Source organism: Streptomyces durmitorensis (assembly GCF_023498005.1).
In the GTDB taxonomy this organism is placed as follows: Bacteria; Actinomycetota; Actinomycetes; order Streptomycetales; family Streptomycetaceae; genus Streptomyces; species Streptomyces durmitorensis.
In genome coordinates this window covers 8,648,410-8,704,842 of record NZ_CP097289.1, presented here as the reverse complement: position 1 = coordinate 8,704,842, position 56,433 = coordinate 8,648,410, and the positions used below count along the sequence as shown (strand labels likewise).

The 56,433-nt window shown below is 71.1% G+C and carries 51 protein-coding genes (2 of these 51 cut by a window edge); 19 read left to right on the top strand and 32 right to left on the bottom strand.

Going from position 1 to position 56,433, the window contains the following annotated elements; genetic code table 11:
• The 10 genes from M4V62_RS38955 to M4V62_RS38910 all read right to left on the bottom strand — a co-directional run.
• On the bottom strand, window positions 1-746 hold the 5' portion of the coding sequence (locus M4V62_RS38955; protein WP_249591908.1) for a phosphatidylinositol-specific phospholipase C/glycerophosphodiester phosphodiesterase family protein. Its footprint begins 112 nt before the window's first position; 746 of the gene's 858 nt are visible here — the first part of the coding sequence; the start codon lies at window positions 744-746; its stop codon lies beyond the left edge, outside the window.
• 255 nt (window positions 747-1,001) lie between these two features.
• Complete coding sequence (locus tag M4V62_RS38950; protein WP_249591907.1) at window positions 1,002-1,673, bottom strand: ABC transporter ATP-binding protein; 672 nt, start codon at window positions 1,671-1,673, stop codon at window positions 1,002-1,004.
• Window positions 1,666-2,580, bottom strand: a complete 915-nt coding sequence (locus M4V62_RS38945) for an ABC transporter ATP-binding protein (protein WP_249593191.1) — start codon at window positions 2,578-2,580, stop codon at window positions 1,666-1,668. Before M4V62_RS38945 ends, M4V62_RS38950 begins: the two co-directional genes overlap by 8 nt.
• Before the next feature lie 71 nt (window positions 2,581-2,651).
• Entirely contained in the window at window positions 2,652-3,530 is an 879-nt protein-coding gene (locus M4V62_RS38940) for an ABC transporter permease (protein WP_249591906.1), read from the bottom strand.
• Complete coding sequence (locus M4V62_RS38935) at window positions 3,523-4,488, bottom strand: ABC transporter permease (RefSeq protein WP_249593190.1); 966 nt, start codon at window positions 4,486-4,488, stop codon at window positions 3,523-3,525. Before M4V62_RS38935 ends, M4V62_RS38940 begins: the two co-directional genes overlap by 8 nt.
• Before the next feature lie 32 nt (window positions 4,489-4,520).
• Complete coding sequence (locus M4V62_RS38930) at window positions 4,521-6,116, bottom strand: ABC transporter substrate-binding protein (protein ID WP_249591905.1); 1,596 nt, start codon at window positions 6,114-6,116, stop codon at window positions 4,521-4,523.
• Between the two features lie 121 nt (window positions 6,117-6,237).
• Window positions 6,238-7,383, bottom strand: a complete 1,146-nt coding sequence (locus tag M4V62_RS38925) for an acyl-CoA dehydrogenase family protein (protein WP_425575178.1) — start codon at window positions 7,381-7,383, stop codon at window positions 6,238-6,240.
• A complete protein-coding gene (locus tag M4V62_RS38920) occupies window positions 7,362-8,543 on the bottom strand; it encodes an acyl-CoA dehydrogenase family protein (protein WP_249591903.1) in 1,182 nt (393 codons plus the stop codon). Before M4V62_RS38920 ends, M4V62_RS38925 begins: the two co-directional genes overlap by 22 nt.
• The gene (locus tag M4V62_RS38915; RefSeq protein ID WP_249591902.1) at window positions 8,540-9,508 is read right to left on the bottom strand and encodes an NADPH:quinone oxidoreductase family protein; all 969 of its coding nucleotides are present in this window, start codon (window positions 9,506-9,508) and stop codon (window positions 8,540-8,542) included. Before M4V62_RS38915 ends, M4V62_RS38920 begins: the two co-directional genes overlap by 4 nt.
• A 79-nt stretch (window positions 9,509-9,587) precedes the next feature.
• Window positions 9,588-10,259: a helix-turn-helix domain-containing protein gene (locus M4V62_RS38910; RefSeq protein ID WP_249591901.1), complete on the bottom strand. Its 672-nt coding sequence runs from the start codon at window positions 10,257-10,259 to the stop codon at window positions 9,588-9,590.
• A 129-nt stretch (window positions 10,260-10,388) separates the two neighbouring features.
• Between M4V62_RS38910 and M4V62_RS38905 the strand changes: the two genes are divergently transcribed.
• Entirely contained in the window at window positions 10,389-11,330 is a 942-nt protein-coding gene (locus M4V62_RS38905) for an SDR family oxidoreductase (protein ID WP_249591900.1), read from the top strand.
• Between the two features lie 75 nt (window positions 11,331-11,405).
• Here the strand turns inward: M4V62_RS38905 and M4V62_RS38900 are convergent, their stop codons facing one another.
• The 8 genes from M4V62_RS38900 to M4V62_RS38865 form a co-directional block, all read right to left on the bottom strand.
• The gene (locus M4V62_RS38900) at window positions 11,406-12,242 is read right to left on the bottom strand and encodes an enoyl-CoA hydratase/isomerase family protein (RefSeq protein ID WP_249591899.1); all 837 of its coding nucleotides are present in this window, start codon (window positions 12,240-12,242) and stop codon (window positions 11,406-11,408) included.
• Window positions 12,243-12,316: 74 nt separating this feature from the next.
• Window positions 12,317-13,069, bottom strand: coding sequence for a PIG-L deacetylase family protein (locus tag M4V62_RS38895; RefSeq protein ID WP_249591898.1), 753 nt, complete (start codon window positions 13,067-13,069; stop codon window positions 12,317-12,319).
• A 38-nt stretch (window positions 13,070-13,107) separates the two neighbouring features.
• Entirely contained in the window at window positions 13,108-14,406 is a 1,299-nt protein-coding gene (locus M4V62_RS38890) for an alpha/beta fold hydrolase (RefSeq protein WP_249593189.1), read from the bottom strand.
• Between the two features lie 72 nt (window positions 14,407-14,478).
• Complete coding sequence (locus tag M4V62_RS38885) at window positions 14,479-15,495, bottom strand: LacI family DNA-binding transcriptional regulator (protein WP_249591897.1); 1,017 nt, start codon at window positions 15,493-15,495, stop codon at window positions 14,479-14,481.
• A gap of 57 nt (window positions 15,496-15,552) precedes the next feature.
• On the bottom strand, window positions 15,553-16,656 hold the full coding sequence (rhaS, locus tag M4V62_RS38880) for a rhamnose ABC transporter substrate-binding protein (RefSeq protein ID WP_249591896.1): 1,104 nt from the start codon (window positions 16,654-16,656) through the stop codon (window positions 15,553-15,555).
• Window positions 16,657-16,694: 38 nt separating this feature from the next.
• Window positions 16,695-17,711: an ABC transporter permease gene (locus M4V62_RS38875; protein WP_249591895.1), complete on the bottom strand. Its 1,017-nt coding sequence runs from the start codon at window positions 17,709-17,711 to the stop codon at window positions 16,695-16,697.
• The gene (locus M4V62_RS38870; RefSeq protein ID WP_249591894.1) at window positions 17,704-18,744 is read right to left on the bottom strand and encodes an ABC transporter permease; all 1,041 of its coding nucleotides are present in this window, start codon (window positions 18,742-18,744) and stop codon (window positions 17,704-17,706) included. The genes M4V62_RS38875 and M4V62_RS38870 overlap by 8 nt, the downstream gene beginning before the upstream one ends.
• Window positions 18,741-20,237, bottom strand: a complete 1,497-nt coding sequence (locus M4V62_RS38865) for a sugar ABC transporter ATP-binding protein (protein WP_249591893.1) — start codon at window positions 20,235-20,237, stop codon at window positions 18,741-18,743. The genes M4V62_RS38870 and M4V62_RS38865 overlap by 4 nt, the downstream gene beginning before the upstream one ends.
• Window positions 20,238-20,539: 302 nt before the next feature.
• Between M4V62_RS38865 and M4V62_RS38860 the strand changes: the two genes are divergently transcribed.
• The 8 genes from M4V62_RS38860 to M4V62_RS38825 all read left to right on the top strand — a co-directional run bounded on the left by M4V62_RS38860 (window position 20,540) and on the right by M4V62_RS38825 (window position 33,100).
• Window positions 20,540-23,737 carry an alpha-L-rhamnosidase gene (locus M4V62_RS38860; protein WP_249591892.1) on the top strand — a complete coding sequence of 1,066 codons (3,198 nt, stop codon included), beginning with the start codon at window positions 20,540-20,542 and terminating at the stop codon, window positions 23,735-23,737.
• Between the two features lie 33 nt (window positions 23,738-23,770).
• Complete coding sequence (gene rhaI / locus M4V62_RS38855) at window positions 23,771-24,940, top strand: L-rhamnose isomerase (RefSeq protein WP_249591891.1); 1,170 nt, start codon at window positions 23,771-23,773, stop codon at window positions 24,938-24,940.
• Window positions 24,941-24,945: 5 nt separating this feature from the next.
• On the top strand, window positions 24,946-26,985 hold the full coding sequence (locus M4V62_RS38850) for a bifunctional aldolase/short-chain dehydrogenase (protein WP_249593188.1): 2,040 nt from the start codon (window positions 24,946-24,948) through the stop codon (window positions 26,983-26,985).
• Window positions 26,986-27,408: 423 nt separating this feature from the next.
• The gene (locus M4V62_RS38845; RefSeq protein ID WP_249591890.1) at window positions 27,409-28,896 is read left to right on the top strand and encodes a rhamnulokinase; all 1,488 of its coding nucleotides are present in this window, start codon (window positions 27,409-27,411) and stop codon (window positions 28,894-28,896) included.
• Window positions 28,897-29,009: 113 nt separating this feature from the next.
• On the top strand, window positions 29,010-29,771 hold the full coding sequence (locus tag M4V62_RS38840) for a (Fe-S)-binding protein (protein WP_249591889.1): 762 nt from the start codon (window positions 29,010-29,012) through the stop codon (window positions 29,769-29,771).
• A gap of 26 nt (window positions 29,772-29,797) precedes the next feature.
• Window positions 29,798-31,264, top strand: a complete 1,467-nt coding sequence (locus M4V62_RS38835) for a LutB/LldF family L-lactate oxidation iron-sulfur protein (protein ID WP_249591888.1) — start codon at window positions 29,798-29,800, stop codon at window positions 31,262-31,264.
• Window positions 31,261-31,914: a LutC/YkgG family protein gene (locus M4V62_RS38830; protein WP_249591887.1), complete on the top strand. Its 654-nt coding sequence runs from the start codon at window positions 31,261-31,263 to the stop codon at window positions 31,912-31,914. Before M4V62_RS38835 ends, M4V62_RS38830 begins: the two co-directional genes overlap by 4 nt.
• A gap of 22 nt (window positions 31,915-31,936) precedes the next feature.
• The gene (locus M4V62_RS38825; RefSeq protein WP_249591886.1) at window positions 31,937-33,100 is read left to right on the top strand and encodes an ABC transporter ATP-binding protein; all 1,164 of its coding nucleotides are present in this window, start codon (window positions 31,937-31,939) and stop codon (window positions 33,098-33,100) included.
• Between the two features lie 54 nt (window positions 33,101-33,154).
• Here the strand turns inward: M4V62_RS38825 and M4V62_RS38820 are convergent, their stop codons facing one another.
• From M4V62_RS38820 to M4V62_RS38810, 3 genes are read right to left on the bottom strand one after another with little or no spacing between them, the layout of a single operon-like run.
• Entirely contained in the window at window positions 33,155-34,099 is a 945-nt protein-coding gene (locus tag M4V62_RS38820; RefSeq protein WP_249591885.1) for an ABC transporter substrate-binding protein, read from the bottom strand.
• Window positions 34,096-34,776: an ABC transporter permease gene (locus M4V62_RS38815; protein ID WP_249591884.1), complete on the bottom strand. Its 681-nt coding sequence runs from the start codon at window positions 34,774-34,776 to the stop codon at window positions 34,096-34,098. Before M4V62_RS38815 ends, M4V62_RS38820 begins: the two co-directional genes overlap by 4 nt.
• Window positions 34,773-35,453, bottom strand: a complete 681-nt coding sequence (locus M4V62_RS38810; protein ID WP_249591883.1) for an ABC transporter permease — start codon at window positions 35,451-35,453, stop codon at window positions 34,773-34,775. The genes M4V62_RS38815 and M4V62_RS38810 overlap by 4 nt, the downstream gene beginning before the upstream one ends.
• Before the next feature lie 300 nt (window positions 35,454-35,753).
• Here M4V62_RS38810 and M4V62_RS38805 point away from each other — a divergent pair, with 300 nt between their 5' ends.
• The 3 genes from M4V62_RS38805 (at window position 35,754) to M4V62_RS38795 (ending at window position 38,647) form a co-directional block, all read left to right on the top strand.
• Window positions 35,754-36,197, top strand: coding sequence for an NUDIX hydrolase (locus M4V62_RS38805; RefSeq protein WP_249591882.1), 444 nt, complete (start codon window positions 35,754-35,756; stop codon window positions 36,195-36,197).
• Between the two features lie 17 nt (window positions 36,198-36,214).
• Complete coding sequence (locus tag M4V62_RS38800) at window positions 36,215-38,080, top strand: ATP-binding cassette domain-containing protein (protein WP_249593187.1); 1,866 nt, start codon at window positions 36,215-36,217, stop codon at window positions 38,078-38,080.
• A gap of 114 nt (window positions 38,081-38,194) precedes the next feature.
• Window positions 38,195-38,647: an SPW repeat protein gene (locus M4V62_RS38795; protein ID WP_249591881.1), complete on the top strand. Its 453-nt coding sequence runs from the start codon at window positions 38,195-38,197 to the stop codon at window positions 38,645-38,647.
• An 82-nt stretch (window positions 38,648-38,729) separates the two neighbouring features.
• Here the strand turns inward: M4V62_RS38795 and M4V62_RS38790 are convergent, their stop codons facing one another.
• The 4 genes from M4V62_RS38790 to M4V62_RS38775 are packed head-to-tail and all read right to left on the bottom strand — an operon-like array spanning window position 38,730 to window position 43,387.
• Entirely contained in the window at window positions 38,730-40,094 is a 1,365-nt protein-coding gene (locus tag M4V62_RS38790; RefSeq protein ID WP_249591880.1) for a GH1 family beta-glucosidase, read from the bottom strand.
• 56 nt (window positions 40,095-40,150) lie between these two features.
• Entirely contained in the window at window positions 40,151-41,047 is an 897-nt protein-coding gene (locus tag M4V62_RS38785) for a carbohydrate ABC transporter permease (protein WP_249591879.1), read from the bottom strand.
• The gene (locus tag M4V62_RS38780; RefSeq protein WP_425575179.1) at window positions 41,040-42,023 is read right to left on the bottom strand and encodes a carbohydrate ABC transporter permease; all 984 of its coding nucleotides are present in this window, start codon (window positions 42,021-42,023) and stop codon (window positions 41,040-41,042) included. Before M4V62_RS38780 ends, M4V62_RS38785 begins: the two co-directional genes overlap by 8 nt.
• A gap of 41 nt (window positions 42,024-42,064) precedes the next feature.
• Entirely contained in the window at window positions 42,065-43,387 is a 1,323-nt protein-coding gene (locus M4V62_RS38775; protein WP_249591877.1) for an ABC transporter substrate-binding protein, read from the bottom strand.
• Window positions 43,388-43,575: 188 nt separating this feature from the next.
• Between M4V62_RS38775 and M4V62_RS38770 the strand changes: the two genes are divergently transcribed.
• The gene (locus tag M4V62_RS38770; protein WP_249591876.1) at window positions 43,576-44,868 is read left to right on the top strand and encodes an ROK family transcriptional regulator; all 1,293 of its coding nucleotides are present in this window, start codon (window positions 43,576-43,578) and stop codon (window positions 44,866-44,868) included.
• 71 nt (window positions 44,869-44,939) lie between these two features.
• Here M4V62_RS38770 and M4V62_RS38765 read toward each other — a convergent pair whose 3' ends face one another.
• The gene (locus M4V62_RS38765) at window positions 44,940-45,860 is read right to left on the bottom strand and encodes a helix-turn-helix domain-containing protein (protein ID WP_249591875.1); all 921 of its coding nucleotides are present in this window, start codon (window positions 45,858-45,860) and stop codon (window positions 44,940-44,942) included.
• A 138-nt stretch (window positions 45,861-45,998) separates the two neighbouring features.
• On the opposite strand from M4V62_RS38765, the gene M4V62_RS38760 reads away from it, so the two are divergent.
• From M4V62_RS38760 to M4V62_RS38750, 3 genes are read left to right on the top strand one after another with little or no spacing between them, the layout of a single operon-like run.
• Complete coding sequence (locus M4V62_RS38760) at window positions 45,999-46,940, top strand: MBL fold metallo-hydrolase (RefSeq protein WP_249591874.1); 942 nt, start codon at window positions 45,999-46,001, stop codon at window positions 46,938-46,940.
• Window positions 46,937-48,469 carry a carboxylesterase/lipase family protein gene (locus M4V62_RS38755; RefSeq protein ID WP_249591873.1) on the top strand — a complete coding sequence of 511 codons (1,533 nt, stop codon included), beginning with the start codon at window positions 46,937-46,939 and terminating at the stop codon, window positions 48,467-48,469. Before M4V62_RS38760 ends, M4V62_RS38755 begins: the two co-directional genes overlap by 4 nt.
• A 56-nt stretch (window positions 48,470-48,525) precedes the next feature.
• The gene (locus M4V62_RS38750) at window positions 48,526-49,215 is read left to right on the top strand and encodes a YoaK family protein (RefSeq protein ID WP_249591872.1); all 690 of its coding nucleotides are present in this window, start codon (window positions 48,526-48,528) and stop codon (window positions 49,213-49,215) included.
• Between the two features lie 7 nt (window positions 49,216-49,222).
• On the opposite strand, the gene M4V62_RS38745 is transcribed toward M4V62_RS38750, so the two are convergent.
• The gene (locus M4V62_RS38745; RefSeq protein ID WP_249591871.1) at window positions 49,223-49,684 is read right to left on the bottom strand and encodes an SRPBCC domain-containing protein; all 462 of its coding nucleotides are present in this window, start codon (window positions 49,682-49,684) and stop codon (window positions 49,223-49,225) included.
• 29 nt (window positions 49,685-49,713) lie between these two features.
• Window positions 49,714-50,397 (bottom strand): TetR/AcrR family transcriptional regulator, encoded by a 684-nt coding sequence (locus tag M4V62_RS38740; protein ID WP_249591870.1) that lies wholly within the window; start codon window positions 50,395-50,397, stop codon window positions 49,714-49,716.
• A 106-nt stretch (window positions 50,398-50,503) separates the two neighbouring features.
• On the opposite strand from M4V62_RS38740, the gene M4V62_RS38735 reads away from it, so the two are divergent.
• The gene (locus tag M4V62_RS38735; RefSeq protein WP_249591869.1) at window positions 50,504-51,430 is read left to right on the top strand and encodes an SDR family oxidoreductase; all 927 of its coding nucleotides are present in this window, start codon (window positions 50,504-50,506) and stop codon (window positions 51,428-51,430) included.
• 57 nt (window positions 51,431-51,487) lie between these two features.
• Here the strand turns inward: M4V62_RS38735 and M4V62_RS38730 are convergent, their stop codons facing one another.
• A complete protein-coding gene (locus M4V62_RS38730; protein WP_249591868.1) occupies window positions 51,488-52,048 on the bottom strand; it encodes an NAD(P)H-dependent oxidoreductase in 561 nt (186 codons plus the stop codon).
• 134 nt (window positions 52,049-52,182) lie between these two features.
• Here M4V62_RS38730 and M4V62_RS38725 point away from each other — a divergent pair, with 134 nt between their 5' ends.
• Window positions 52,183-52,836, top strand: a complete 654-nt coding sequence (locus tag M4V62_RS38725; RefSeq protein WP_249591867.1) for a TetR/AcrR family transcriptional regulator — start codon at window positions 52,183-52,185, stop codon at window positions 52,834-52,836.
• Between the two features lie 17 nt (window positions 52,837-52,853).
• Here M4V62_RS38725 and M4V62_RS38720 read toward each other — a convergent pair whose 3' ends face one another.
• The 3 genes from M4V62_RS38720 to M4V62_RS38710 all read right to left on the bottom strand — a co-directional run bounded on the left by M4V62_RS38720 (window position 52,854) and on the right by M4V62_RS38710 (window position 55,988).
• A complete protein-coding gene (locus M4V62_RS38720; protein WP_249591866.1) occupies window positions 52,854-53,519 on the bottom strand; it encodes a M15 family metallopeptidase in 666 nt (221 codons plus the stop codon).
• Window positions 53,520-53,593: 74 nt separating this feature from the next.
• The gene (locus M4V62_RS38715) at window positions 53,594-54,145 is read right to left on the bottom strand and encodes a DinB family protein (RefSeq protein WP_249591865.1); all 552 of its coding nucleotides are present in this window, start codon (window positions 54,143-54,145) and stop codon (window positions 53,594-53,596) included.
• Between the two features lie 61 nt (window positions 54,146-54,206).
• Complete coding sequence (locus M4V62_RS38710) at window positions 54,207-55,988, bottom strand: ABC transporter ATP-binding protein (RefSeq protein WP_249593186.1); 1,782 nt, start codon at window positions 55,986-55,988, stop codon at window positions 54,207-54,209.
• Window positions 55,989-56,213: 225 nt separating this feature from the next.
• Between M4V62_RS38710 and M4V62_RS38705 the strand changes: the two genes are divergently transcribed.
• Window positions 56,214-56,433: the start of an ATP-binding protein gene (locus tag M4V62_RS38705; protein ID WP_249591864.1), read on the top strand. Its footprint extends 1,859 nt past the window's final position; 220 of the gene's 2,079 nt are visible here — the first part of the coding sequence; its start codon is at window positions 56,214-56,216; its stop codon lies off the right edge, out of view.

Here is a 56,433-nt window from a genome sequence, read left to right as displayed (position 1 = left end):
GCGAAGTCGGGCGTCGCCCAGAAGCGGACGCGCTGCCCGCGCTTATGGGCGGCTGTGACGATGCCGCGCAGCTTGTCGCGCTCGGCGGCGGGGATCGCGCCGACGCCCTGCCAGCTGAAGTTGAGCGTCCAGTTGTCGCTGATCAGCGGGATGAGCGAGGCGGGCGCCGCGCTGCCCAGGTCGGCGAGGCGGCCGTCGTAGAAGGCGCGGCGCAGGCGCTGGGCCTCCATCGGCGCGCGGGCGGCCCGGTCGCCGGAGATCACCGCCGTCACGGGGCCACGGCGCACCTTGCCGTAGGAGTACGTCGTGAACAGGTGCCGGTAGCGCCGGAGGTGGCGGTCGAGTTCGAGGTACGTCGCCGCGCCCTCGGTCTTGATGTCGATCAGGAGCTGGAAGGGGGTGCGGTGGTAACCCCGGTACACGGAACCGTGGTTGGCGCGCACGCGGGCGGCCAAGGGGTCCAGGTAGAGCGATTCGAGGGTGCGGGTGGGGTCGAGGTCGATCGGGTCGTGCGCGACCAGGAGCGCGCCGTCGACGAGGTAGATGTCGGCCTCGACGCTGCCGAAGCGGTGGTCCAGCGCGTCGAACAGGGGCCGGGGGTGCTCGTAGTCGTTGTGCGCGTGGGCACGGACGAGGGGACGGGGTCCGTGCCCGCGCTCGCTCGCCTGGGCGTACGCGGGGACGGCGGCGGTGCCGGCGAGTGCGGCACCGATGGTGAGGGCTCTACGACGGGTGACGAGTGCCACGGAGACTCCCGGAAGGGGCGAGGGGACGACGGGCGGGCCTCAGTGAGTATGAGGCCATGCTCGCGTCAAGAAACCTCCCCGTGCGCGGAGTTGGCGCTATCGACGCCCTTCGTTCATTCCGGGAAACGCGGGGCGACGCATGGCCACCTCACGCCACGTCACGGCGTCTCCTCCCGCTGCGCCGCCGCTTGCCGTCGGCGCCCCGTCAGGGGCGCGGCGAACTGCGCGACCAGCCCTCACCGGCCCGCGGCTCCGTCACCGCACTTCCAGCGGAGCGCTCAGCTCGTCCCAGTGGACGGTCCGCTCGCACCACCGCTCGAGAAGCACCCGGTCGTGCCCGACCGCGAGGAGCCCGGCGCCGCTCTCCCGGCGGTACTCCTCCACGGCGTGCACGAGTGCCGCCGTCGTCGAGGCGTCCAGCATCGCCGTCATCTCGTCGCAGATCAGCCAGCGCGGGCGGAGCACCAGGGCGCGGGCCAGGCAGGCGCGCTGCAGCTGGCCGTCGCTCACCTCGTGCGGCCTGCGGCCCAGGAGGTCCTCGCCGAGGCCGACCGTGGCCGCCAGCTCCCTGACCCGCTCGGCGGCTTCGCTGCCGCGCCCGGCCGCGCGCAGCGGCTCGGCGACCAGGTTCGTGAGGGTGAGCCGCGGGTCGGCCGAGAGGCGGGGCTGCTGGAAGACGACGCCGAAGGCGGTGCGCTGGGCGCGGGGTGCGCGGTGCCGCCAGCCTCGGGCGGCCTCGCCGTCGATGACGACGCGGCCCGCGTCGGGCTTGTGGAGCAGGGCGGCGACCCGGGCCAGGGTCGACTTGCCGCAGCCGCTGGGGCCGAGCAGGCCGACGGAGGCGCCGGGCGCGACCGTGAGGTCCACGCCTCTCATGACGGGGGCGCGGCGGTCGTATCCGGCGGTGATGGAACGCAGTTCAAGCACGGGGTGCCTCCAGGACGGCCGCCTCATGGGGGTGGTGGCAGGCGACCCCGTCCACCGGCTCGGGAACGGTCCCGCAGGCCTCGTCCGCCCCGGAGCAGCGCGCCGCGAAGGCGCATCCGCCGGGCAGCGCGGACAGTTCGGGCGGCATGCCGGGGATCGGCGTGAACTCGCGCTCCGGCAGGGCGTTCAGGAGGCCGCGCGCATAGGGGTGGCGTGGCCCCGGGGCGCCGAAGAAGTCCTCGGCGTCGGCGAGTTCGACGATGCGGCTGGCGTACATCACGGCGACGCGGTCCGCGATGCGCTCGGCGGCGGCCAGATCGTGGGTGATCAGGAGCAGCGCGCGGTCGTCGCCGACGTGCCGCCGCAGCTCGTCCACCGTACGGTCGACGAGGTCACGGTCGAGGCCCGTCGTCGGCTCGTCGGCGAGCAGCAGCGGCGCGTCGCCGATGAGCGCGAGCGCGGTGGCGGCGCGCTGGGCGAGGCCGCCGGAGAGTTCGTGCGGGTAGCGGTCCAGGTGTCCGGCGGGGAACGCGGCGCGCTCCGCGGCGGCTTCGGCTGCCTCGCGCAGCTGCGGGCGCCGCACGTCCGCGAGCTCCCGCAGGGTCTCCTCCAGCTGGGCGCGCACCGTGCGCACCGGCGTCAGGTGCGCGGCCGGGCTCTGGGGTACAAGACCGACACGCCGCCCGCGGACCGTGCGGGCCAGAGTGCGCTCGTCGGCGGCCAGCAGGTCCACGTCGCCGATGAGCGCGGACCCGGCCGTCTCCGCGTTCTGCGGAAGCAGCCCGAGCAGCGCGGAGGCGAGCACGGACTTGCCGCAGCCGCTCTCGCCGACGAGGGCGAGACACTCCCCCGCCGCCAGGTCGAAGTGGGCGTCGGTGACGGCGGAGACGAAGGTGCCGCCACGCATGCGGAACCGTACGGAGAGACCTCGTACGGAAAGCACCGGGGACGAGAGGGACGGGTTCGGGGCGGGCTCGGTCACAGCATCAGCTCCGATCGGCGCCGGGGGTTGATCCGTTCCCGCCAGGCGCCCGCGAGACCCGCGATCGCCAGGGTGGGCACGATGATGAACAGGCCGGGGAAGAGCGTCGGCCACCAGTCCCCGGCCAGGAGCGAGCCGCGCGCGCTCTGCACGAGCGTGCCCAGGCTCGCCTGGTGGGTGGGGAGTCCGAGGCCGAGGAAGGACAGCGCGGACTCGTGCCAGATGGCGTGCGGCACCATCAGGACGGCGGCGAGTCCGGCCTGCGGGAGCACGCCGGGCAGCAGATGGCGCACGGTGACGCGCATCCGCGACGCGCCACCGGATATGGCCGCGTCGACGTACGGACGCGACCGCAGCGAGAGCACCTCGGCGCGCACGATGCGGGCCGTGGAGAGCCAGTGCGTGAGCGCGACCGAGACGACCACCGGCCATACGCCGGGGCGGAACATCGCCACGATGAAGATGCCGAGCAGCAGGTGCGGCACGGACGAGAAGACGTCCACGAGCCGCATCACGACCCGGTCGACCCAGCCGCCCGACGCGGCGGCGAGCGCGCCCACGGCCGTGCCGATGACGGTGGCGACGACAGCGGCGACCACGCCCACGAGGAGCGAGACCCGCAGCCCGTACACGCAGCGCAGGAGCAGGTCGCGCCCCACGTCGTCGGTGCCGAAGGGGTGTTCCCAGGAGGGCGGTTGCAGCTTGGCCGCGAGGTTCACGGCCTGTTCGTCGAGGTTGACCAGCGGTGGTACGAGAAGCACGGCGAGCACGATGGCCGCGACGATCACCGCGGAGGAACGCACCCGCCACGCGCGCGTGGAGCAGCTCTTGGGGGCGCCCCTCAGGGAGGCGCGCCAGGTCGTCGTCTCAGCCATCGAATCCCACCCTCGGGTCGGCGAGCCCGTAAAGGAGGTCGGCGAGGAGGTTGCCCAGGAGCACCGCCACCGTCGCGAGGACGGTGAGCGCGGCGAGCAGCGGGAAGTCCACGGCGGTCGCTGCCGACACGGTGGCCGCCGCGATGCCGGGCCAGCTGAAGACGGTCTCCACCAGGAGCGCCCCGGTGATCAGTTCGGGCACGCGCGAGCCGATCAGCGTGAGCACCGGCAGCATGCCCGAGCGCAGGGCGTGCCCGAGGAGGACGGTCCGCTCGGCGAGGCCACGCGCGCGTGCGCCCCGGACGGGGTCGTCGCCGAGCGCGTCGCCGACCCCTTGGCGTACGTACAGGACGAACCACGGAAGCTGCGAGATGGCCAGGACGGCGGCGGGCAGCACGAGGTGGCTCGCGACCTGCCCGGCGGTCACGGCCGAGCTCGCGGTGTCCGTCAGCCCTCCCGAGGGCAGCACGCCCAGCTTCAGGGCGAAGAGCCAGACGGCGAGGAGACCGATCCAGAACGGCGGCGCCGCTTCGAGCGTGTACGCGAGCGAGGTCACGGCGCGGTCGAGCCAGCCGCCGGGGCGGCGCGCGGCGAGCACGCCGAGCGTGGTGCCGACGAGGATCGCGAGCAGGAACGCGGTGGCGGCGAGCAGCACGGACCAGCCGATGCGTTCGCCGATGACATCGGCGACGGGCTGGCGCAGGGTGCTGGAGTCCCCGAGGTCGCCGCTGACGGCCGCGGTCAGCCACTCCCACCAGCGCTGCGCGAGGGGCTGGTCGACGCCGAGGTTGGCGCGCAGCTGGTCCAGGTTCTCCTGGGACGCGGTGAGCCCGGCCGTGCCCGCGTACGCCTTGACGGGGTCGAAGGGCGACGCGGCGGCGATCGCGAAGACGCCGAACGTCACGGCGAGCAGGACCGGGACGGCGAACAGGGCCCGCCGTCCCGTCATGCGCGCCATCGGCCCCCAGGGGAGCTTGTGGAGCGCGGACTTCACTGCTTCGGCTGCCAGTCCTCGACGTTCCACCACGGACCCGACGCGAGGCCGTGGTCGTGCGGCTCGATCTGGGTGGTCAGATCGCCGAAACGCTTGTCGACGACGTAGAGGTGGTCGATGTGCGTGAGGAAGGTGTAGCCCGGGTTCTTGACCAGCTCGCGCTGGATCGTGTCGTACGCGGCCTGGCGCTTGGCGTGGTCGCCGCTCTCGCGGGCCTCGTCGAGCGCCTTGTCGACCTTGGGGTTGTCGTAGTGCGCCATGTTGTTGAAGCCGTCACCGGCGAGCGAGGACTTCAGGAGCGTGTACTGGTCGAAGTCCGGGTCGGCCGGGGAGCCGCCGCCCGCCAGGACCGCGTCCTTGGGCATGCGCGGCTCGATGACCTCCCAGGTGCCTGCCTGCACCTCGACCTTGATGCCGAGCTTCTTGGCGTCGGAGGCGTAGGCGAGCGCGTGGTCCTGGCGGAGCTTGTCGCCGGAGAGGTACCAGAGCGGGAACTCGGCCTGGACGCCGTCCTTCGCGCGGATGCCGTCCTTGCCCGGCTTCCAGCCCGCGTCGTCGAGGATCTTCTTGGCCTTGGCGGCGTCGAGCTTCCGCTCCGTGCCCTTGGTGAACCAGGGGCTGTCGGTCGGTACGGGCCCGTAGGCCTCCTTGCCCGCGCCGTCCAGGATCGAGTCGACCATGGCCTTGCGGTCGACGCCGGTGTCGAGCGCACGCCGGATGTCGGTGTCGCCCGTGACCTTGTTGCCGGTGGGCAGGGTCACCACGCGGTAGTCGAAGGTCTTGGCGGCGTACGACTTCTTGTTGCCGTCGCTCTCGTACTTCTTCGCGAGGTTGGGCGGCAGGATAGCGCCGTCGAGCTCACCGGCGTCGAGCCGGGTGGCGCGGATGTCGTCGTCCTTGATGATCGCCATGGTGAAGTTCTTGACCTTCGGCGCGCCGCCCCAGTAGGCGGGGTTGGCCTTGAAGGTGAGCTTCTCGCCCTTGGACCACTTCACGAGCTTGTACGGGCCCGTGCCGACGGGCTTGGTGGTGAACTCGCCGGTGTTCACGTCCTGCTTGCCGGCTATGTGCTCGGGCGCGATCGGCAGGACGGTGCGCTCGGCGAACGGCGCGTAGGGGTACTTGAGGTGGAAGACGACGGTGTCGTCGCCCTTCGCCTCGACGTTCTTGACGGCGTCGAGCTCGGTCTTGGCAGCGTTGTTCGTCTTCTTGTCGAGGATCGTCTCGTACGTGAAGACGACGTCCTTGGAGGTGAAGGGCTTGCCGTCGCTGAATTTGACGCCCTCGCGCAGCTTGAAGGTGTACGTCTTGCCGTCGTCGCCGACCTCGGGGAGCCCGGCGGCGAGCGCGGGCTTGAGCTTCATGTCGGCGTCGTGCGTGAGCAGACCGTCGAAGATCTTGGAGTTGCCGTCCTTGCCGTAGCCGAGGAGCGGGCTCAGGGTGTCCGGTTCGTACGCGATGCCGACGACCGCGGAGTCCTTGGCGCCGCCCGCGTTCTTGCCGTCACCCGGCGCCGAACAGGCCGAAGCGGCGACCGCCAGTGAGGCGGCCGCCGCTATCGCGCCCGTACCCCGTATCGATCGGGCCCTCATGCTCCACACCCCTACTGAAGATCAAACGTTATTGCGAACGGGTCGCAATTATGCCTCATGTAATGGGTGGGTAAAACGTACGGGCCGTACCGAAACGATCACGGGGAGCGGGGCCGCCGGATCAGGGAGCAGGCAGGTTCACGCGTGCGGCCAGCTCCTCCCGGTGGCGCCCCACCGAGCCGAGCGCGATGGAGTCGGACTTGGCCCGCTTGAGGTAGAGGTGGACGGGGTGTTCCCAGGTCATGCCGATGCCGGCGTGCAGCTGGAGCGCCTCCTCGGCGATGTGCACCGTGGCGGGGGACGCGTAGGCCTGCGCGAGAGCCGCCGCGACATCGGCGTCCGCACTGCCGGCGGCCAGGGTGTCGGCCGCGTTGCGGGCGGCGGCGCGGAGGTTGACCACCTCCAGCCAGAGCTGGGCGAGCCGGTGCTTGAGCGCCTGGAAGGAGCCGACGGGCCGGTTGAACTGGGTGCGTTCCTTCGTGTAGCGCACGGTCTCGGTCAAGCACCAGTCGGCGAGGCCGAGTTGTTCGGAGGCGAGCAGCCCGGCTCCCGCCCGCAGACCCCGCCGTACAGCGGGTCCGGATTCCGGACCGACGGCACGCGCGCGTGCCCCCTCGAAGGTGACCGTGGCGAGCGGGCGTGTGAGGTCGAGCGAGGTCTGCGGCGCGACGGTGACGCCGTCCTCCGTCGCGTCCACCGCGAAGAGCCCCGCACTCGTCGGCACGAGGAACACGTCGGCGGCGACCGCGTCGGCGACACCGGGGACGCTGCCGCGCAGGGCCCCGTCCTGCGCGCGCACGTCGGGCAGGGCGCCACCCGGGGCAGTGGCCAGCGGCACGGTGAGCACGCCGACCGTGCGTCCGGCGGCGAGCATGCCCAGGAGTTCCCGCGCCGCGTCGCTGTCGCAGGCCAGCAGCGCCTCGGTGGCGATCACGGCACTGGTCAGATAAGGCACGGGCGCGACAGCGCGGCCCAACTCCTCGATGACGACGGCGGCTTCGCGGTGCGTGGCCCCCTGGCCGCCGAGCTCCTCCGGCACGAGCAGGCCCGCGAGGCCCATGCCGTCCGTGAGCGCCTTCCACAGCTCGCGGTCGTGCGGCTCGGCGGACTCGGTGCGCGTGAGCACGGCGGTGGCGTCGCAGTGGTCGGCGAGGAGGCCGCGCACCACCGACCGCAGTGCCTCTTCCTCCTCGGAGTACAGCAGGTCGCGCTGCGCGGGCTGCGGGCTCTGTGTGGTCTGCGTACTCAACGGGCCAGATCCTTCCAGGCGACGTCCTTGTCGGTGCGCGGCTCGGACGGCAGCCCGAGGACACGCTCGGCGACGATGTTGAGCAGCACTTCACTCGTGCCGCCCTCGATGCTGTTGCCCTTGGCCCGCAGATAGCGGTAGCCCGCGTCACGGCCGACGAAGTCGACCTTCTCGGGCCGCCGCATCGTCCAGTCCTCGTACAACAGCCCTTCCTCGCCCAGGAGTTCCACCTCCAGGCCGCTGATCTCCTGGTTCAGGCGGGCGAACCCCAGCTTCATGCCCGAGCCCTCGGGACCCGGCTGCCCGGCGACGAGCTGCTGGCGAAGCCGCTCCCCGGTGAGCCGGGCGACCTCCGCCTCGACCCACAGCTTGAGGAGCCGCTGGTGCAGGTCGTGCGTGCGCAGTTCGGGGCGCTCGCGCCAGGCCTCCACGACCGGGCCGATCATGCCGCCCTCGCGCGGGATGCGGGCGCCGCCGATGGACACGCGCTCGTTCATGAGGGTGGTCTGCGCGACCTTCCAGCCGTCGCCGATCTCACCGAGGCGGTGCGCGTCCGGGATCGTCACGTCCGTGAGGAAGACCTCGTTGAACTCGGCCTCGCCGGTGATCTGCCGCAGCGGGCGCACCTCGACGCCCGGGTCGGTCATGTCGCAGACGAAGTACGTGATGCCGCGGTGCTTGGGCACCTCCGGGTCGGTGCGGGCGATGAGGATGGCCCAGCGGGCGGCGTGCGCGCCGGACGTCCACACCTTCTGCCCGTTGACCACCCAGGTGTCGCCGTCACGGACGGCGCGCGTGCCCAGGGCGGCGAGGTCGGAGCCGGCGCCCGGCTCGCTGAAGAGCTGGCACCACACCTCGTCGCCGACCCACAGCGGCCGCAGGAAGCTGCGCTTCTGCTCCTCCGTGCCGAAGCGCAGGATCGTCGGCGCCGCCATGCCGAGGCCGATGCCGATGCGGCGCGGGTCGTTGTCGGGCGCGCCCGCGGCCTCCAGCTCGGCGTCCACGACGGCCTGGAGGGACCGCGGTGCGCCGAGGCCGCCGAGCCCTTCCGGGTAGTGCACCCAGGCGAGCCCCGCGTCGAAGCGGGCCTTCAGGAACTCCGCGCGCTCGGTGCCGTCCGGCGGATACGCGGCGAGGAACTCCTGCGCGCGGCGGCGCAGTTCGGCTCCGTCCGTCATGCGTCGCCTCCCTCGGGGACCACGGCCACGCGTCCCGTGGTGACGCCGTCGGCGACGCGCTGGACGGCCGCGGCGGCGTCGCTCAGGGGCACGCGCTCGCTGATGAGCGGATTGATCGCGCCCTTGGCCGCGAGCTGGGTGAGCTCCTCGTGGCAGCGCAGGATCGCCTGCGGGTCCTTGGCGTTGTACAGGCCCCAGTGCAGGCCGAGCACCGCGTAGTTCTTCACCAGTGCGTGGTTGAGCGCGGGCGTCGGGATGACGCCGCTCGCGAAGCCGACGACGATGATCCGCCCCTCGAAGGCGACACACTTCGTGGACTGCGTGTACGCGTCGCCGCCGACGGGGTCGTAGATGACATCGGCACCACGGCCGCCGGTGGCTTCCTTCACGGCGCCGATCACGTTCTCCGTACGGCGGTCGACGACCACGTCGCAGCCGAGCTCGCGCGCGACCTCGGCCTTCGCCGCCCCGCCCACCACACCGATGACCTTGGCGCCCGCCGCCTTGCCGAGCTGCACGGCCGCGCTGCCGACGCCGCCGGCGGCCGCGTGCACCAGGAGGGTCTCGCCCGCCTGGAGGTGCGCGCGGCGGTGCAGGCCGAACCAGCCGGTCTGGTAGCCGATGTGCAGCGCGGCGGCCTCCGCGTCGTCCAGGGCGTCAGGCGCGGGCAGGACGGCCGCCGCGTCGGCGATCGCGTACTCGGCGAAGCCGCCGTACGGAAGGGCGGGGTTGGCGATCACGCGCCGGCCGTCCTCGGTCTCGCCGCAGATCTCCACGCCCGGTGTGAACGGCAGCGGGGGCGTGACCTGGTACTGCCCGCGGCAGAGCAGGGCGTCGGGGAAGTTGATGTTGGCGGCGCGGACCTTGAGGAGCAGCTGTCCGTCGCCCGGCACCGGCCGGTCCACGTCTTCGAGGCGCATCACCGCGCCCGGCTCGCCGTTCTGGTGCACTTGCCATGCCTGCATGCGGGGCCTCCACGGGGCGTTCGTAGACCAAGCTCCGTCGCATACTAAGCGGTCGCTTGCAGGCAGGGGAACCGTCTCGTCAGTCCGCTTCGCGCTTCTGCCGATCGGCCCGCGGGGTGGGTCGCTGAGAGGGCCGCTGAGTGGGCCGCGCCCGTACGTGCATCCGCTCACCCTGCGGCCCGAACAGACTGAGGAACTCCGCGGGCCCCTCTCCCGTAGAGCCGAACCAATGCGGAAGACGGGTGTCGAACTCCGCGGCCTCGCCCGCCGTGAGGATCACGTCATGATCGGCGAGCACGAGCCGCAGCCGTCCGGACAGGACGTACAGCCACTCGTATCCCTCATGGGTCTGCGGTTCGGGCTCGATGGAGCGGGAGGGCTCGAACACCTTGTACGCCTGAAGGCCGCCGGGCTGCCGGGTCAGCGGCACCATCGTGCGGCCGTGGCGGACGATCGGCTTGGCCCGCACCCGTGGGTCGCCGACGGGCGGGGCGCCGACGAGCTCGTCCAGGGGGACCTGGTGGGCGCGGGCGATGGGCAGCAGGAGTTCGAGGCTGGGCTTGCGGTTCCCGGACTCCAGGCGGGAGAGGGTGCTCACGGAGATGCCGGTGGCGGCGGCGAGACCCGCGAGCGTCGCGCCACGTTCCTTGCGGATTCGCCGCAGGCGGGGGCCGACCTCGGCCAGCACGCCGTCCAGATTCGCGCCGTCGTCTTCGTGCTCCGTCTGCTCCACTGCCCTGCTGTCCGTCATGACTCCATTGCAGTATCGGCAAAGTTGATTGTCAATACCGCATCGGCGAGACCGTGGCGGCGCGCCACAGTGCGGGGACGTCCCTTACGGGCATGGAGATGTGAGGCGTTCCGCGATATCGATGCCGCCATGACGGACCACGCGAGTGAACCAACGCCACCGCCGCACGGACTTCCGGCGCCCGCCCCGGCCGGCGCGAGCGCGCTGCCGGACGGGACGTACGACGGGACGGTCGTCCTGGTGACCGGCGGCGGGACAGGCCTCGGGAAGGCGATCGCCGCGGAGTTCGCGCGGCTCGGGGCGGATCTGGTGATCGCGAGCCGCAAGGAGGAGCGGCTCAAGGCGGCGCGGGACGAACTCGCGGGCCTCGGCGGGCGAGTGACGTCCGTGCCGTGCGACATCCGGGACCCCGACCGCGTCGCCGAGGTCTTCGACGCTGCGCAGGAGGCGTACGGACTGCCGGACGTCCTGGTCAACAACGCGGCGGCGAACTTCCCCGTGCCCGCCGAGGACATGTCCCCGAACGCGTGGCGCTCGGTCGTGGACATCACACTGAGCGGGACGTTCTTCATGACGCGGGAGTTCGGCCGCCGCCATCTCGCGGCCGGCACGCCCGGCTCCGTCATCAGCATCGGGGCGTCGTACGCGTGGACGGGCGGCCCCGGCTTCGCGCACAGCGCGGCGGCCAAGGCGGGCGTGAAGAGTCTCGTCGAGAGCCTTGCGGTGGAGTGGGGTCCGTACGGCATCCAGGTCAACGGCCTGGTGCCCGGCCTGATGCCGCACGAGGACATGACCGCCGACATCCGCGGCAACCTCGACCGGGCGACGCCCGCGCAGGAACACGCGTCGGGCGACCGGCAGCGGGAGTTGAGCTCCCGGCAGCCCGCCCTCCGCGTCGGCGCCCCGCGTGAACTGGGCTGGGCCGCGGCCTTCCTCGCCTCGCCCTACGCCCGCTTCATCACCGGGCACACATTGGTGGTCGACGGCGCGAACTGGCAGCGGCGCGGTCTGGTGAGCCCGGAGGTGGTGACGGTGCGCGAGCAGATGGGGCGAGGCCCCTTCGAGGGGTAGGCCCCCGCCCGGGGAAGGGCCTGTCCCGGGCCCGCCCTTTCCCGGGCCCGCCCACGTCCCCTCGTATCCCCGGGCCTACTTCCCCTCGAACGTGGCCGCCCTCCGCTCTCCCTTCGCCGCGTACCCGGCACGCGAGTCCTCCGACGTCAGCGTGATCGCCGCGTTCAGCGCGACCCGGTCGAGGGCCGCGTCCATCCCCGCGTCCGCGTACGCGTCGATGCCGCGCTTGATGCCCTGGACGGCCAGCGGGGCGTTCGCCGCGATCTCCGCGGCGACCTCGCGGGCCGCCTTGGTCAACTCGTCCACCGGCGTGACGAGTTGTACGAGCCGCAGCCGCTCGGCCGTGGCCGCGTCGATGCGGCGCCCGGTGAGCGAGAGCAGCTTGGCCCAGCCCGCGCCCGCGTCGCGCGCGATGCGCAGGTCACCGCCCGCGTCCACCGCGACGCCGATCTGCGCCTCGGGCAGCGCGAACACCGCGTCGTCCGACACGATCCGCACGTCCGCCATCAGCGCGAGTTCGAAGCCGAACCCCAGGCAGTACCCCTGCACGGCGGCGACGACCGGCTGCGGGAGGCGCGCGAACGTACGGAAGCGTTCATGGACCCAGCGCATGCCCTCGTAGTAGTTGCGGGTGCGCTCGGACACCGAACGGCCTTCGATCGCACCGCCATTGAGCGCGGTGACGTCGATCCCGGCGCAGAACGCCCGCCCCTCCGCACGCAGCAGCACCGCCCGGATCGAGTCGTCGAAGCGGATCCGGTCGGCGAAGATGCCGAGCTGGCGCGTGGCCTCCCAGCTCCACGCGTTGAGCTTCTGCGGGTAGCAGAGGGTGAGGATGCCCAGGCCGTCCTCGATGTCGAGGCGCAGCCGCTCCTCACCCTCCGGGATGTCCGTGCCGATGGTGTCGATCATCCAGCATCAGCTCCTGCCTACGTTTCTGACGTCCCGTCAGATATTTGACGTCCCGTCAGCGTAGTGGCGGCGGCTCAGCGGCTGAAGACCTCGAAGGACACCGCGGGCTTCCCGCCGAAGCGCGGCGCCACCCGCTGGGCGTTGCCGGTGAGGAACTCGCGGCAGTACTTCTCGGGGTCCTCCTGCGTCAACACCTCGATGTACGCGCGGTGTTCGAGGAGCGAGCGCACGGAGCGCTCGAGCCCCACCGTGGCGTCCACCGCGTGCGTGGGCGACGACGAACCGGCGACGGCCACCCAGCGCACGCCGTTCCAGGGCTCGAGGGCGTCCTCCTCGATCAGCTCGGGGAAGATCCAGCGGTTGCCCGCGTCCCCCACCGCGTCGAGCGTCGCGCGGCCGACGGCGACGTGGTCCGGGGTGTTCCAGGCCACGCCGCCCCACGTGTCGCGGTGGTTGAGCGTGATCACGAGCTCGGGCCGGTGCCTGCGCACCGCGGCGGCGATGTCGCGGCGCAGCGCCGTACCGTACTCGATCACGCCGTCCTTGTGGTCGAGGAACTCCACGGTCGACACGCCGACGACGGCCGCGCTCGCCCGCTGCTCCCGTTCGCGCAGCGGCCCACACGTGGCGGGGTCGAGGGTGTCGATGCCCGCCTCGCCACGGCTGGCCAGGAGGTAGGCGACCTCGCGGCCGCCGTCCGTCCATCCGGCGATCGCTGCCGAGCAGCCGTACTCCAGGTCGTCCGGGTGGGCCACGACGGCGAGGGCCCGCTGCCAGTCCTCGGGCATGGGGGTGAGCTGGTCGTTCACGTCCAACGGCTCTGTCATGCCCGCAGCCTAGCTTCGCGGGTCCTGTCGCGGAGGCCTCAGACCTCGCCCCGGGCGAGGGCGAGGAGCCGGTCGAGGACGCGCGGTGAACCCACCCGCAGGCCGTCGTGCTCGTACTCGTCGGTGACCCAGGTGCGCAGGCCGCGGATGGAGCGGGCGGTGTGCAGGGAGTGGTCGGTGTCGACGTACATGTCGTCGTGGTAGATGGCGGCGGCGGCCGGCACCTCGTTCGCGGCGAGGCGTGCCGTGTCGTACAGGGGCGCCCAGCCGGTGTGTGCGGCGAGGATCTCGGCGGTCTCGCGCAGCGGCCGCAGGGCCGGGTCGCAGTCGAACTGCCAGCGCTGGACGGCTTCCCCGGTGAACAGCAGCGGCGCGTCACCGGCGAGTGCCTTGCCCGGGTCGAACTGCGGGAACTGGCCGCGCAGCCGCTGTGCCGACCAGTCGGTGGGCCGCTCGCCCTGGCCGTAGATCGTCTCGTGCATCAGCGCGAAGAGCGGACGGTTCCTCAGCGAAAGTTCGGCCTGGACGCCTTCCTGGAACGCGTCGGACAGGGCGGGCCCCGACGGCGTCCGCACGAAGGCGTCCTCGATGAGGTAGTGCAGGCGGTGGCTGCCGTCCTTGGTGCCGAGCAGCATGCCGAGGGACTGGAACGCCTCGACGGTGAGGCGGTAGCCGCCGTTCAGGACCGGCTCGTGCTCGGCGAGGTGGGCGGCGATGCGGCGGGCGCGCTCGACGTCCTGGGGGTAGCGGGCGTAGTGGGCTGCGCTCTTGCGTTCCATGCGCGGGTAGGCGGCGCGGTAGACGTCGTCCGCGTGGCCGTCGAGCGTGGGCAGGCCGCCGGTGATGAGGGCGGTGTGCAGGCCTTCGGGGGCCGCCGACAAGTAGTGGGTCGCGCAGAAGCCGCCGAAGCTCTGACCGAGCACGGTCCAGGGGGTGCCGGTCAGCTCGCGCCGGATCAGCTCGCAGTCACGGACGATGGAGTCGGCGCGGAAGTGCGTGAGGTAGTCGGCCTGTTCGCGGGGGCCGCCGCGCAGCGGGAGCGTCTGGCGCGTGGCCGGAGTGGAGCTGCCGGTTCCGCGCTGGTCCAGGAGCAGCACCCGGTAGTCCTGAAGGGCCCTGCCCAGCCATGCCTCCTTGCCCGCGAACCGGTTGGCCCCGCACCCCGGGCCGCCCTGGAGATAGACCAGCCACGGCAGGTCGGCGCTCTCGTGCCGGCTCGCCACGGCCTCGCGGGCGAAGACCTCGATCCGCTCCCCCGCCGGGTCGTCGTGGTCGAGGGGCACGGAGAAGCGGTGGTCGGTGAGGACCACACCGGGCTGACGGTAGGAGGCGGTGATGGTCAAGGGGGCTCCTGGGCGCGTGCGGAACGGGACACTTCGCCCAGTTCAGCACACTCGCCGCGGGGGCGGTCAGCGGGGTGTCAGGCTGGAGCGCCGTACGACGAGCTCCGGCTGGAGCACCACGCGCCGGTGATCGTGCTCCTCCGGTTCGGCGTCCGACTCGGTCTCCTCCAGGAGGAGTTCCGCGGCCATCGCGCCCATCTTGATGGCGGGCTGGCGCACGGAGGTGAGCGGGACGACGGCGGCCGCGGCGAACTCGATGTCGTCGTAGCCGACGATGGCGATGTCCTCGGGCACGCTCACTCCGGCCGCGTACATCGCCTGGAGCACCCCGAGGGCGAGCAGGTCGTTGGCGCAGAAGACGGCGGTCGGCCGCTCGGCGAGACCGAGGACGCGGGCGCCCGCGTCGCGTCCCGCGGCCACGTCGAGCCGCTCGGTGGGCAGCTCCCGCAGCGCCGACGCCGGCAGACCGGCCTCGGCCAGGGCCTGGAGCGCTCCCTGCCTGCGGTCCTTCACCTGGTTGAGTCCGGGCGGGCCGCTCACGTACGCGATGCTGCGGTGCCCCGTGTCCACCAGATGGCGCACCGCGAGCGCACCGCCGAGGACGTCGTCCACGGAGACGGAGCACTCGGTGGCGCCCTCGGCGACCCGGTCGACCAGGACGAACGGGATGGCGTGCCTGCGGAACGCCTCGATGTTGCGTCCGGTGGCGTCCGCCGGGGTCAGCAGGACGCCCCGGACCCGCTGTTCGGCGAAGAGCGCCAGATACTCGGCCTCTTCGGAGGGGCTCTGTCCGCTGTTGCACATCATGACGCGCAGCCCCGCGTCGCGCGCGGCCCGCTCGGCACCGCGCGCGACGTCCACGAAGAAGGGGTTGCCCATGTCGAGCACGAGCAGCGCCATGATGCGGCTCTGCCCCGCGCGCAGCTGCCGTGCGGACTCGCTGCGGACGTAGCCGAGCCGCTCGATCACGGACTGCACCCGGTGGCGGGTCTCCTCGGAGACCACGTCCGGGCGGTTGATCACATTCGACACCGTGCCCACCGACACTCCGGCGTGCTTGGCCACGTCTTTGATGCCGACCATGCGTCCCCTTGTTCCGTTGCTCGTGCGGCGCCTTGTGCGCCGCCGCCTGCGATCCCCTCAGAATTTGTACTGGTCGATGTTCTTCTTGTCGAAAACGGTCGGTTCGCCGAGATCGACGACTCCCTTGTCGCCGATGGTGAAGCTGCCGAGGTCGCCCGCCTCGAACTCCTCGCCCTTCTTGCCCGTGATCTGGCCGGACTTCAGGGCCACGGCGGTGTGCGCGGCGAGCGCGCCGAGCTTGGCCGGGTCCCACAGCTCGAAGCCCTCGACGGTGCCGTTCTTCACGTACTGGCGCATGTCGTTGGGCGTGCCGAGGCCGGTGAGCTTCACCTTGCCCTTGTACTTCGATCCCGAAAGGTACTGGGCCGCCGCCTTGATGCCGACGGTCGTCGGCGAGATGATCCCGGCCAGCTTCGGGTGCTCCTGGAGGAGACCCTGGGTCTGCTGGAAGGACTGCTGGGCGTCGTCGTTGCCGTAGGCGGTCTTCACCAGCTTCATGTTCTTGTACTTGGGCTTCTTCAGCTCGTCCTTCATGAAGCCGATCCAGGTGTTCTGGTTCGTCGCGGTCTGGGCCGCGGAGAGGATCGCGATGTCTCCCTTGTAGCCGAGTTGCTTGCCCAGCAGCTCCACCTGGGTGCGGCCGAGCGCCTCGGCGCTGGACTGCGAGACGAAGACGTCACGGCAGCCGGGGTTGGTGTCCGAGTCGTAGGTGACGACCTTGATGTCGTTCTTCATGGCCTGCTTGAGGGCGGTGCACAGGGCGCCCGGGTCCTGTGCGGAGACGGCCATGGCGTCGACCTGCTGCTGGGTGAGCGTGTTGACGTAGGAGACCTGTCCGCTGGTGTCGGTGGCGCTGTTGGGGCCGGTCTCCTTGTACGTCGACCCGAGCTCCTTGAGCGCCTTCTCGCCGCCCTTGTCGGCGACGGTGAAGTACGGGTTGTTGACCTGCTTGGGCAGGAAGGCGACGGTGAGGCCCTTCTTGGTGGCCGCGTCCGGGTCGGCCTTGGCGTTCGAGGCCTTGCCTGCGTCGTCGTTCTTCGAGGACTCCTTGGTGGTGCCGCCGCAGGCGGTGGCGGTGAGGGCGAGCGAGGTGACGGCGGCCAGTGTCACGCAGGCGCGGGTGAGGGCGGAGCGGCGGACAGAGCGGCGGGGAGAGAGCATCGTTGGTCCCTTTCGGACGTGTCGACGGTACGAGGGGTTCAGCGGGCCGGAGCGGCGGCGCGGCGGCCCGCTCGGGCGACGGCGATCTGCCGGGCCACGCGCGGCCCGAGCACGGACACCACGAGCAGCACACCGGTGACGACGATCTGCGACTGTGCGGAGACGTTGAGCAGGCTCATCGCGTTCTGCAGGGCGCCGAGCAGGAAGACTCCGGCGATCGCGCCGCCCAGGGTCCCCTTGCCGCCGTCGAAGTCGATGCCGCCGAGCAGTACGGCGGCGACGACGGACAGTTCGAGCCCGGTGGCGTTGTCGTAGCGGGCGCTCGCGTAGTGCAGGGCCCAGAAGATTCCCGTGAGCGAGGCCATCAGTCCCGTGGCGACGAACAGCCACAGCTTGTGCCGCTTGACGCGGACACCGGCGAACCGCGCCGCCTCCTCATTGGCGCCGATCGCGAAGAGCGAGCGCCCGAAGGGCGTGGCGTGCAGGACGACGACGGCGATCGCGAGCAGCGCGAGGAAGGGCAGGAAGGCGTACGGCAGGAAGGTGTCGCCGACCTGTCCGGCCGCGAAGTCCAAGTACTGCGAGGGGAAGTCGGTGACGGCGTCCGAGCCGAGGACGATCTGCGCGATGCCCCGGTAGGCGGCCATGGTGCCGATGGTGACGGCGAGCGAGGGCAGCCCGAGACGCGTCACCAGGAGGCCGTTGACCAGGCCGCAGACGACTCCGATGAGGAGAACGAGCGGAATGATCGTCTCGATGGCCATCCCGGCGTTCCAGAGCGCGCCCATCACGGCTCCGGAGAGCCCCGCCGTCGAGGCCACCGAGAGATCGATCTCTCCGGAGACGACGAGGAGCGTCATCGGCAGGGCGATCAGCGCGATGGGCAGCGTGTTGCCGATGAGGAACGACAGGTTGAGGGCGTTCCCGAAACCGTCGACAAAGGAGAACGACATCAGCAGGAGTACGACAAGGAGAGCGCCGACAACGGTGTCCCAGCGGACGGCGCGCGTGAGCGTGAGCCGGTTGGCGTGGGAGTCAGCCTTGGGGTCAGCCATGGCGGGCGTTCCTCTTCTTCAGGGCCTTGGCGACGCGCAGGGCGACGATCCGGTCGACGGCGATGGCCAGGACGAGCAGCACGCCGTTGATGGCGAGCACCCACACGGAGCTGACGCCGAGCGCGGGAAGCACGCTGTTGATGGAGGTCAGGAGCAGAGCGCCGAGCGCCGCGCCGTAGACGCTGCCGGAGCCGCCGGTGAAGACGACGCCACCGACCACGACGGCGCTGACGACGGTGAGTTCATAGCCGTTGCCGGTGGCCGAGTCGACGTTGCCGAAGCGGGCCAGGTAGAGCGCGCCTGCGAGTCCGGCGAGCGCTCCGCACGCGGTGTAGGCGGCGAGGATGCGCTTGCGTACCGGGATGCCGGCGAGGCGCGCGGCCTCGGGGTTGGAGCCGAGGGCGTAGAGCTCGCGTCCGCCGCCGAAGTGCCGCAGGTAGTAGGCGACGGCGACCAGGACGGCGAGTGCGATGAGGGCCAGATACGGCACGGCCGAGATCCCGCCGGAGCCGAAGTCGACGAAGCCGTCCGGCAGGTCGGACGCGGTGATCTGCCGGGAGCCGACCCAGATGGAGTCGACGCCCCGGATGATGTAGAGGGTGCCGAGCGTCACGACGAGCGCGGGCACCTGGCCGAGGCTGACCAGCGCCCCGTTGAGCAGACCGCAGCCGACGCCGAGCGCGACCGCCAGGAGGATCGCGACCGTCGAGTCGCCGCCGCCCTGGAGGTGGTTGCCGGCGGCGAAGGCGCTGATCCCGAGCGTGGAGCCGACGGACAGGTCGACGTTGCGGGTAATGACGACGAGTGCCTGTCCCGTCGCGACGAGGACGAGGATGGTCGCGTTGAGGAGCAGGTCCTTGATGCCCTGCTCGGAGAGGAACTCGCTGTTGCCCGCCTGGGTGATGCCGATCATCACCAGGAAGACCAGCAGGATGGCCAGTTCGCGCATCTTGAACACGCGGTCGACGAGCCGGGTCGCCCCGGCCTTCTCCGGATCCACGGCGGGTGCCGGGCTCTGGGTGGTCACGCTCATGCCGTCCTCCCTGTGGCGGCGGCCATCACGGACTCCTCGGTCGCCCGCGCGCGCGGGATCTCGGCGGTGAGCCGCCCTTCGTGCATGACGAGGACCCGGTCGGCCATGCCGAGGATCTCGGGCAGGTCGGAGGAGATCATCAGGACCGCGACCCCCTCGGCGGCGAGTTCGGAAAGGAGACGGTGCACTTCGGCCTTGGTGCCGACGTCGATGCCGCGGGTCGGTTCGTCCACGATCAGCACCTGGGGCCTGGTGGCGAGCCACTTGGCGAGGACGACTTTCTGCTGGTTGCCGCCGGACAGGGTGCCTACGGCGTCGGCGATGCGCGCGTACTTCACCTGGAGCCGCACCGCCCAGTCGAGCGAGCGGCTGCGTTCGGCGCCACGGTCCATGAGGCCCGCGCGCACCGTCGTACGCAGTCCGGTGAGCCCGATGTTGCGCTCGATGGACATGTCCATCACCAGGCCCTGGGCGCGCCGGTCCTCGGGGACGAGCGCGAGCCCGGCGGCCATGGCGGTACTCGGTGCGCCGTTGAGCAGCGCCTTTCCCTGCACCTCGACCGTTCCGGCATCCCACTTGTCGATGCCGAAGACGGCCCGCGCGACCTCGCTGCGCCCGGCCCCGACGAGGCCCGCGAGCCCGACGATCTCGCCGCGCCGCACGTCGAACGACACATCGGTGAAGACGCCCTCGCGGGTCAGCCGGCGGACGCTGAGGGCGACTTCGCCCACCTGGGTGTCCTGCTTCGGGTAGAGCTCGTCGAGGTCGCGGCCCACCATGCGGCGTACGAGATCGTCCTCGGTCAGGCCTTCGAGCGGCTCGCTCGCGATCAGGCCGCCGTCGCGCAGCGTGGTGACGCGCTGGCACAGCTCGAAGATCTCCTCCAGGCGGTGCGAGATGAAAAGCACCGCGGCGCCCTGTTCGCGCAGGGTGCGCACGACGCCGAAGAGGCGGGCCACTTCGCTTCCGGTGAGGGCGGCGGTCGGCTCGTCCATGATCAGGACCCGGGCGTCGAAGGAGAGCGCCTTGGCGATCTCGACGATCTGCTGGTCCGCGATGGAGAGCCCGCGCGCGGGCTGATCGGGGTCGAGGTCCACGGCCAGGCGCTTGAAGAGCGCCTCGGCCGCCGCGTGCACGGCCTTGTGGTCGACGCGGCCGAGCGAGCGGCGGGGCTGGCGCCCCATGAAGATGTTCTCCGCGACGGAGAGGTCGGGGAAGAGCGTCGGCTCCTGGTAGATGACGGCGACGCCCGCGTCCCTGGCGTCGCCGGGGCCGTGGAAGACGACCGGGGACCCGTCGAGCGTCAGCTCTCCCGTGTCCGGCCTGTGGACCCCGGCGAGGGTCTTGATGAGGGTGGATTTCCCTGCGCCGTTCTCGCCCGCGAGGGCGTGCGCCTCACCGGCGTACAGCTCCAGGGAGACGTCGTGCAGGGCGCGCACGGCCCCGAAGGACTTGCTCAGGCCCTGCACGGCAAGGACGGGGGGCTCTCTCATACGTAGCACCGATCGGTCACGAAGGGCATGCGGCTTCTGGCATGGGGGATCAGACACCGGGCGTGCGGCGGCGGGCGTCATCAGGAGTCACCCGCCGGACACCCGGCGTGAAAGGTTTCAATCAATTTTCAGGGAAGCTAAACCCGCGCCAACTACGGCGTCAATGGGCGTGCCTTGAAAATCCTGTCGCCACTTGATGCACCAAGGGTGAAGCACACCAGCCCCCTTGACATCAGCCAGCGCTCTCCCTAGCTTCGCCTCTCGTGAAACGATTCATCGTCGAGTCGTTACGGAGTCAAGTTGTGATCAGCAGAAGACGACTGCTCAGCACCACCGCCACGGCCGCCCTGGGAACGGCGATGGCCGCCGGGGCAGTTCCGACCGCCCACGCCGCCCCTTCCGCAGGGGGCCGGGCCCTACGCGTGACCAGACCGACCGTCGAGTACGTGAGACACCCCCTCGGTCTCGACGTGCCCCGCCCGAGGCTGAGTTGGCCCCTGGCGTCCACCAAGGAAGGCCAGGCACAGAGCGCCTACCACGTGCGCGTGGCCACCACCCCGGGCCGCCTCGCCGAGCCCGACGTCTGGGACAGCGGCAAGGTCGCGTCGAGCGACTCCGTCCTGGTCCCCTACGCGGGCCCCGACCTCAAGTCCCGTACGCGCTACTACTGGTCGGTGCGGGTCTGGGACAGCGCGGGCACGGCCTCCGAGTGGAGTGAGCCCTCCTGGTGGGAGACCGGGCTCTTTGGGGAGAAGGACTGGACGGCACGGTGGATCGGCGCACCCGCGTCCCTCGTCGGCGCGCCCGCCCTGGACGACGCCTCGTGGATCTGGTTCCCCGAGGGGGACCCCGCGAACAGCGCCCCGGCGGCCACCCGTTGGTTCCGCGGCCGCGTCGACGTCCCCGAAGGGGTCACTCGCGCGCGCCTGGTCACCACGGCCGACGACGGCTACACCGCGTACGTGAACGGCACGCGGGTGGCGCACGCCGAAGCGGACAGCGCCGCCGACAACTGGCGCCGCCCCGCGGTCGTCGACGTGACCGCCCAACTGCGCCCCGGCGCGGCGGTCGTCGCCGTCTCGGCCACCAATGCCACGACCGGCCCCGCCGGTCTGCTCGGCCTGCTCGAAGTGACGACCGCGGACGGCGTGCACACCCTGGCCACCGACGGCACGTGGAAGGCCACCGACAAGGAGCCCTCGGGAGACTGGCGGTCGGCGGAGTACGACGACGGCTCCTGGGCGGCGTCGAAGGTCCTCGCCCCCTGGGGCTCGGGCCCCTGGGGCAAGGTCGCCCCCCACCACTGTCCCGCCGCCCAGCTGCGCCACGAGTTCCGCCTGCGCCCCGGCAAGACCGTCGCGCGGGCCCGGCTGTACTCCACGGCCCTGGGCCTCTACGACGCCTGGCTGAACGGCGAGCGCGTCGGCGACGACCGCCTGGCACCCGGATGGACCGACTACGACAAGCGGGTCCAGTACCAGACGTACGACGTGACCAGGCAGCTCAAGTCCGGCGCCAATGCGCTCGGCGTGACGGTCGCGGTCGGCTGGTACACGGGGAACGTCGGTATGTTCGGCCCGCATCAGTACGGCGAACGCCCCGCTTTCCTCGGCCAGTTGGAGGTTACGTACACCGACGGCTCGACCGACCGCGTGCTGTCCGGCACCGACTGGCGCACCGCCACGGGCCCGGTGACCGCAGCCGACCTCCTGTCGGGCGAGGACTACGACGCCCGCCTGGAGACGGCGGGCTGGACGCGCGCCGGATTCGACGACTCGGACTGGATCGCGGCCGACGCCGTCGAGAAGGTCAAGGCCGCTGTCGTCGCCCAGATCGACGGGCACACGCGCGTGGAGAGCGAGATCTCCACCCGCAAGGTGAGTGAGCCCAAGCCCGGAGTGTTCGTCTTCGACCTCGGCCAGAACATGGTCGGCGCGGTCCGCCTCACCGTCTCCGGGAAGGCCGGCACGAAGGTCCAGCTGCGCCACGCGGAGGTGCTCAACCCCGACGGCACGATCTACACCACCAACCTGCGGACCGCGCGCGCCACGGACACCTACACGCTCAAGGGCGGCGGCAAGGAGACCTTCGAACCGCGGTTCACCTTCCATGGCTTCCGCTACGTGGAGGTGACGGGCTACCCGGGCAAGCCACCACGCGACGCCGTGGTGGGCCGCGTCATCCACACATCGGCGCCCTTCACGATGGACTTCAAGACGAACGTCCCCATGCTCAACCAGCTGCACAGCAACATCACATGGGGCCAGCGCGGCAACTTCCTGTCCATCCCCACGGACACCCCGGCACGTGACGAGCGGCTCGGCTGGACCGGTGACATCAACGTCTTCGCTCCGACCGCCGCCTACACCATGGAGTCGGCGCGCTTCCTCACCAAGTGGCTCGACGACCTGCGCGACGGGCAGCCCGACGACGGCGCCTTCCCCGATGTGGCCCCGTTCGTCGGCACGGTCGGCAAGGGAGTGGCCGGCTGGGGCGACGCCGGAGTCACCGTCCCCTGGGCGCTCTACCAGGCGTACGGGGACACGCGCGTCCTGGAGCACTCCTGGGCCTCGATGCTGAAGTGGCTCGACTACCTGGAGAAGCACAGTTCCGGATATCTGCGCCCCGCCGAGGGCTACGGAGACTGGCTCAACATCCAGGACGAGACGCCCAAGGACGTCATCGGCACGGCCTACTTCGCGCACAGCGCCGACCTCGTCGCCCGGGCCGCCGAAGCGCTTGGCAAGGACCCGGCCCCGTACAAGAAGCTCTTCGGCAGCGTCCGTGACGCCTTCCGGGCGGCGTACGTGACCGACGGCGGCCGGGTGAAGGGCGACACGCAGACCGCGTACGTCCTGGCCCTGTCCATGGACCTGCTCGCCGACAGCGACCGCGCACCGGCGGCCGCCCGTCTGGTGGAGCTCATCAAGTCCAAGGAATGGCACCTGTCGACGGGCTTCCTGGGCACCCCGCGGCTGCTTCCCGTCCTGACGGCCACCGGCCACACGGACGTCGCCTACCGCCTCCTCGTCCAGCGGTCCTTCCCCAGCTGGGGCTACCAGATCGACAAGGGCGCCACGACGATGTGGGAGCGCTGGGACTCCATCAAGCCGGACGGCAGCTTCCAGGACGCCGGCATGAACTCCTTCAACCACTATGCCTACGGCTCGGTGGGCGAGTGGATGTACGCGAACATCGCGGGCATCGCACCGGCCGACCCGGGCTTCCGCAAGATCCTCGTCCGCCCGCGCCCCGGCGGCGGCGTGACCGAGGCCCAGGGCAGCTTCGACGCGCTCTACGGGCCGGTAACCACCCACTGGAAGACGGACTCCGAGGGCTTCCGCCTCACGCTGACCCTGCCCGCCAACACGACGGCGGAGGTATGGATCCCCGCCGACAGACGAACCCAAGTAGCCCATGGCACGACGGAGTTCCTGCGGCTGGAGGACGGCTGCGCCGTCTTCGCCGCGGCCTCCGGCACACACCGCTTCTCCAACTGACCCACCTCGACCGCTCTTTCGGAAGGCTGCGCGATGACCGCCGGAACCAGCAAGGACGCCGTGAAAGCGGCACTCACCACCCAGGCCCTGGAGACCCCGTCCTGGGCGTACGGCAACTCCGGTACGCGCTTCAAGGTCTTCGCGCAGCCAGGTGTCCCCCGCACGACCCGGGAGAAGCTGGACGACGCCGCCCGGGTGCACGCCCACACGGGCGTGGCGCCCAGGGTGGCCCTGCACATCCCCTGGGACAAGGTCGACGACTACGCGGCGCTCGCGGAGTACGCCAGCGAACGCGGTGTGACGCTCGGCGCGATCAACGCCAACGTCTTCCAGGACGACGACTACAAGCTCGGCTCGGTCACCAACCCGGACCCGGCGGTCCGGCGCAAGGCGCTCGACCACCTCCTGGAGTGCGTCGACATCATGGACGCGACGGGTTCACGCGACCTGAAGCTGTGGTTCTCCGACGGCATCAACTACCCGGGCCAGGACGACATCCGCACCCGCCAGGACCGCCTCTCGGAGGCCCTGCGCACCACCTACGACCGCCTCGGCGACGACCAGCGCATGCTCATCGAGTACAAGCTCTTCGAGCCGGCCTTCTACGCGACGGACATCCCGGACTGGGGCACGGCGTACGCGCACTGCCTGAAGCTCGGGCCCAAGGCCCAGGTCGTCGTCGACACCGGCCACCACGCCCCGGGCACCAACATCGAGTTCATCGTCGCCACGCTCCTGCGCGAGGGCCGCCTCGGCGCTTTCGACTTCAACTCGCGCTTCTACGCCGACGACGACCTGATGGCGGGCGCCGCGGACCCCTTCCAGCTCTTCCGGATCATGTACGAGGTCGTCCGCGGCGGGGGCCTGACCTCCGACATCGCGTTCATGCTCGACCAGTGCCACAACATCGAGGCGAAGATCCCCGCGATCATCCGCTCGGTGATGAACGTGCAGGAGGCCACGGCGAAAGCACTCCTCGTCGACGCCGACGCGCTGGCCGAGGCCCAGCGGACCGGCGATGTCCTGGCCTCCAACGCGGTCCTGATGGACGCCTACAACACGGACGTCCGTCCCCTACTGGCAGAAGTCAGGGAGGACTCGGGGCTGGACCCGGATCCCATGAGGGCCTATCAGCAGTCAGGCTGGCAGGAGCAGATCGTCAAGGACCGCGTGGGCGGCGAGCAGGCCGGATGGGGGGCATGAGCGACATGACACAGCACGCACGGATCAAGGAACTTCTGGACCGCGCCCACCGCTTGGGCGCCGACCCGCGCAACACGAACTACGCGGGCGGCAACGCATCGGCGAAGGGCACGGCCCCCGACCCGGTCACCGGCGCGGACACGGACCTGATGTGGGTCAAGGGCTCGGGCGGCGACCTGGGCACCCTCACCGAGGAGGGCCTGGCGGTCCTGCGCCTGGACCGCCTCCACGCCCTCAAGGAGGTGTACGGGGGCGCGGATCACGAGGACGAGATGGTCGCCGCCTTCGACTACTGCCTGCACGGCAAGGGCGGCGCGGCCCCTTCCATCGACACGGCCATGCACGCCCTGGTGGACGCACCGCACGTGGACCACCTCCACCCGGACTCAGGCATCGCCCTGGCCTGCGCGACGGACGGCGAGAAGCTGACGGCCGAGTGCTTCGGCTCCACGGTCGCCTGGGTGCCCTGGCGCCGCCCCGGCTTCCAACTGGGCCTGGACATCGCGGCGGTGAAAGAGGCCAACCCGGACGCCATCGGCTGCGTCCTGGGCGGCCACGGCATCACGGCCTGGGGCGCCACGGCGGACGAGTGCGAGCGCAACTCGCTGCACATGATCCGCACGGCGGAGGCATTCCTCACCGAACGCGGCAAGCCCGCCCCCTTCGGCAAGCACCTGGACGGTTACGCCCCGCTCCCCACCCCGGCACGCCGCGACCGCGCGGCGGAGCTGGCCCCGCACATCCGCTCCCTGGCCTCGCAGGACCGCCCCCAGATCGGCCACTTCACCGACACGGACACCGTCCTTGACTTCCTGTCAAGCACGGAACACCCGCGCCTGGCGGCCCTGGGCACCTCCTGCCCGGACCACTTCCTGCGCACGAAGATCAGGCCATTGGTCCTGGACCTCCCGCCCACCGCACCACTCGCGGAGGCCATCGCCCGCCTCAAGGAGCTCCACTCCGCGTACCGAGAGGAGTACGCGGCCTACTACACCCGCCACGCCGACCCGACCTCTCCCGCGATGCGCGGCGCCGACCCGGCCATCGTCCTCGTCCCGGGCGTAGGAATGTTCTCCTTCGGCAAGGACAAGCAGACAGCACGCGTGGCAGGTGAGTTCTATGTGAACGCCATCAACGTGATGCGCGGCGCCGAGGCCGTCTCCACGTACGCCCCGATCGACGAATCGGAGAAGTTCCGCATCGAGTACTGGCCACTGGAAGAGGCCAAGCTCCAGCGCCTCCCCCGCCCCAAGCCCCTGGCCACCCGCGTCGCCCTGGTGACCGGCGCGGGCAGCGGCATCGGCAAGGCGATCGCGCACCGCCTGGTGGCGGAGGGTGCCTGCGTCGCGGTGGCGGACCTCAACGCGGAGAACGCCGCAGCCGTGGCGGACGAGTTGGGCGGCCCGGACAAGGCGATCGCCATCCCCATGGACGTCACGTCCGAAGAGCAGATCACCGACGCCTTCACCGCCGCGGCACTCGCTTTCGGCGGGGTCGACCTGGTCGTGAACAACGCGGGCATCTCCATCTCCAAGCCCCTGCTCGACACCACGGCCCGCGACTGGGACCTGCAGCACGACATCATGGCCCGCGGCTCCTTCCTCGTCGCCCGCGAGGCGGCCCGCGTCATGCGAGACCAGGCCCTGGGCGGCGACATCATCTACATCACGTCGAAGAACGCGGTCTTCGCCGGCCCGAACAACATCGCGTACTCCGCCACCAAGGCGGACCAGGCCCACCAGGTCCGCCTCCTCGCGGCCGAGCTGGGCGAGTTCGGCATACGCGTGAACGGCATCAACCCGGACGGAGTGGTCCGCGGCTCGGGGATCTTCGCGGGCGGCTGGGGCGCGCAGCGTGCGGCGACGTACGGAATCGAGGAGGAGAACCTGGGCGCGTTCTACGCCCAACGGACCCTCCTCAAGCGCGAGGTGCTCCCCGAGCATGTGGCCAACGCGGTCTTCGCCCTGACGGCGGGCGACCTGTCCCACACGACAGGCCTCCACATACCCGTGGACGCGGGCGTCGCAGCGGCGTTCCTCAGGTAGCCGACAGCACCCTCCGGCCACCGGCCCGCACGCGACCGGAGGGCAGCGCCTGATCCACCCGAGAGGCCTTCCGTCCCGGAACCTCGCATCCACCTCTGCACGAACAAGCTTCCCCTCCCACCCACCGATTGCCCCGTAGCGGCCCAGCAGGCGGACAAGCGGGACAGCAGCCCCCGCGCACCCGCAGTCGGGAGCGCACGTGAGGGGACGTGCCGGTATGTCCGCCCGGAGCACGGTTCCCGGCGCTCCGGAGCCGAAGCGGCCCGGCGGCCACCGGACGATAGCGAGGACGGACATACCGGCGCGGCCCCGCCCCAAAGAGCACCACGCGACCCCCGACCACCCGCACCGCACCGCCCGCACGCACGCACAAGCGCAACTCGCACCCACACCCACACCCGACCTGCAACCCTGCGAGCCACCATGACCAACCCCCGCTCACACCACCGCTTCGCCGCGATCGACCTGGGCGCCTCCAGCGGACGCGTCATGGTGGCCCGGACAGGCCCCGACACCCTCACCCTCCAGGAAGCACACCGCTTCCCCAACCGCCCGGTCCGCACCGCCGGCACCCTGCACTGGGACATCCTGTCCCTCTACGCCGGAGTCATGGACGGCCTCCGCGCCGCAGGTTCAGGCTCCGTCCCCCTCACCTCCATCGGCATCGACGGCTGGGCAGTGGACTACGGCCTGCTCGACGCCGACGGAGTCCTCCTGGGCAACCCCGTCCACTACCGGGACACCCGCACCGAAGGCATCGCAGCCAAGGCCTGGACAACAGTCCCGCCCACCGAGCTCTACGCCGCGACAGGAATCCAGTACGCCCCCTTCAACACCCTCTACCAACTCATGGCCGCCCAAGGAACAGCCCAACTACAAGCCGCCAGGCACGCATTGCTGATCCCGGACCTCCTGACGTACTGGCTGACAGGCGAACTCGGCACAGAGCTGACCAACGCCTCCACCACACAGCTCATGGACCCCGCCACAAACACCTGGTCCCACGACGTGGTCACACGCCTCGGCATCGACCTCAGCCTGTTCCCTCCCCTGCGGCACCCAGGCGACCCCGCGGGCCAACTACTCCCGCACGTCCTGGACGAAGCCGGCCTGACCACACCCACCCCCGTCACGACGGTCGCCTCGCACGACACAGCGTCAGCGGTGGCCGCCGTCCCGGCCACCACCGAGAACTTCGCCTACATCTGCACCGGCACCTGGTCGCTGGCAGGCCTGGAGCTGACGGCCCCCATCCGCACGGAGGAGAGCCGCGAGGCCAACTTCACCAACGAACTCGGCATCGACGGCACGGTCCGCTACCTGCGCAACATCATGGGCCTGTGGCTGCTCCAGGAGTGCCTGCGCACCTGGGAGGTGTCCACCGGCGCCCCCGACCTGGAAGCGCTCCTGCGCGAGGCGGCCCACGCCCCCGTCCTCCGCTCCCTCGTCGACGCGGCAGACCCCGCCTTCCTGGCCCCCGGCAACATGCCGCACCGCATCGCCCAGGCCTGCGAGGCCACGGGCCAGCCCGCCCCCCGCACCCCCGCCGAGACGACGCGCTGCATTCTCGACTCCCTTGCCCTGGCCCACCGCCGCGCCATCGAGGACGCCCAACGCCTCGCGGACCGGGCCGTGGACGTCATCCACATAGTCGGCGGCGGCGCCCGCAACGCCCTCCTGTGCCAACTGACCGCGGACGCCTGCGGGCTGCCCGTCGTCGCGGGCCCGGCGGAGGCGGCCGCGCTGGGCAACGTACTCGTGCAGGCACGAGCGCACGGCCTGGTGGGAGACGACCGCCAGGCCATGCGCGCCCTGCTGGCCCGCACCCAGCAGCTGACTCGCTACGAGCCGACCACCGACCCGGCACGCCGGGCGGCATGGGAGGAGGCGTCGCGACGCGTCCCGGCATGACGCATCCCCGCGTTACGCATCCTCGCATTACGCGTCCCCGCACCATGACTCCCGCAAAGCGCGCGCAGCGCATACGCTGCACCCATCCGATGATCGACGAGGAGGAACCCGCGATGCGTGTCGCTCTGTTCCTGACCTGTGTCAACGACACGCTCTATCCCGACACAGGCCGCGCGGTGGTGAAACTGCTGACCAGGCTAGGAGTTGACGTCGACTTCCCGATGGCGCAGACCTGCTGCGGGCAGGCGCACTACAACACGGGTTACCGCCACCAGGCAGAGCCGCTCGCCCGTCATTTCTCCGATGTATTCGGCTCGGACGAGTACGACGCCATCGTGACGCCTTCCGGCTCGTGCGGCGCGATGGTCCGTGAGCTGTACCCCCGTATGGGAGAACGGGCTCGCTCCGAGGGCCGGGGCGACGGCCTGGCGACCACGCTGGCTCCCGTCGTTCCCAAGACCTATGAACTCACCGAGTTCCTGGTGGACATCCTCGGTGTGACGGACGTCGGGGCGTACTACCCGCACACGGTGACGTACCACCCGACCTGCCACGGCCTGCGCAGCCTCGGCCTCGGCGACCGTCCCACGCGGCTGCTCCAGGCGGTCAAGGGCCTTGAGCTGCGCGCGCTCCCGGGCGCGGACGAGTGCTGCGGTTTCGGCGGCACCTTCGCGATGAAGAACTCCGATGTCTCCTCGGCGATGGGCACGGACAAGGTGCGCAACGCCGAGTCGACGGGCGCCGACACGCTCTGCGCGGCGGACAACTCCTGCCTGATGCACATCGGGGGCACGCTGACCCGTCTCAAGAGCGGAGTACGCCCGGTCCACATCGCGGAGATCCTGGCGAGCACGGAAGAGGACCCCCTGTCATGAGCGGCACGAGCGGCACATTCGTAGGCATGCCCGCCTTCCCCACGGCGGCCCGCGAGGCCGTGGGCAACAAGACCCTGCGCGCCAATCTGCGGCACGCCACACACACGATCCGCGACAAACGGGCCCGTGCCGTCGCCGAGCTGGACGACTGGGACCAGCTCCGCGAGGCGGGCAAGCGGATCAAGGACGAGACACTGCGCCATCTCGACCGCCATCTGATCCAGTTGGAGGAGTCGGTCACGGCGGCGGGCGGGACCGTGCACTGGGCCGCGGACGCCGACGAGGCGAACCGCATCGTGACCGCGCTGGTCAAGGCCACCGGGGAGACCGAGGTGGTCAAGGTCAAGTCGATGGCCACGCAGGAGATCGGCCTCAACGAAGCGCTGGAGGCCGAGGGCATCCACGCCTACGAGACCGACCTGGCCGAACTCATCGTGCAGCTCGGCAAGGACCGCCCCTCGCACATCCTCGTTCCCGCCATCCACCGCAACCGCGGCGAGATCCGCGAGATCTTCGCGCGCGAGATGAGCGAGTGGGGCCGCCCGGCCCCGGACGGGCTGACCGACACGCCGGCCGAGCTCGCCGAGGCCGCCCGCCTCCACCTCCGGGAGAAGTTCCTGCGCGCCAAGGTCGGCGTATCGGGGGCGAACTTCATGGTCGCCGAGACGGGCACCATGGTCGTCGTCGAGTCCGAGGGCAACGGCCGCATGTGCCTCACGCTCCCCGAGACGCTGATCTCGGTCGTCGGCATCGAGAAGATCGTGCCGACGTGGCGGGACCTGGAGGTCTTCCTCCAGACGCTCCCCCGCTCCTCGACGGCGGAGCGGATGAACCCCTACACCTCGATGTGGACGGGCCCGTCCCAGGAGGACGGACCGAGCACCTTCCACCTCGTGCTCCTGGACAACGGCCGCACCGACACCCTCGCCGACGAGGTGGGCCGCCAGGCACTGCGCTGCATCCGCTGCTCGGCCTGTCTCAACGTCTGTCCCGTGTACGAACGGGCCGGAGGCCACGCGTACGGCTCGGTCTACCCCGGCCCCATCGGAGCGATCCTCAGCCCTCAACTCCGCGGCACCCAGAGCGAGATCGACGCCTCGCTCCCGTATGCGTCGTCGCTCTGCGGCGCCTGCTACGAGGTGTGCCCGGTGGCCATCGACATCCCCGAAGTCCTCGTCCACCTGCGGGAGCGCGTGGTCCAGGGCGGCGAGGTGACACGGCACGGCACGAGGGTGACGCTGCGGCCGGCGAAGGGGCACGCCGCGGAGCGGGCGGCGATGCGCGCGGCGGGCTGGGCGTTCGGCCGTCCGGGGGCGCTGCGCGCCGGGCAGCGGCTGGCGTCCGGGACCCGGCGGTTCCATCCGCGCACGCTGCCGGGCCCCGGCCGGGCATGGAGCGCGACGCGGGATCTGCCGAAGGTGCCTGCGGAGCCGTTCCGCGACTGGTGGCGACGTACGAATGGCGGCCGGGCGGAGAAGGGCGACAAGAAGTGAGCAGCAGGGACCAGATCCTGGGCCGCGTGCGGCGAGCACTGGCGGACGTACGCGACGGCGAGGAGAAGGACGCCCACGACACGGCCGTGCCCCGCGACTACCTCCGCGAGCACGGCGACCGCACCACCGAGCAGACCGTCGACCTGCTCGCGGAGAATCTCGCCGACTACCGCGCGCTCGTGCACCGCTGCGCGGGCGAGGAACTGCCGGAGCTGCTCATGCGGCTGCTCGCGGCACGCGGCGCGCGGACCGTGCTCGTGCCGCCCGGCCTTCCGCCGGCCTGGCTCGCGGCCGCCGACGCGACCCGCGTCCACGACCGCGCCGCGAGTACGCCGCGCGAGCTCGACGAGGTCCACAGCGTCGTGACCGGCTGCGCGGTCGCCGTCGCCGAGACCGGCACCATCGTCCTGGACGGCGGCCCCGACCAGGGCCGCAGGCGCATCACGCTGGTCCCCGATCACCACATCTGTGTCGTACGGGTCCCTGACCAGGTGGTCTCCTCCGTCCCGCAGGCACTCGAACGGCTCGATCCGGCCCGCCCGCTGACCTGGATCTCGGGACCGTCCGCCACCAGCGACATCGAACTGGACCGGGTGGAGGGCGTGCACGGCCCGCGCACTCTGGAGGTGGTGCTGGTGAGCGGAGTCTGAAGGCCGCGGTTAGCGTGAGTGCATGATCCGGTTCGAGCAGGTGAGCAAGCGCTACCCGGACGGCACGATGGCCGTGGACGAGCTGTCCTTCGAGGTCGGCCAGGGTGAACTGGTCACGCTCGTCGGCCCTTCCGGGTGCGGCAAGACGACCACGATGATGATGGTGAACCGCCTCATCGAGCCGACCGCGGGCCGCATCTTCGTGAACGACGAGAACATCGCGGACGTCGACCCGGTCCGCCTGCGCCGCCGTATCGGCTATGTCATCCAGCAGGTGGGGCTCTTCCCGCACCGGACGATCCTCGACAACACGGCGACCGTCCCCGCACTGGTGGGCTGGAAGAAGGCGAAGGCGCGGGCGCGGGCGGCCGAGCTGCTCGACCTGGTGGGCCTCGATCCGAAGACGTACGGCTCCCGCTACCCCGAGCAGCTGTCCGGCGGCCAGCGCCAGCGTGTCGGTGTGGCGCGTGCCCTGGCAGCCGATCCGCCCGTACTCCTCATGGATGAGCCGTTCGGTGCGGTCGACCCGGTGGTGCGCGAGCAGTTGCAGGACGAGTTCCTGCGGATGCAGGCGACGGTCCGCAAGACGGTTCTCCTGGTCACGCACGACATCGAGGAGGCGGTCAGGCTCGGTGACCGGATCGCGGTGTACGGGCAGGGGCGCATCGAGCAGTACGACACGCCGGGGGCGGTGCTCGGCACGCCGGCGACGCCGTACGTCGCCGCGTTCGTGGGCGCGGACCGGGGCCTGAAGCGTCTCTCGGTCACCGACATCCAGGCGGACGACCTGGAACAGCCATCAGTGGTCCGCCTCGACGAGCCCGCCGCGCACGCCGCCGCCCGGCTGCGCGAACAAGGCGCCCGCTGGGCCGTCGTCCTGGACACGGACGGGGACCTGCACGGCTGGGTCGGCATCGACGAGGTGGCCCTGGCAGGCGAGGGCGGCAGAGTCGGCGATCTGGCCCATCGCATGAAGGCGTGGGTCCCGGTCGGCGCCCCGCTCAAGCAGGCGTTCGGCGTGATGCTCCAGCACGACGCGGGCTGGGTCGCGGTCCTGGACGGGGCGCGCTTCCTGGGCGTCCTGACCCCGGCGAAGCTGCACGAGGCGCTGCGCCGCTCGGTGGACGCGGACGCGCAGGGCGTGCCACGGGACCAGGTGGAGTTCGACTCGGTCGCCGACGCCTGAGCCCGTGCGGGCCGATGCCGGGCCCCGTACACCCGTACACCCGTACAACGGACGTCACAGCAGCCCCTTCTCCTCCAGGTAGGTCCGCGCGACGTCCTGCGGCAGCCGTCGCCAGCTGTCCACCTGTTCGTTCATGGACGCCAGGTCCGCCGTCGTCAGCACGGAGTTGAGGCGGCCGAGTGCGTTCGCGACGCCTTCGCTGCCCGCGCGTGAGCGGTTGACGACCGGGACGATGTAGTCGGCGTTCTGGAGCTTCTTGTCGTCCTTCAACAGGACGAGGCCGAAGTCGTCGAGCGTGGCGTCCGTCGATGTGGTCAGGACCATCTGGTCCTGCCCGCTCTGTACGGCCTTCTTGGCCTGGGTCGTGCCCACGCCCTTGGGGTCGACGGAGGTGATGTCGATGCCGTAGACCTTCTTCAGGCCGGGTTCGCAGTAGGGGCGTTGCACGCATTCGTCGCCCGCGGCGAGGCGTACCTTCAGGCCGGACTTGCCGAGGTCGCTCAGCGTCTTCAGGCGGTGCTGCTCGGCGAAGGACGCGGTGACGGCGAACGCGTTCTGATCGACGGCCTTGCCGGGGTCGAGGACGGTGAGGCCACGCGGGGCGGCGAGGGCGCGCAGGGCCTTCATGGTGGCGTCGAGGTCGGGCGAGCCGACCGGCTTGGCGTCCGCGCCGTTCTTCTTGGCGTTGAGCCAGTCGGCGAACGTCGCCGCGTACTCGGGGACGACGTCGATCTGCCCGGACTCCAGGGCGGGTTCGTACAGCTCGCGGTTGGCCACGGAGAGGATCTCGGCGCCGTATCCGGCCTTCGTCAGGAGCAGGGAGTACATCTGCGCGAGCAGATCGCTCTCGGTGAAGCCCGCCGAGCCGACGACCAGGTGATGGCTGTCGCCGGGCGGCGCCGTGACTTCGCCCTGGGTCTCCAGGGACGGCCCCGACGCGCAGCCGGAGAGGATCAGCGCGAAGGCCACCGTCGCACCCGCTTCCGTACGTCGCTTCATCCGGTCCGCCCTCTCCCCCGCGCCCACCCGGGGGCCAGTCGTTCGCCGATCTCGAAGAGCCCCTCGACGATCAGCGCGAACACGGCGACAAGGACGGCGCCCGCCACGACCTGCGGGGTGCTTGCGAGGTTGAAGCCCGCCGTGATGATCCGGCCGAGTCCCCCGCCGCCGGCGAGCGCCGCGATCGTGGCGGTGGCCACGAGCTGCACGGCGGCGATCCGCACCCCGCTGAGCACCAGCGGCATCGCGAGCGGCAGTTCGACCCGCCACAGCATCTGCCGTCCCGTCATCCCCATGCCGCGCGCGGCCTGTACGACGCTGCGGTCGACGCCGCGCATGCCGACGTACGCGTTGGTGAGCAGCGGCGGCACGGCGAACAGGACGAGGGCGACGACGGTGGGGCCCTCGCCCCAGTTCCCGATCGGGGTGAGGAGCAGCAGGACGAGGACCGCGAAGGTGGGGACCGCGCGGCCGACGTTGGAGATGTTGACCGCCAGGGCCCCGCCCTTGCCGAGGTGGCCGAGGACGAGCGCGACCGGCAGCGCGATCAGGCAGCTCAGGATCAGGCACACCACGGTGAGGACGAGGTGCTGGGTGAGCCGGTGCCAGATGCCGTCGTCGCCCGCCCAGTGCGCCGAGTCGGTGAGCCACTGCCAGGCCTCGCTGATGGTGTTCATGAGCGGACCGCCCTCGTCCACGGGGTGAGGATCCGCTGCACGCCCAGGAGCAGCAGATCGGCCAGTACGGCGATGACGACACACAGCACGGACGCGGTCAGGACCTGCGCCTTGAAGTAGGTGTTCATGCCCGCGTAGATGAGGTTGCCGAGCCCGCCGAAGCCGACGATCGCGCCGACCGTGACGAGGGAGACCGCGGAGACGGTGGCGATGCGCAGGCCCGCCATCGCGGCGGGCAGCGCGAGCGGCAGTTCGACGGTGAGCAGGAGCCGGATGGGTCCGTAGCCCATGCCGCGGGCGGCCTGCCGGGTGTCCTCGGGGACGGCGCGAAGACCGGCCAGGATGTTGCGGACGAGCAGCGTCAGTGAGTACAGGACGAGCCCCGCGACCACGAGGGACGCGGAGAGGCCGTACACGGGCAGCAGCAGCGAGAACATCGCGAGCGAGGGGATCGTGTAGAGGACCGTGGTCAGCGCCAGGACGGGACCGGCCGCCAGGGCCCAGCGGCGGGCGACGACGGCCAGCGGGACGGCGATGACGAGCGCGATGAGGACGGAGACCGCGGTCAGCTCCAGATGCTGGAGGACCGCGTCGACGATGATCTGGCGGCGCGTGCTCAGATACTCGCCGCAGATCCACTCGTTGCGCGCGAGGCAGTCGTCCGGGGGCGCGGTCACGTGTCCATTCCAGCGGGCGGGAACGGGGGTCGGCGCGTTCTGGTCCCCCGTACGGGCGTCGGGGTGATTCGCCCTTACGAGAACCGGGCCAGTCCCGGCAGCGGCAATCCCCGGATCGGGTGGTTCGATCCGGCAGAGTGAATCGAACGCAAGATCACGGCTCTCCGGCCCACCCGCGCGGCCCTCCGGGTGCGTCATCGAACTTTAGGGCGAGTCTTCGCTCCCGCGTCACCGTTACGCATCACTGCTCGGCGGGGTTTTCCGAGCGTCTGTCCGTACCGATGCCGCCAGGGAGCCCCATTGGAACTGCACGCCAACATCGTCGGTGTTCACCTTGTGTTCGAGCGGGCGGGCAGGGTCCTGCTCGGCCTGCGCTCTCCCGACTCCGCCTACGCCCCCGGCACCTGGCACCTTCCGGCCGGCCATCTCGAACGGGAGTCCGCCACGGGATGCGCCGTGCGCGAGGCGCACGAGGAGCTCGGCGTCACCATCCATGAGCAGGACCTCCGGCTCGTCCACATCGTCCACCACCGGGACGGCGACGACGGCAGGGCGCGGATGCAACTGCTCTTCCACGTACTCGCCCACTCCGGCACCCCCGCGATCCGCGAACCCGACCGCTGCACCGCCCTGGAGTGGTGGCCCTACGCCGCCCTTCCTTCCCCCCTCGTCGACTACACCGCGGTCGCCCTGACCGGTATCGCCGCGGGCCGCACCTACACGGAGATGGGGTGGTCGGCGTGACGGAGCCCCTGAAACCCATGGCGCCTGTGTCACCCCCGCCGCCGCCCCCGGCAGAGCTCAGGTTCGAGGGGAATCCCGGCAAGAATCCGCTCGGCGAGGCCTCCTTCCGGCAGATGGGCTCGCGGCTGCCCTCGGTCCTGGCCCGAACGACCCGGATGGCGTGGGAGACCGACCGGCGTGCCGTGCTCCTGCTCCTGGTCTGCCAGCTCCTCGTCGGGGCCGGCTCGGCCGTGCAGCTCGCCTTCACCGCCACCGCCATGCAGCCCGTACTCGGCAACGGTCCGGCCGCCGACCGCCTGCGCGCGGCGCTCCCCGCGCTCGTGGTCATCGCCGTCGCCGCGGCCGTCACACGCGTCGCCACGGCGCTCTGTTCATACGCCGACGGACGCATCACCCCGCGCCTGACGACCGGCGCCGACACCGCCCTGGTCGAAGCGGTGTGCCGGGCGGAGGCCGTCGCGTACGCCGAGCCGGGGTTCGCCGACCGGCAGGAAGCGGCCGAGATGGGGGTGACCCGCAGCCGCACGATGGTGCAGGACGCCACGCGGTTCACGGCCGCCCTGGTGCGCATGGTCACCGCGGGCGGTGTGCTCTCCGTGCTGCATCCCCTGATGTTCCCGCTGCTCGTCCTCGCGGTCGTGCCCGCCGGGGCCGGTGCGGTCCTTTCGGCACGCGTCACCTACGAGACGCATTACGCGAACGTCGGCGACCGCAACGTACGCCAGATGATGCGGTGGTGGTCGACGACCCCGAAGTACAGCGACGAGGTGCGCGCGAACGGCATGACCGGGTACCTGCTGCACTGGTACCGGGCCCTGTCCGCCCGCATCGACCGGCGCACCCTGACGGCCGCGCCCCGGATGCTGCGCATCGTCCTGGCCAGTTCGGCCCTCGGCGGCGTCTTCCTCGTCGGCACCTGGGCCACGCTGGCCTGGCTCGCCGTCACGGGGCGGGTGGATCTCGCCGCGGCGGCCACGGCGGTCGTCGCCGTGCAGACGTCGCTGGCCGCGCTCTCCCAACTGGTGATCCACGGCGCGGCGATGTTCCACACCGGCCTCTACCTCGCCGACATGCGGTCGTTCCTCGACCTGGCCCACGAACTCGCCCCCAAGAGAGGCGAGTTGACGGCCCCGGCGCAGGTGGCGGAGATCCGCGTCGACGAAGCGTCGTATCAGTACCCCGGCAAGGACTCCCCGGCCGTCGACCACGTCTCCCTCACCCTCCGCCGCGGCGAGATCGTGGCCGTCGTCGGCGAGAACGGCTCGGGCAAGTCCACCCTCACGCGCCTGATCACCGGCATCTACCTCGCCGACAAGGGCCGGGTGACCTGGGACGGGGTCGATCTCGCCACGGCGGATCCGGACACCGTGTGGGGCAGCACCGGCCTGGTCCCGCAGAACTTCGCCCAGTGGCCGCTGCGGGCCAGGGAGAACGTGACGCTCGGCCAGCCCCGCACGGTCGACGACGGACCGGTGTGGGACGCCCTCGACACGGTCGGCATGCGCGACGCGATCGAGGCCCTGCCCGGCGGCCTGGACACCCTGCTGGCCCGCGAGCTCTGGGGCGGCTGCGAACTCTCGGGCGGCCAGTGGCAGCGACTCGCCTGCTCCCGGGCGCTCTACCGGCGCCCGCCCCTGCTGATCCTGGACGAGCCGACCTCGCAGATGGACGTCCGCGGCGAGCGCGACGTCCTCGACGCGCTCAAGGCGACCGCCGCGGACCAGATCACCGTCGTCGTGACGCATCAGCTGGAGAACACCAAGGTGGCGGACCGGATCATCGTCATGCGGCACGGCCGGATCACGGAGCAGGGGCCGTACGAGGAGCTTGCCCACGGAGGCGGCCTGTTCGCCGAACTCCTCGCCCTCTCCAAGGACCGATAGACCCAGAAATGCTCCACAACTACACATAAAGAAAAAATAAGAGCAGAATGGATATGCGCGACATCCCGCCGCGCTACGTGATCAGGCCTGCACGAACCAGAGGAGACGAGTCTCATGGCCGACGTCTCACACAGGGGAGACATAGCCGCTCACCCTGACGTATCCGAAATGCGGGATCGCTATGCCCGCGTACTCGGTGGACGCGATGTGGCACTCGTGGACGGGCCCGTGTTCCTCACGGGCCTCTTCTGTGCCATCTCCCCGTGGGTGGTCCACTTCACCGCAAGCCAGCCCGTCCTCGCGACGCACAACCTCATCATGGGCATCGCGATCGGCCTGCTGGGTCTTGGATTCACCGTCGCACCGGCCAGGATGTACAGCCTGAGCTGGGCCATGTGCGCCATGGGCGTCTGGATGATCGTGTCGCCGTGGATCGTCGGCACGAGCCCTGACATGGGCGTCATCCTCACCAACGTCATCATCGGCGGCCTCACCTTCCTGCTCGGCCTCGTGTGCACCGGCGCGGCCGCGAAGGAGGGACGCAACACCACCCCGAATACGACCTGACCGAGGAAGGCGGGGCACGGACGCCGCAGCGACCCCCGGATCGGCGGAGAGCCGGGAGCCGCTGCGGTGCGCGCGGACCGTGTCAGGCGGCGCGGCTCACCCGCCCCTGGTGGCCGCGGATGATGTCGGCGTAGCGCAGACCACTGCCCTTGACGGTGCGGCGCTGCGTCTCGTAGTCGACGTGGACCAGGCCGAACCGCTTGTCGTAGCCGTAGGCCCACTCGAAGTTGTCGAGCAGCGACCACGCGTAGTACCCGGCCAGGGGCGCGCCCTTGCGGGCCGCGCTCGCGCAGGCGGCGAGATGGCGGACCAGGTAGTCCGTCCGCTCCGGGTCGTCGATCGTTCCGTCGGGGCGTACGACGTCGGGGTAGGACGAGCCGTTCTCGGTGACGTACAGCTTGCGCGCCCCGTACTCGTTCGTGAGGCGCAGCAGGAGCGTCTCGATGCCGCTCGCGTCGATCTCCCAGTCCATGCCGGTGCGGGGCACCGACTCGCGGCGCACCTGGTGGGCGTGGGGCGCGGGGCCCGCGGGGTCGTCGGAGACGACGGCCGGGAAGTAGTAGTTCAGGCCCAGCCAGTCGAGCGGCTGCGCGATGGTCGCCAAGTCGCCCGCGCGCTCCGGGAGTTCGACCCCGTAGACCTCCAGCATGTCGGCGGGGAAGCCGCGGCCGTGGACCGGGTCGAGCCACCAGCGGTTGGTGTGGCCGTCCACGCGGCGGGCGGCGGCGACGTCCTCGGGGCGGTCGCTCGCGGGCTCGACCGTGGAGAGGTTGTTGACGATGCCGATCTGCGCGCCGGGCGCCGCCGCGCGGATCGCCTGGGTGGCGAGGCCGTGCCCGAGCAGCAGGTGGTACGAGGCGCGCACGGCGGCGTTCAGGTCGGTCAGACCCGGTGCCATCCGGCCTTCGAGGTGGCCGATCCACGCCGAGCAGAGGGGTTCGTTGAGGGTGGCCCACTGCGTGACGCGGTCGCCGAAACGCTCGGCGGCGAGGGACGCGTACGCGGCGAAGTGCTCGGCCGTCTCCCGCTCGGGCCAGCCGCCGCGGTCCTGGAGAACCTGCGGCAGGTCCCAGTGGTAGAGGGTCACCGACGGCGTGATGCCCGCTTCGAGCAGCCCGTCGATCAACTGGTCGTAGAAATCCAGGCCCTTGGGGGTCGGCGGTCCTTCGCCGCCGGGCGCGATGCGCGGCCAGGCCAGGGACAACCGGTAGGCGTTGGTGCCCAGTTGCTTCATCAGCGCGATGTCCTCGCGCCAGCGGTGGTAGTGGTCGCAGGCCACGTCACCGTGGTCGTCGTTGTCGATCTTTCCGGGGGTGTGCGAGAAGGTGTCCCAGATCGAGGGGGAACGGCCGTCCTCGGCGACGGCCCCTTCGATCTGGTACGCCGATGTGGCCGTGCCCCAAGCGAAGTCGTGCGGGAGTGCGGCAAGGTCGATGAGCTCGGACACAGACGTCCTTTCAGACGGGGTGGCGGCAGTGGTGGCAGTGGTGGCCAGGGGGTGGGTCACTTGACGGCTCCGGCGGTGAGGCCGGCGACCAGATAGCGCTGGAGCAGGAGGAAGCCCGCGACCACCGGCACGCTCACGACCAGCGAGGCGGCCATGATCTGGTTCCAGTAGACGTCGTTCTGGGTGGAGTAGCCCTGCAGGCCGATGGCGAGGGTGCGGGTGCCCTCGTTCGTCATGACGGAGGCGAAGAGCACTTCTCCCCAGGCCGTCATGAACGCGTAGACGGCGACCGCGACGATGCCGGGGATCGCGGCCGGCACGACGACCCGGAAGAGCGCACCGATCGGCCCGCAGCCGTCGACGAGCGCCGCCTCGTCCAGGTCGCGCGGCACCGAGTCGAAGTACCCGATCAGCATCCAGATCGAGAAGGGCAGCGAGAAGGTCAGATAGGTCAGGATGAGCCCGGCCCGCGAGCCGAACAGGGCGATCCCGGTGGCGTTGCCGATGTTGACGTACATCAGGAACAGCGGCAGCAGGAACAGGATGCCGGGGAACATCTGGGTGGACAGGACCGTCACCGTGAAGACGCGCTTGCCGCGGAACTGGTAGCGGCTGACCGCGTAGGCCGCGAAGACGGCGATCACCACCGAGCAGACGGTGGCCGCGCCCGCCACGATCAGCGAGTTCATGAAGTACTTCGCCAGCGGGACGGTCTTCCAGATGTCGATGTACGGACGGATGGTGAGCCCGCTCGGCATCCAGCGGAACTTGCCCGACACGTCTTCCAGGGGCTTGAGCGAGCTGGACACCATCACGAACACCGGAAGCAGCACGAACCCCGTGAGCAGGGTCAGGAAGATCCGCCGTGACCACAGGAACGAGCGGGGCGCCGCCATCGGCGACCGGGGCTTCGCGGCCCCGCGGGGGCGCACGGCCATGCGGAGGCTAGACATGCACGGACTTCCTCTCGCGCGACGTGACCCACAGATAGACGCCTGTCACCGCGAGCAGGAACAGGAGCAGCAGGACCGACATGGCGGATCCGGTGCCGAAGTTCCAGGTGGCGAACGAGGATTGATAGATGTGGATGGAGATCAGGTCCGCCGCTTCGGGCGCCGACCGGCCGAACAGGACGAACGGCGTGTTGAAGTCGTTGAACGTCCACAGGAACAGGACGAGGACGAGTACCTGGTTGACCGGCCGCAGGGACGGCAGCGTGATGCGGCGGATCTGCTGCCACATCCCCGCGCCGTCGAGCGCGGCCGCCTCGTACATCTCCCTGGGGATGTTCTGCAGCCCGGCCATCATGATGAGGAAGGCGAACGGCCAGCCCTTCCACACCGAGACGGTGAGCAGCGCGACGAAGCTGTTGTCGCCGATGAGCCAGAACGGCGCGCTGTCGGTGAGGCCGAGCTGGTCGTGCAGCACGTGGTTGATCAGGCCGTTGTCACGCTGGAACATGAAGCCCCAGGTGATCACCGCCGCGTACACGGGCAGCGCGTACGGGACGAGGAAGAGCGCCCGGAGGATGCCGCGCCCCTTGAACGTCTCCTGCAGGTAGATCGCCGCTGCCGTCCCGATCAGCCAGCAGAGGCCCACCGAGAGGAGCGTGAAGGCACAGGTGACGAAGAACGAGTGCAGCAGCGCCTCGCCCACCGGCGCGTCGAAGTCGACCGCGATCTCGTAGTTGTCCAGGCCCGACCAGGGCGCGGCGCCCCAGTCGCGGATGAAGAACTGGGTGAGCTCCTTGAAGCTCATCACGCCGCCGATGACGATCGGCAGCAGATGGACGAGGATTTCGAGCAGGAGGGCGGGGAGCAGCAGGAGGTACGGGAGGCTGATGCGGCGAAGCCGTCCGGGACGGCGGCGGCGCGGGCCGCGTTCCGTCTCCGGAGCGGTCACGGACGGCTCCTTCGCGTCCTGAACGATGGTCGTGATCCCAGGGGTCCCAGTGGTCACAGTCGCATCGCTCACTGCTGGGACATCTGCTGCTGAGCCTTGACCAGTTCGGCCTTCACCGACGTGGTGGTCACCTCACCGCCGTCCGCGGCCTTCGCGAAGAGGTTCTTGACGGCGGTGCCGACCGCGGTCTCGAACTGCGACTCGTTGGCCACCTGGGGCAGCGGCGCGGCGCTCTTGGCGAGGGTGTCGCGCAGGACCTTCAGCTCGGGACGGTCGAAGGCGGCGTCCTCCTGCGCGGCCTTGACGGGCGGGACGGAGCCGTAGGACTTGCAGAGGATCTTCTGCTCCGCGTCGCTCGTCATGAACTTCACGAACTTCAGCGAGCCGTCGATGTTCTTGGTGTTCTTGAAGACGGCCATGTTGATGCCCGCGACCATCGAGTTGGTCGCCTTGCCCTGACCCGGAGCGCCGGACCCGACCGGTACGGGCGCCACGCCCCACTCGTCCTCGCTCATGCCCTGCGACTTGAAGGTGGTGGCGGCGGCCTGCCACAGCACCATCGCCGTCTTGTCCTTGGCGAAGTCGCTGAGGGACTGGTTCTGCGCGTACTCGGCGTTGCCCGGAGCGACGATCTTGTCCTTCGCCATCATGTCGACGTACTGCTTCACGGCCGCGACGGCGCCGTCGGAGGTGAAGTCGGCCTTGCCGTCCTCGGTGAAGAAGTCGGCGCCGTGCTGCTTGCCGAGGGCGAAGACCTGGTGGATGTTGTTCGAGAGGTTCGACCCCTCCGCGCCCAGGGCCCACTTGCCGCCCTTGGAGATCTTCTTGCCGTCCGCGACCAGCTCGTCCCAGGTGGCGGGCGGCTTGTCTATGCCGGCCTCCTTGAACATCTTTTTGTTGTAGTAGAGGGCGTACGCCATGGAGTACAGCGGGACTGCCGCCGGGTCCTTGTCCGCCGCCCCGGCCGAGCCGAGCGCGGACTCCACGAAGCGGTCCTTGCCGCCGATCTTGGCGAAGTTCTTCTCGTCCCAGGGCAGCAGGGCTCCGCTGGCCTGCAGTGAAGCGCTCCAGGTGTTGCCGATGTTCAGGACGTCGGGGCCCTGGCCCGACGTCGTCGCGGTAAGGATCTTGGTGAGCAGCTCCGACCAGGGGATGACCTCGAGCTTGACCTTGATCCCCGTCTGCTTCTCGAACTTGGCGAGTTCGGGCTTGAGGATCTTCTTGTCCGCCTCGAGATTGGGTCCTTGGTTCGACGCCCAGTAGGTCAGCGTCTTCGGCGAGTCGTTGGACCCCCCGCCGCCCGTCGTCGAACCGCCGCCGCAGGCGGTCGCGGTGAGGGCGAGCGAGAGGGTGGCGGCGCCGACGGAGGCGGCGGCTCGGAATCTGCGCATGGCTCCAGGTGTCCCTTCCGGAGGGAGTCATGGGGCGGATGGCTCAGCGCCGGACCGAACCGGCGCTGTGTTCAACTCTTGAATGACCTCATGACTTAATTTAGGACGTGAGTTAAACCGGCAGGGAAGATACCGTCAAGGGGTCACACAGAACCAACTTCGAGGCAGAGCAGGCCGGAAGGAACCACATGGCTGGGCAGCGCAACGGGCGTACGGTGCACGACCTGCGGCGGGAGAACCGCGCCGCCGTACTGCAACGGCTGTACTTCGAGGGACCGATGAGCCGCTTCACGCTCGGACCCGCCACCGGGCTGAGTTCAGGTTCCATCAGCAACGTCGTGTCCGAGCTGGTGACGGAGGGGTGGGTGGAAGAGGCGGGCAGCGTGGAGTCCGACGGCGGGCGCCCGCGTACGCTGCTTCGGGTCGCGCCGGGCCGCGGCCAGCTGATCGGCGTGGACGTCGGCGAGACCCGCGTACGCGTCGAACTCTTCGACCTCTCCTTGTCCGAACTCGCCAGAGCCGAAAGGCCGTTGACCCTGAAGGGCCATGACGTCGGCGGCATCGCCGAGCACATCCGCGACGGGATCGGCGAGGTGCTCGACGCGGCGGGCGGCGCGGACGAGGGGCTCCTCGGCGTCGGGATCGGCGTGCCGGGAATCGTCGCGCGCGACGGCGGGCTCGGCGCCGTCGTGCACGGGCAGACCATCGGCTGGAACGCGGTCCCGTTGGAGTCACTCCTCCGGGAGACCGGTCAACTCCCCGCCTCCGTCCCGTACTTCATCGACAACGGCGCCAAGACGCTCGGCCAGGCGGAGATGTGGTTCGGCGCCGGGCGTGGCACGCGCAACGCCGTGGTCGTGCTGTTCGGTTCGGGTGTCGGCGCGTGCGTCGTCACCGAGGACGTGGAGCAGGGCCGCGCCGTCGAGTGGGGCCACCTCACCGTGCGGGTGCAGGGCAGGCGGTGCCGGTGCGGGGCCCGTGGCTGTCTGGAGGCGTACGCGGGGGCGGAGGCACTGCTCGAACGGTGGCAGGAGGCGGGCGGGCGTCCGCCCGGGGGCATGGACGAGGAGAGCGGGCTCACCGCCATGCTGGGCGCCGCCTACCCCGAGAGCGGCGGCGCGGCCGACCCGACGGCGCTGCTGGTCCTGGAGGAGACCGCCGAGTACCTGGGGGCGGGACTCTCCGACCTGATCAACCTCTTCCAGCCGGAGCGGATCCTGGTCGGCGGCTGGGCCGGACTCCAGCTCGGGCAGCGCTTCCTGACCGCGGTGAAGCGCTACATCCCCACCTACGCCCTGTCCTACCCGGCGGGGCGCGTCACCATCGGCCTGGGGCGCCTCGGCCCGGACGCGGTGACGGTCGGCGCCGCGACGCTCCCGCTGGCCGACTTCTTCGCGCGGGGCGGGCGGCGGGCAGCGCCGGTGCGCGAGGCCGAAGTGCCGGGCTGGCAGACCGCGTTGGAGGGGCGGTCGACGCCCTGAGGGCGCGGGTTCCTTGGGGCTCCTTGGGGTTCCTTGGGGTTCCGGGGGGGGTCCTTGGGGTTCCGGGGGGCCTAGGGCTGTCCTGCAGCTGCCCTGGAGCCGGAACGCGGCTGGCCGGAGGCCGGACGAGCGCGGCCGTCGGCGGTGGCCGCTTGCGCGAGCAGGCTCATGGCCTGCCGTGACGGTGAGCCCGGCTCCGTGACGGCGAGCACCAGGAGCTGGTCCGCCGCCTGGGGGAGCTGGAGGCTCTGCTGGGTCACGGCGAGGGTGCCGACGAGGGGATGGCGCATCTCGTAGCGGGCGAACTCGCAGGGGCGCACCTGGTGACCGGTCCACATGGCGGCGAACTCGGGGCTCTTGACCGTGAGTTCACCGATGAGGGAGGTCAGCAGCGTGTCGTCGGGGTGGCGTCCCGCGACCATCCGCAGGTTCGCGACGACGGCTTTGGCCTTCGCCGTCCAGTCGGCGTACAACGCGCGGGTGTGGGGGTCGAGGAAGAGCATCCTGGCGAGGTTGGGGCGCTCGGCCGCCCGCCGGGGGCTGTCGGGGTCCACGTGCGCCGCGAACAGCGCGTGGCCGAGCCCGTTCCAGGCGAGCACGTCGGCGCGGCGTCCGGTGACCAGGGCAGGGACGCTCTGCAGGGTGCTCAGCAGATGGAGCGTGGTGGTGCCCGCCTGCTCGGGCCGTGGCCGCGCGGCGGGGGTTCGCCTTCTGCCCGCGTCGGCGAGGTCGTGCAGGTGCCTGCGCTCCGACTCGTCGAGGCTCAGGGCCCCGGCGATGGCGTCCAGGATCTCCGGGGACGCCCCGAGCGACTGGCCCTGCTCAAGCCTCGTGTAGTACGAGGCGCTGACACCGGCGAGCAGCGCGAGTTCTTCCCTGCGCAGGCCCGCCACGCGCCGCCGGTCGCCGTAGTCCTTCAGGCCGACGTCCGCGGGACGCAGCTGGGAACGCCGCGCGTACAGGAAGTCGCCGAGCCGCCCTCGTTCACTCATGCCGTCCAGTCTGCACCGGCCCGTGCGCGGCAGCCTGACCCTGTCCGGGGTAGGCAGCGGCGGGTCTGGCTGACCTGCGCGGACACGACGACGGTGGTGGTCCGAAGCCAGACAGACCCCGGCCATGGAGCATCCCTGATGGAACAGATCGAACTCGGCGGCGTCACCGTCACCCGCGTCAAGGAGTACTACGGCCCCGTCGGCATGACGCCCGGCCAGTTCCTCCCGACCGTCCCGGAGGACGCCTGGCGCGACAACGCCGCCTGGCACGCGCCCGACTTCCTCGACCCGCGGACGAACATCGTCAACTCCGCGGTCCAGAGCTGGCTGCTGCGCAGCGAGGGGAAGACCATCCTCGTCGACACGGGCGTGGGCAACCACAAGGAGCGGCCGTACTCCCCGGTGTGGAGCCACTTGCGCACCGACTTCCTCGCCGGCCTCGCGCGGGCAGGCGTCGCCCCCGAGGACGTCGACATCGTGATCAACACGCATCTGCACGTCGACCACGTCGGCTGGAACACCTGCCTGGACGGCAGGGACTGGGTGCCCACCTTCCCGAACGCCACCTATCTGCTGCCCAAGGACGACTACGACTTCTGGAACCCGGAGAACGGCCACACGTCGGTGCTCGGCCGCGGCAACCAGAACGTCTTCGAGGACAGCGTCGCCCCCGTGCACCGGGCGGGCCAGGTGCACCTGTGGGAAGGAGCCCACCGCATCGACACCAACCTGCTCCTCGAAGCGGCCCCCGGCCACACCCCCGGATCCAGTGTGCTGGCCCTCGCCAGCGGGAGCGACCGCGCGGTCTTCGTGGGCGATCTGCTGCACGGTCCTGTCCAGCTCGTCGACCCGGACCACAACAGCTGCTTCTGCGAGGACCCCGCAGGCGCCCGCGCCACACGCCGACGGATCCTGGGCCGGGCCGCCGACCACAACGCGCTCGTCGTCCCCGCGCACCTGGGAGGCCACGGCGCCGCCGAGGTCGAGCGCTCGGGCAGCGGGTTCGCCATCAAGGGGTGGGCTCCCTTCACGCCGTACGAGCGTGCGGTGTCAGACGACGTTCAGGTGGCGAAGGCATGACCGCCGCGAACCGCACCGGCACCCGCACCGTGACCACCGCGCAGGGAAGGGTCGCGGGCGCCCGGCACGAGGGCTTCGCGGTCTTCCGCGGCATCCCGTACGCCGCGCCCCCGGCCGTCACCGGGCGCTTCGCCGCGCCTCGGCCGCACGCCCCGTGGGACGGCGTCCGGGACTCCACCGTGGCGGGGCCGACCGCGCCGCAGCCCGAGCGGAACCTGGGCGCGATCGACATGTCGCCCTACTTCGGCCCCGGCTGGGTGCCCGGGGACGACTACCTCACCCTCGACATCTGGGCCCCCGACCGCCCCGGCCACCAGGGGCAGGACCTGGACCCGGGCGACCCGGGCCTGCCGGTCATGGTCTTCGTGCACGGCGGAGGCTTCGTGGCGGGCTCGACCAGGGCGAGCCTGTATGACGGCGCCGCCTTCGCGCGGGACGGCGTCGTCCTGGTGACCGTCAACTACCGCCTCGGCATCGCGGGTTTCCTCGACCTGCCGGGAGCGCCGCGCAACCGTGGTCTGCTCGACGTACTCGCCGCCCTGCGCTGGGTACGGGAGAACATCGCCGCGTTCGGAGGGGACCCCGATCAGGTCACGCTCTTCGGCCAGTCCGCCGGTGCCACCCTCACCGGTGCCGTCGTCGCGGCGCCGGAGAGCATCGGTCTCGTCCGGCGCGCCATCGTGCAGAGCGGCAGCGGCCTGGGCGCCTTCTCGCCCGAACAGGCCGCCCGGGTGACGCGGGCGGCAGCGGTCGAGCTGGGCATCGCCGCGCGGGCCGACGCCTTCGAGACCGTCCCCGACGCACGGCTGGTCGAGGCCACGGCCCGGCTCGGCGGCATCGACCTGCGGACCACCACCGCCTACGACCCGTTGATCGGGCTCAGCCCCTTCAGCGTCGTCGCGGACCGCCAGCCCGCCGATGCCATCGCCGCCGGGCAGGGCAACTCCGACATCGATCTCCTCATCGGCACCAACACCGAGGAGGGCAACCTCTACCTCGTGCCCTCCGGCGCGTACGCCACATCGACCCCGGCCGACGTACGCGCCGCCGCCGAACGCTCCCACCCCGAACCGGACTTGCTGGTCGCCGCCTACCGCGCGGCGCACCCGGAGGCCACCGCCGGGCAACTGCGCTCCGCCGTTATGGGCGACGCGCTGTTCGGCGCGGGGAGCCGGGCCCTGGCCGATGCCCACGCCGACCGGTCTTCTGGCGCCACGTACAGCTATCTGTTCGACTGGCGCTCCCGCGCCTTCGACGGGCTGCTCGGCGCCACCCACACGATGGAACTCCCCTTCGTCTTCGGCCTCGACCCGGCTCAACTAAGCGGCCCCGACGCCCTGTTCGGTCCGGGCGTCCCTCCGCCCGACCTCTCCGGCCGCATGCATGCCGCCTGGGTCGGCTTCGCCCGCACCGGTGACCCCGGCTGGGCGCCGTACGACACCCGTCGCCGGGCGACGGCGGTCATCGGCCGGGGCTGGGCGGTTCGTGAGGACCCCGGAAGCGAGGTGCGCCGGGCCTGGGAGCGGTGAGGTGAACTCGGCGGCGCCGGGTCGGGGCGCGGCGCGTCCCTGCCGAAGAGAACGACATGAACTCATTGCTCGACCGGGCCGCCGCCCGCCTCTTCCCCGAGACCGATGGCCACCATGGTGTGCTGCCTCCGCTCCTCGTGCTGCTGACCTTCGTCACCGGTCTTGTCGACGCCGTCAGCTATCTCGGCCTCGACCGTGTCTTCGTCGCCAACATGACCGGCAACGTGGTCTTCCTGGGCTTCGCGCTCGCGGGCGACGTGCAGCTGTCCGCGACGGCGTCGCTCCTGGCGGTCGGCGCGTTCGTGGCCGGCGCGTGGGCGGGCGGGCTGATCGCCCCACGGGTCGCGCAGCCGCTGCGGCTGTTCGCGCTCCTTGTCGCGGCGCACGCCGTGCTCGCGGCGGTCGCCCTGGTGCTCGACCTCGCCGCCGACTTCAGGCATGTCCTGATCGTGCTGCTCGCGCTCGGCATGGGGCTGCAGAACGCCGTGGTCGGCAAGCTCGCCGTACCCGATCTGACCACGACCGTCCTCACCCGCACCCTGACCGGTCTGGCCTCCGACCGGCCCGGTCCGGCCTCGGTGCGCAGATTCGTGTCCGTCGCCGCGATGTTCACCGGCGCCCTCGCGGGCGGACTGCTTCAGCTCCACCACGGCATGGCCGCCGCGCTCGCGCCCGCGATCCTGCTGCTGACCGCCGTGGCTCTGGCGGCGTTCCTTCGGGGCGCGGCCGAGCTGCGTGCGCGCTGAGCTCCGTCTACCGCGCGCCCTCGACGAGCCGGGCGAGATTCGCCAGCGCCATGCGCGTCCCCGTCTCGTTGTCGGCGGCGGGAATGCTGTCGGGGATCCCCTCGTGCACGACGAGGACGGCGGTTCCGCCGTCCTCGTCGGTGAGCGTGGTCGTCATCGTCATCGTGCCGCGCAGGGCGGGATCCTCGGCCTCGAACGCGAGCACTTCGACGACCTGCTCGTCCGGCACGAGCTTGGCGAAGTGGCCGTGGTACGTGTCGGTGTGCGAGGCCGACTTGCCGGTGCCGGACCGCGCGTCGTAAGTGAGCGAGACGCGGAACCGCCCGCCTTCGCGGGGATCGAAGGTGTGCACGTGCCCGCTCATGCCGTCCGGGACGCGCCAGCGCGCGACCGCGTCCGCGTCCAGAAGCGCCTGGTAGACGGCCGTACGCGGGGCGTTCACGTGCCCGGACACCTGGGTCGAGTACATGAGGCCAATCTAGTCAGTCGATGCGGCGCTCAGTGTGCGGCCCGTGCGAACAATCCGCTGAGCAGCACTTCGAGTGCCTCGCGGACGAACGAGGTGAAGTCGAGCCGCATGGCCGCCAGTTCGGGATCGGCTTCGTACGCGGCCAGCATCGCGGCGGACGGCTGCGAGTGGGTCCAGGCGGAGCCCGTCACCATGACGGCGTAGGCGGCGAACCGCATCCCGTCCTCCTCGGTGAGCTCCGGCAGGTGCGCGCGCACGAGTCCGATCAGTACGCCGACGCTCGCGATGGCGGCTCGCTTGTGCTCCGCGGCGACCTGCGGGGAGACGTTGCGCTCCAGGACCGCGGCCTGCGCGCTGACCAGGTCGCACAGGACGGGGCGCGCCGCCAGCGACGTGGCGATCGTGGCGGACAGCTGGTCGCAGCGCCCGGTGGGGGACGCGGTGGCGTCGACCGCGGAGGCGAGCTCTCGGTCGAGCTCCTGGAGCCACTCCCCCAGGGCGACGTCGAGCAGTTCGAGCAGCACGGCCTCGCGGGACTCGAAGTAGCGCAGCACGTTCGACTTCGCCAGGCCGACGCGGCGGCTCAGCTCGTTGAGGCTCAGCTGGGCGACCGGCATCTCGGTCAGCATCGCCGCCGCGGTGTCCAGGATCGCCTGTCTGCGTACGGCGCGCTGTTCCTCGCTGCGGGCGCGCCGGAAGGGCGTTTCTTTCATGACCGGAGTCTACAGACCCCTGGTCTGTTGTTATCGGACCGGCGGTCTGCTAGCTTCGAATGCAAGAGACCGATGGTCCGATATCTGCCCCTTCCGAGGAGTCACCATGTACGTCGTCCCTGATCAGACCGGCGCCCTCGCCGTCATCACCGGCGCGAACAGCGGCACCGGCAAGGAAGCCGCCCGCCGTATCGCCGGTGCCGGAGCGCATGTCGTGCTGGCCGTGCGCACGCCCGCCAAGGGCGAGCAGGCCCGCGCCGAGATCCTCGCCGAGCACCCGGAGGCACGGATCGACGTGCGCCGGATCGATCTCGCGGACCTGGCGTCGGTCGAGGAGTTCGCCGACGGCCTCATCTCCGACGGCACGCCCATCGACCTGTTGGTCAACAACGCCGGAGTGATGGCGCCGCCCACCCGTATGACGACGGCCGACAACTTCGAGCTGCAGATGGGCAGCAACTTCCTCGGCCCCTTCGCGCTGACCGTGCGGCTCCTGCCCCTGCTGCTCGCGGCGCAGGCCCCGCGCGTGGCCACCATGAGCAGCGGCATGGCCGACTACGGCCGGATCCGCTTCGACGACCTCCAGTGGGAGCGCCGCCGCTACAGCCCCTACCGCTCGTACGCCCAGTCCAAGCTCGCCGACCTGATGCTGGCCCGGCAGCTGGCCGCCGTGTCCGCCGAGCGCGGCTGGAACCTCCTGAGCACCGCCGCCCACCCCGGCTACACCCGCACCAACCTCCAGACGGCGGGCGCGAGCCTCGGCAGCGACAAGCCGAGGTCCGCCCCGCTCACCTCGCTGAGCTTCCTGCCCTCGCAGGCGGTCGGGCCGGGCACGGAACCCCTGCTGTACGCGGCGACCAGCCCCGACGCCGTGGCGGGCGGCTACTACGGTCCGGGCGGCCGCTTCGGCCTCGTCGGCCCCACCACCACCGCCCGGGTGACCAAGCGGGCCCTGGACCCCGAGACCAACGCCCGCCTGTGGCGCGAGGCCGAACTCCTCACCGGCGTCACTCTGCCCGCGCCCGTCGCCTGACACGCAGGACCGCGAGGCGCCGTACGGGACCGAGCCCGGCCCGGCCCTGTGGAAGCGTCAGGCAGCGGCGGGCGCGGCCTGCTCGGTGAGGCGGGCGACGACCTCGGTGAGGGCCGTGGCCACCTCGGTGTCGTCGGCCGGGTGGGTCTCGGCGAAGCGCGTCAGGGAGGCGGGGATGGACAGCTTGGCGTCCTCGATGACCGCGCCACCGGCGATGCCCGCGGCCTTGCGGGCCTCGTCCTGCGCCCACACGCCGCCGTACTGGCCGAACGCGGTGCCGACGACGGCGACCGGCTTGCCGGAGAGCGCACCGGCGCCGTACGGGCGGGACAGCCAGTCGATCGCGTTCTTCAGGACGGCGGGCATGGTGCCGTTGTACTCGGGCGAGAAGAGGAGGAAAGCGTCGGTGCCGCCGGCCACCTCGCGCAGGCGGGCCGCGGCGGCCGGGACGCTGCCCTCGACGTCGATGTCCTCGTTGTAGAAGGGCACGTCCGCAAGACCCTCGAACAGCTCGACGTCCACGCCCGCGGGCGCGTGCTTGGCCGCGGCCTCGGCGAGCTGACGGTTGTGGGATCCGGCGCGGAGGCTGCCGACGAGGGCGAGGATGCGTACAGACATGGCGTAACTCCTGAAAGACGTGCGGACGAGAACTCATATACGGAAAAGAAGCAAGCGGACCGAGGTCCGTTTAAAGTTGTACCACCTATCCGGACCGCGGTCCACTTATCCGCTCGGGGCGCTACGCTGGATCCATGACCGGCTCCGCTCTCCCGCCCCTTCCCTCGCCCGACGCCCCGGGCGGGGCGAGGGAGCTCGCCCTCACACCGGTCGGCGAACCGCCGTCGCTCAGGGCCGACGCGGCGCGCAACCGCACGCGCCTGCTGGAGGCCGCCTCAGAGCTGATGGCCGGATGCGGGGCCGCGCAGCTGACCATGGATGCGGTGGCCACGGCGGCCGGAGTCGGCAAAGGCACCGTCTTCCGGCGCTTCGGCGACCGCACCGGGCTCCTCGTCGCCCTGCTCGACCACCGTGAGCAGCAGCTCCAGGCCGCCTTCCTCTCGGGCCCGGCCCCGCTGGGCCCCGACGCCCCGCCCCTGGAGCGCCTGCACGCGTTCGGTCCCGCCCTCGTCCGCCACGAGCGCGACCACCACGAACTGATCCTGGCCTCACGGACCGACCCGCTGCGCACCTACGCCGTACCGGCGAACCGGCTGCGCCTCACGCACGTGACGATGCTGCTGCGGCAGGCGGGCGCGGCCGGCGACACCGAACTGCTCGCGCACGCCCTGCTCGGCTCCATCGACAGCGTCCTGGTCCACCACCTGACCGTCGGGCTCGGCATGCCGCTCGACCGCGTGGACGCCGGGTGGCACGACCTCGTCGACCGGCTGCTGCCCGCGCGGTAGGCCTGCCTGATCCGGCGCTAGGGACGGCTCAGTTCCATCGCCCCGTACAGAGCGTGCGGCGCGCCCGTGGCCAGGGCCCAGTAGCGGTCGCCGTAGGACCAATGCCACCACTCGGTGGGGTAGTTGACGAGTCCCTCGTTCCGCAGGGCCGTGCCGAGGATCTCGCGGTTGCGGCGGGCTCCGGGGGTGATGTTGTCGGCATCGGTGTAGCAGGCGCCCTCGCTCTCCTCCGGGTCCGCGTTCATCCGGGTGCCCAGGTCGAGTTCGCGGCCGTCGGCGTCGGCGAGAGTGAGGTCCACGGCGGAACCCTCGCTGTGCGGTGCGATCCGGGGCGGGGAGACATAGCGGCTCGCCGCCGCGTGGAGGCGCTCGGCGTCCCACGTGGGGTGCAGGGCCCGGAGGTGGCCCTCATACTCCTCGAAATAGCTGCGCTGCAGCCACGGAGGGCGGTAGCCCTCGACGAACAGCAGGCGCAGTCCGCCGGGCAACAGCCCCTGGGCGTGCAGGAGGCGGGCAAGGACGCCTTCGCGCAGCCGGGCGAAGGCGTCATCGGTGTCCTGGGCACGGGTGTCCACCAGGAGCGCGCCGTCGTGGCGTACGTCCACGAGGGGCTCCCCGCACTCCCGCACCGGTACGGCGGCCACCTTCGGGTCGGACATCAACATGATCTCTATCGGACTCATGGAGAGATCATCGCCGTCGCCGCGAGAGCGGGCGCAGCCAGCCCACCGCTGCACGTCACCGCCGCACGACACCGCTACACGCCGATCGCGCCGTCGATCCGCTCGCGGAGCAGGTCGGCGTGGCCGTTGTGCCGGGCGTACTCCTCGACCATCTGGATGAGCACCCAGCGCAGCGACACCGTTCCGCGCCACCCGTCGTGGCCCTCGATGTCGAGGTCGGGCGCCTCCATGACGAAGCGGTCGGCGAAGGCCGCCTCGGCGCGCCAGGCCTCCCATGCGGCAGCTATCACGGCGGGTTCGGGTACGGCGCCGTCGAAGTCGTGGTCGGGGTGCGTGTCCGTACCGAAGAGGAGCGGCACGTCCTGACCGGCCAGCACGCGCCGGAACCAGCGGCGCTCCACATCGGCGAGGTGCCGGACGAGACCGAGCAGCGAGAGCGTGGACGGCTCGACGGATCGCAGGGCCAACTCGGCCTCCAGGCCCGCGCACTTCAGCTCCAGCGTCGCGCGCTGGGCGGCGAGGAAGTCGGCGAGCATGTGCCGCTCTTCGCCGGTGGTCCGTGCGTCGAGCCGGCTGTCCCGCTCTTCGTCCACGAACAGTGCCGCTCGTCTGCGTCCGCTGGTCATGGCCGCCATCCAACCGGGAACCCCCCGCGCGGGACCAGTGGTTATCGGCGGACCCGGGCGATCATGCCGTCGTCGCCAGGAACTGGGTCGCCGCCAGCTCTCCGTACAGGGGATCGGCCGCGACCAGCTCCTCATGGGTGCCGGACGCGCGGACCCGCCCCGCGTCCATCACCACGATCCGGTCGGCCAGCGTCACCGTCGAGAGGCGGTGCGCCACCACGAGGACCGTCACCTCCCGGGAGACCTCGGCGACGACATCGCGCAGGGCCAGTTCGTTCACCGCGTCGAGCTGCGAGGTCGCCTCGTCGAGGAGCAGGAGGCGTGGCTTGCGCAGCAGCGCCCTGGCGATGGCCACGCGCTGGCGTTCGCCGCCGGACAGCTGGGAGCCGCGGTGTCCGACCAGCGTCTCCAGGCCGTCCGGCAGCCGTTCGACGAGGGTGTCGAGGCGGGCGCGCACGAGCACGTCCTGGATCTCGTCGCCGGTCGCGCCGGGCGCGCCGAAGAGGAGGTTCTCGCGCAGGGTGCCGGCCAGGACGGGCGCGTCCTGCTCCACGTACCCGATGACGGCGCGGAGTTCGGCGAGCGGCCACTCGTGCACGTCACGGCCGTCGACGAGGACACGGCCGCCCGTCGCGTCGTAGAAGCGCTCCAGGAGGCCGAAGACGGTGGTCTTGCCCGCGCCCGAAGGGCCGACGAAGGCGGTCATGCCGGGCCCGGGAATGTCGAAGCTCACGCCGTGGTGGACGTACGGAAGGCCGTCCCGGTAGCGGAAGGTGACGTCCTCGAAGGCGACGGCGGCGGGGCCGTGCTGCCCTGTGGGCTCGCTGGGTTCTGTGACGTCCTCCGTCTCCAGGCGTTCGGCCCGTACGATCCGCGCGATGGCCGCCGAGCCGACCTGGTACTGCGAGACGCCCTCGACCAGCCGGGACACGGGGTCGATCAGATAGAAGAGGAAGAGCAGGAAGGCCACGAGCGTCGAGACCGAGATCGCGCCGGACGCGACGCGTGCGCCACCGATGCCCAGGACCGCGAGGAACGAGACCTGCACGGCGAAGCCGACCGAACTCCACGCCACCGCCTGCCACTTGGCCGACCGCACCCCGTGCCGCCAGGCCTCCTGCGCGGCGCCTTGCACGGCGGCGGTCTCGCGCTCCTCGGCGCCCGATGCCTTGAGCGTGCGGAACGCGCCGAACGCCCGCTCCAGCGCGGTCGAGATGGTGCCGACCGCTTCCTGGGCGCGCTCCGTCGACCGTGCGATCTTCGGCATCACCAGGGCCACCGCCCCGCCGATGAGCACGATCACGCCGAGGGTGACGCCGAGCAGGACGACGTCCATGAGGCCCATCATCACGATCGTCGCGATGAAGGTGAGCCCGCCCGCGACGGCGGACACCACGGACTGCGTGGTGACCGCCCGCAGCAGGGTCGTGTCCGAGGTGATCCGGGACATCAGGTCGCCGGGCTGGGTGCGCTCCACCTCCGGCAGGCGCAGCCGCAGCAGCCGCCCGATGAGGGTGCGCCGGGCCGCGAGCACCACGGATTCCGCGGTGCGTTCGAGGACGTAGGCACCGAAGGACTCGATGACGGTGCCGATCACCACCAGTGCGGTGAGCAGGAGGATGATCCCGGCGATCGAGTCGTCGCTGCCGAGCCGGTCCACCAGGGCTTTCGCGGCGAGGGGCTGGGCGAGACCGGTCGCCGCACCGATCAGCGTGCACAGGGCGCCGAGCGCGACGAACCAGCGGTGCGGGCGGAAGTAGCGATACAGCGCCCGCCAGGTCTCCGCGGCGGAGAGCCGCTCCTGCGCCGGTCCCTGTGGCGCGGTGCTCTCGTGGGCCGACAGGGTCGGCTCGGCCGGCTGATCCGGCTCGTTCTTGGTCACGTCAGGCAGGACGCCGGCAACGGGTGATCTGCCTGACAGGCCGCCCGGTGCTTCGCCCCGTAACCCAGATCGGGACACGGAGTTAGAGGATCTGTCGAATGCGTAGCAGTGACGATTCTGCACGACGAGTGTGGCGAGAGGCGGGCGGCAGGGCTCGCGGCATGGAAGGGCCCGAGCGTGAAGGGGATGACGGGGCGAGTGCGTGGGCGCGGGGGTGGCCTGGTGGGCCGGGCCGATGAGCTGTCGGGGCTCCGCCGCCTGCTGGCCCAGAGCAGGCTGGTGACGGTGGCGGGCGGTGCGGGCGTCGGCAAGAGCACCCTGGCGGCGCACGCCGCGGCGGCGGTGGGCAGTCAGCTCACGGACGGCGTGGTGATCGTGCGCTGGTGGGACGGCGGCCTTGCGCGGG

Excerpts from the sequence above, each read along its gene's own strand:
- M4V62_RS38945 (WP_249593191.1), bottom strand. The coding sequence starts at position 2,580 with ATGCGTGGCGGCACCTTCGTCTCCGCCGTCACCGACGCCCACTTCGAC.
- M4V62_RS38940 (WP_249591906.1), bottom strand. The coding sequence starts at position 3,530 with ATGGCTGAGACGACGACCTGGCGCGCCTCCCTGAGGGGCGCCCCCAAG.
- M4V62_RS38935 (WP_249593190.1), bottom strand. The coding sequence starts at position 4,488 with ATGGCGCGCATGACGGGACGGCGGGCCCTGTTCGCCGTCCCGGTCCTG.
- M4V62_RS38930 (WP_249591905.1), bottom strand. The coding sequence starts at position 6,116 with ATGAGGGCCCGATCGATACGGGGTACGGGCGCGATAGCGGCGGCCGCC.
- M4V62_RS38920 (WP_249591903.1), bottom strand. The coding sequence starts at position 8,543 with ATGACGGACGGAGCCGAACTGCGCCGCCGCGCGCAGGAGTTCCTCGCC.
- M4V62_RS38915 (WP_249591902.1), bottom strand. The coding sequence starts at position 9,508 with ATGCAGGCATGGCAAGTGCACCAGAACGGCGAGCCGGGCGCGGTGATG.
- M4V62_RS38910 (WP_249591901.1), bottom strand. The coding sequence starts at position 10,259 with ATGACGGACAGCAGGGCAGTGGAGCAGACGGAGCACGAAGACGACGGC.
- M4V62_RS38905 (WP_249591900.1), top strand. The coding sequence starts at position 10,389 with ATGACGGACCACGCGAGTGAACCAACGCCACCGCCGCACGGACTTCCG.
- M4V62_RS38900 (WP_249591899.1), bottom strand. The coding sequence starts at position 12,242 with ATGATCGACACCATCGGCACGGACATCCCGGAGGGTGAGGAGCGGCTG.
- M4V62_RS38895 (WP_249591898.1), bottom strand. The coding sequence starts at position 13,069 with ATGACAGAGCCGTTGGACGTGAACGACCAGCTCACCCCCATGCCCGAG.
- M4V62_RS38885 (WP_249591897.1), bottom strand. The coding sequence starts at position 15,495 with ATGGTCGGCATCAAAGACGTGGCCAAGCACGCCGGAGTGTCGGTGGGC.
- rhaS (WP_249591896.1), bottom strand. The coding sequence starts at position 16,656 with ATGCTCTCTCCCCGCCGCTCTGTCCGCCGCTCCGCCCTCACCCGCGCC.
- M4V62_RS38875 (WP_249591895.1), bottom strand. The coding sequence starts at position 17,711 with ATGGCTGACCCCAAGGCTGACTCCCACGCCAACCGGCTCACGCTCACG.
- M4V62_RS38870 (WP_249591894.1), bottom strand. The coding sequence starts at position 18,744 with ATGAGCGTGACCACCCAGAGCCCGGCACCCGCCGTGGATCCGGAGAAG.
- M4V62_RS38865 (WP_249591893.1), bottom strand. The coding sequence starts at position 20,237 with ATGAGAGAGCCCCCCGTCCTTGCCGTGCAGGGCCTGAGCAAGTCCTTC.
- rhaI (WP_249591891.1), top strand. The coding sequence starts at position 23,771 with ATGACCGCCGGAACCAGCAAGGACGCCGTGAAAGCGGCACTCACCACC.
- M4V62_RS38850 (WP_249593188.1), top strand. The coding sequence starts at position 24,946 with ATGACACAGCACGCACGGATCAAGGAACTTCTGGACCGCGCCCACCGC.
- M4V62_RS38845 (WP_249591890.1), top strand. The coding sequence starts at position 27,409 with ATGACCAACCCCCGCTCACACCACCGCTTCGCCGCGATCGACCTGGGC.
- M4V62_RS38840 (WP_249591889.1), top strand. The coding sequence starts at position 29,010 with ATGCGTGTCGCTCTGTTCCTGACCTGTGTCAACGACACGCTCTATCCC.
- M4V62_RS38835 (WP_249591888.1), top strand. The coding sequence starts at position 29,798 with ATGCCCGCCTTCCCCACGGCGGCCCGCGAGGCCGTGGGCAACAAGACC.
- M4V62_RS38825 (WP_249591886.1), top strand. The coding sequence starts at position 31,937 with ATGATCCGGTTCGAGCAGGTGAGCAAGCGCTACCCGGACGGCACGATG.
- M4V62_RS38820 (WP_249591885.1), bottom strand. The coding sequence starts at position 34,099 with ATGAAGCGACGTACGGAAGCGGGTGCGACGGTGGCCTTCGCGCTGATC.
- M4V62_RS38815 (WP_249591884.1), bottom strand. The coding sequence starts at position 34,776 with ATGAACACCATCAGCGAGGCCTGGCAGTGGCTCACCGACTCGGCGCAC.
- M4V62_RS38800 (WP_249593187.1), top strand. The coding sequence starts at position 36,215 with ATGGCGCCTGTGTCACCCCCGCCGCCGCCCCCGGCAGAGCTCAGGTTC.
- M4V62_RS38795 (WP_249591881.1), top strand. The coding sequence starts at position 38,195 with ATGGCCGACGTCTCACACAGGGGAGACATAGCCGCTCACCCTGACGTA.
- M4V62_RS38785 (WP_249591879.1), bottom strand. The coding sequence starts at position 41,047 with ATGTCTAGCCTCCGCATGGCCGTGCGCCCCCGCGGGGCCGCGAAGCCC.
- M4V62_RS38775 (WP_249591877.1), bottom strand. The coding sequence starts at position 43,387 with ATGCGCAGATTCCGAGCCGCCGCCTCCGTCGGCGCCGCCACCCTCTCG.
- M4V62_RS38770 (WP_249591876.1), top strand. The coding sequence starts at position 43,576 with ATGGCTGGGCAGCGCAACGGGCGTACGGTGCACGACCTGCGGCGGGAG.
- M4V62_RS38765 (WP_249591875.1), bottom strand. The coding sequence starts at position 45,860 with ATGAGTGAACGAGGGCGGCTCGGCGACTTCCTGTACGCGCGGCGTTCC.
- M4V62_RS38760 (WP_249591874.1), top strand. The coding sequence starts at position 45,999 with ATGGAACAGATCGAACTCGGCGGCGTCACCGTCACCCGCGTCAAGGAG.
- M4V62_RS38755 (WP_249591873.1), top strand. The coding sequence starts at position 46,937 with ATGACCGCCGCGAACCGCACCGGCACCCGCACCGTGACCACCGCGCAG.
- M4V62_RS38750 (WP_249591872.1), top strand. The coding sequence starts at position 48,526 with ATGAACTCATTGCTCGACCGGGCCGCCGCCCGCCTCTTCCCCGAGACC.
- M4V62_RS38745 (WP_249591871.1), bottom strand. The coding sequence starts at position 49,684 with ATGTACTCGACCCAGGTGTCCGGGCACGTGAACGCCCCGCGTACGGCC.
- M4V62_RS38740 (WP_249591870.1), bottom strand. The coding sequence starts at position 50,397 with ATGAAAGAAACGCCCTTCCGGCGCGCCCGCAGCGAGGAACAGCGCGCC.
- M4V62_RS38735 (WP_249591869.1), top strand. The coding sequence starts at position 50,504 with ATGTACGTCGTCCCTGATCAGACCGGCGCCCTCGCCGTCATCACCGGC.
- M4V62_RS38730 (WP_249591868.1), bottom strand. The coding sequence starts at position 52,048 with ATGTCTGTACGCATCCTCGCCCTCGTCGGCAGCCTCCGCGCCGGATCC.
- M4V62_RS38725 (WP_249591867.1), top strand. The coding sequence starts at position 52,183 with ATGACCGGCTCCGCTCTCCCGCCCCTTCCCTCGCCCGACGCCCCGGGC.
- M4V62_RS38720 (WP_249591866.1), bottom strand. The coding sequence starts at position 53,519 with ATGAGTCCGATAGAGATCATGTTGATGTCCGACCCGAAGGTGGCCGCC.
- M4V62_RS38715 (WP_249591865.1), bottom strand. The coding sequence starts at position 54,145 with ATGACCAGCGGACGCAGACGAGCGGCACTGTTCGTGGACGAAGAGCGG.